This window comes from Microbacterium sp. 10L49 (assembly GCF_056395125.1).
Genome location: NZ_JBFTIW010000003.1, coordinates 850,468 through 905,438 on the forward strand (window position 1 = coordinate 850,468; position 54,971 = coordinate 905,438).

The window sequence follows — 54,971 nt, forward strand, 5'->3', positions numbered from 1 at the left end:
TCAACCTGTTCCCCGAGTACACCGGCAATCTGCTCGAGTACCTGGGCGGCAAGGCCGACACGAACAGCCCCGACGACGTGTACGCCGCGCTGAAGAAGGCCCTGCCGTCGGGCCTCACCGTGCTCGACTACGCGAAGGCCGCCGATCAGGACACCTACACGGTGACCAAGGCGAACGCCGATAAGTACAGCCTCGAATCGATCGCCGACCTCTCGAAGGTGCCCGCGCCCGTCACGGTGGGCGCCGCGCCCGAGTTCGAGAAGCGCCCGTACGGCCCCGCAGCCGCGAAGACCCTGTACGGCGTCGACCTGGCGTTCTCGGCCACCGGCCAGACCACGCTCGAGGCGCTGAAGGCCGGCACCGTGCAGGTCGCCGACATCTACTCCGCCGACCCGGCGTTCGCCAGCGGTGACCTGGTCGCGCTGAAGGATCCGAAGAACCTCATCCTTCCGTCGAACGTCGTGCCGATCGTGAGCGCGAACGTCGCCGACAAGGTGTCGAAGGCGATCAACGCGGTGAGCGCGAAGCTCTCGACCGAGGAGCTCGTCAAGCTCAACGTGCAGAGCACGGCCGACAAGAAGCAGCCGGTCGACATCGCCAAGGCCTGGCTCAAGGAGCAGGGCCTGAGCTGAGGCTCGAACCAGTGACAGGCGGCGGCCCCAGGATCCGATCCCGGGGCCGCCGCCTGTCACTGGTCCAGCGGTGCCAGCCGTGCCAGCGGTGCCAGCGGTGCGAGCCGTGCCAGCCGTGCCAACCGTGACACTCGCTCGCGAATCACGCCCCCGCCGTGCCTGCGGTTCCCGCCGCGTACAGTGACGGACGTGAGCGCTCCCAGCCTGGACCATCTGCGCACGTTCGTGACCGTGCATCGCACCGGTTCGCTCACACGCGCCGCGCACCTGCTGGGCCTGTCTCAGGCGACGGTCTCGGCCCACGTGCAGGCGGTGGAGGCGGTCGTCGGCTTCCCCGTCTTCGACCGCGGCCGCAGCGGCGTGACGACGACGCCGAAGGGGCTCGAGCTGGCGCGACGCGTGGCCGGACACGTCGACGCGATCGAGGACGCCGTGCTGCTGCCGGATCGCGAGGGCGGCACCGCGCGGGCCGTGCACGTGGGCGGCGCCGCCGAGATCCTGTCGCTGAAGGTCGTGCCGAGGCTCCCCGAGCTGATCGCGGCCGCGAACGCGCCGATCCGGCTCACCTTCGGCTTGGCGCAGGAGCTGCTGGACGCGCTCGTCGGCGGAGCGCTCGACCTCGTGGTCAGCGCTGTGCCGCCGCAGCGCGAGGGGATCACCGCCGTCCCGTTCTACGACGAGGAGTTCGTCCTCGTGGCCGCACCGATCTGGGCGGGCCGCGATCCGGACGAGGTCCCCGTCGTGGCCTACGCGGAGAACCTGCCCATCGTGCGCCGGTACTGGCGCAGCGTCTTCGGCCGTCCGCCCTCCCGGCTGCAGGTCGTGGCGGTCATCCCCGACCTCCGCGGGATCCGGGATGCGGTGAGGGCCGGCGTCGGGATGTCGGTCCTGCCGATGTACATGGTGGCCGACGATCTGCGCACCGGGGCTCTGATCGCCCTCGACGAGCCCGAGATCCCTCCGCTGAACACGCTCTACCTGGCGACGCGCAGCGGGGGTGCGGAACGGTTCCCGGCGATCGGCGCCACCGCGACGGCCCTGCGCCGGATCATCGGCTGAGAGATCTTCGGAAACCCGATGGCTGCGTTCGATTCCTCGATGACACCGGGATCCGCCGGCGGAGGAGCATGAACGGGTCGAAAGGACTCCCACATGTCGAAGATCCTCATGGTCGTCACCGCGGCCGATTCCCTCACTCTCGCCGACGGCACTGCCCACCCCACCGGGTTCTGGGCGGAGGAGCTCGTCGTCGCGCACCGCGAGCTCACCCGTGCCGGCCATGACGTCGTCATCGCCACTCCGGGCGGACGGGTGCCGCCGGTCGACCCGGGATCGCTGAACCCCGATGTCGTCGGCGACGCGGAGCGGGTGACGGAGTTCCGCGCATACCTCGAGACGGTCCGGTCTGCCCTCGACCACCCGATCGCACTGGACGCGGTGTCCGTCGCCGACTTCGCGGCGGTCGTGCTGCCGGGCGGCCACGGTCCGATGGCCGATCTCGCGTTCGATGCGGATCTGGGCCGCATCCTCGCCACCGCCGACACTGCAGCCCTCCCGATCGCGCCGTTCTGCCACGGTCCGGCGGGCCTGCTCAGCGCCACCACGACCGACGGCGGATTCGTCTTCGCCGGGCGGACTCTCACCGTGTTCACCGACGAGGAGGAGCGCACCGGCGGTCTCGGGGCGAACAGTCCGTGGTTCGTCGCGACGACCCTGCGCGACCGCGGTGCGACCGTGCAGGATGCGGATCCGTGGACGTCCCACGTGGTGCGGGACCGCAACCTCATCAGCGGCCAGAATCCGCAGTCCAGCCACGCGGTCGCCCAGGCTCTGCTCGAGGTGCTGGCCGGCTGAGCCCGGCGAGAGGCGGAGCGGGTGGCCCGGGCGGAACCCGAGCCACCCGCCTCGTGCGTCAGCCGTGCAGGGAGAGATGCCGCGCGAAGAACCGCGCCGCGTCTTCGCCGGCATGCGCCGGGACACCGGTGTGCCCGCCGAGGTTGGCCTGCAGGGTCTTCTCGGCGGATCCGAACGCGTCGAACACGTCGAGCGACCGCTGCCGGTCGTTGCCCTCGTCGTCCCACTGCAGCAGCACGTGCAGCGGGATGGTGACCTGCCGGGCCTCGTCGAACATGGCGAGCGGCACGTAGCTGCCGGCGAACAGGCCGGCGGCCACGATGCGCGGCTCGGTGCGAGCCAGACGGATCCCGATCGCGAGCACGCCGCCCGAGTAGGCGACCGGGCCGCCGATCTCGGGAAGGGCGAGCACCGCGTCGAGCGCCGCCTGCCATTCGGGCACCGTGCGCTCGACCAGCGGCAGCACCAGCCGGTCTATGACGTCCTCGCTGGGGCGTTCGCCGGCGTCGAGCGCCCGCATCAGGTCGGCGCGGGCGCTCTCCAGCTCGGGCAGGGCCGGTCGAGCGCCGTTGCCGGGCATCTCGAGGGTGACCGACGCGAAGCCCAGCTCGGCGGACGAGCGTGCCCGGCCCTCCAGCCGTGGACGCATCCGGGCCAGGCCGGGCCCGCTCGGATAGCCGAGCAGGATCAGCGGGACCGGATGCTCCGCGGAGGCGGATCCGGGCGTCCAGAGGATGCCGTCGATCCCCTCGAGGGTGAAGTCGCGCTCGATGATGCCGTCGTGATGCTGTTCAGAGGCCAGGTGCCTCTCGGCGGTGAAGGTGAGTTCAGGAGTGATGTTCATGGTCGTGCCTTTCGGGAGTGCGCATATCTGCGGCGCTCCCGGACGACCTATCGCCCGACCGTGACCCCGAGGAGGAGCACCCACGTCGATTCGTTCATGGGTATCACCTCCTGTTCTCGTGCCAGCACGGCGTAGGCGACAGTAGCACCTCCGCCGGCGTCAGTCGAGGGCGCTCATCACGTGCTTGATGCGGGTGTAGTCGTCGAAGCCGTACTGCGACAGATCCTTGCCGTAGCCGGAGTGCTTGAAACCGCCGTGCGGCATGTCCGACACGAACGGGATGTGCGTGTTGATCCAGACGCAGCCGAAGTCCAGGTCCCGCGAGAAGCGCAGCGAGCGGGTGTGGTCAGTGGTCCACACCGAGGACGCCAGGGCGAACGGCACGTCGTTGGCGTACGCCAGCGCCTCGTCGTCGTCCTCGAAGGACTGCACGGTCAGCACCGGCCCGAAGATCTCGCTCTGCACGGCCTCGTCGTCCTGGCGCATGCCCGAGACGATCGTCGGCTCGAAGAAGTAGCCGACGTCGCCCTGCCGCTTGCCTCCGGTCTCGATCGTCGCGTGCGCCGGCAGGCGATCCACGAAGCCCTGCACCTGGGCCAGCTGCGCCGCGCTCGAGAGCGGGCCGAAGAACACGCCCTCCTCGTGCGGTGCGCCGGTGCGTGCGTGCGTGCGCACCCTCTCGACGAGCGCCTTCACCAGTTCGTCGTGCACCGAGGCGTGCACGATCACGCGGGTGGCCGCGGTGCAGTCCTGGCCGGCGTTGAAGAAGGCGCCGGTGACGATGCCCTCCGCGGCCTTGGCGATCGACGCGTCCGGGAACACGATCGCCGGAGCCTTGCCGCCGAGTTCGAGGTGCACGCGCTTCACATCAGCCGCGGCCGACTCGGCCACGGCCATGCCGGCCCGCACGGATCCGGTGATCGCGACCATCTGCGGCGTCTTGTGGGCGACCAGGGCGGCACCCGTGCTGCGATCGCCGAGCACGACGTTGAGCGTGCCCGCGGGGGTGTGCTCGGCGACGATCTCGGCGAGCAGCAGAGTGGTGAGCGGGGTGGCCTCGGCCGGCTTCAGCACCACCGTGTTGCCCGCGGCCAGAGCAGGCGCGATCTTCCACACGGCCATGTTCAGCGGGTAGTTCCACGGGGTGACCTGCCCGATCACGCCGATCGGCTCGCGGCGCACGTAGGAGGTGTGTCCCGCCATGTACTCCCCGGCGGCCCTGCCTTCGAGGCTGCGCGCGGCGCCCGCGAAGAAGCGCAGCTGGTCGACGGACTGGTCGATCTCGTCGGCCACGAGGTTCGGGCGGGGCTTGCCGGTGTCCTGCGACTCCAGGTCGGCGAACTCCTCCGCGCGGGCCGCCATCGCGTCCGCGATCCGGAACAGTGCGAGCTGGCGGGCGGCGGGGGTGGTGTCGCGCCAGACCGGGAAGGCGGCGGCCGCGGCGGCGTAGGCGGCGTCGACGTCGCTCTGGTCCGAGATCGGCGCCTGACCGTACACCTGCTCGGTGACGGGGTCGATCAGGTCCATGCGGCCCTCGCCGTGGGCGGCGACGGAGCGCCCGCCGATGAAGTTCTGCAACAGTGCTGTTTCAGACAGTGTGCTCTGCATGCTGATCAGGATAGGTGAGAACCAACGAAATCGGAAGAAATCTGCAACAGATTCTGCGAAATCAGTTGCAGAGCGACGTTCAGAGTGTCAAGATCATCACATGAGCGACAAGCCGAAGGTGCCGGTACTGGACGACGTGTCGAAGCGGATCATCGAGCTGCTGCAGGAGGACGGTCGTCGGCCCTACGCCGAGATCGGACGAGCCGTGGGTCTCAGTGAAGCAGCTGTGCGCCAGCGCGTGCAGCGGCTCACCGACAGCGGCGTGGTGCAGATCGTCGCGGTGACCGATCCGCGCCAACTCGGATTCTCCCGCATGGCCATGCTCGGCATCCGCGTCGATGGGGATCCGCGTGTCGCCGCGGAGGCCATTGCGAATATTCCCGAGATCGCATATGTCAATGTGACCCTCGGATCCTTCGACATCCTGGCCGAGGCCATCTGCGAGAGCGACGAGGATCTGCTGGCGTTGATCGCGACGCAGATCCGCACCATCGAGGGCGTCTCGCACACCGAGTGCTTCCTCTACGCGGGGCTCCACAAGGACCTCTACAACTGGGGAACGCGCTGATCCGCTGAGCCCCTCGCTCTCCCCGACCCGGCCGCATCGCGGCTCCGGGGCGCCCCGTCGCGCCCTGAGAACCACCTCTCCACCCCTTCCACCTCCGGACAAGGAATCAGTCATGGGAACGACCGTCTTCGAACGACGGCAGCCGAGCGCATCGGTCATCGAGCGCTCTCTCGAGAACACGGTGCACGGCGCCTTCTGGCTCGACGACGTCGAACGCCCCGCCTACCCGCAGCTCACGGGTGAGGTCCGCGCCGACCTCGCGATCGTGGGCGGTGGCTATGCCGGCCTGTGGACCGCGATCCGCGCCAAGGAACGCGACCCGCAGCGCACGGTGGTGCTGCTCGAGGCGAACCGTGTGGGCTGGGCCGCATCCGGCCGCAACGGCGGGTTCTGCGAGGCGAGCCTGACGCACGGCGAGGAGAACGGCCTGAACCGCTGGCCCGAGGAGATGGAGCAGCTCGAGCGTCTCGGCCTGGAGAACCTCGACGGCATCCAGGCCACCGTCGAGCGCTACGGGATGGACGTGGACTGGGAGCGCACGGGCCAGATGGCCGTGGCGGTCGAGCCGCACCAGATCGAATGGATGGAGGGGGATGACTACCTCGACCAGGCCGCCGTGCAGGCCGAGGTCGCCTCGCCGACGTACCTGGCCGGATCCTGGAACCGCGAGGGCTGTGCGATGGTGCACCCCGCGAAGCTCGCCTTCGAGCTCGCACGTGTGGCCACCGAGCTCGGCGTGCAGATCTTCGAGCGCACACGAGTCACAGAGCTCAGCGGCAAGGGCGTGCAGACGGTCGCGGCCGAGAGCGGCTCCGTCGTCGCCGACCAGGTCGCCCTCGCCACGAACGTGTTCCCATCGTTGCTCAAGCGCAACCGGCTGATGACCGTGCCGGTCTACGACTACGCGCTGATGACCGAGCCACTCACCGCGGAGCAGTACGACGCGATCGGCTGGAAGAACCGCCAGGGTCTCGCCGACAGTGCGAACCAGTTCCACTACTACCGCCTGAGCGCCGACAACCGGATCCTGTTCGGCGGCTACGACGCCGTCTACCACTTCGGCGGCAAGGTGCGCGAGGAGTATGAGGAGCGCCCGGAGAGCTTCCGCAAGCTCGCCTCGCATTTCTTCACGACGTTCCCGCAGCTCGAGGGGCTGCAGTTCACGCACCGCTGGGCCGGCGCGATCGACTCGTGCAGCCGGTTCTGCGCGTTCTTCGGCACCGCGCGTGGCGGACGCGTCGCATACGCCACCGGCTTCACCGGGCTCGGCGTCGGCGCGACCCGGTTCGCGGCGGATGTGATGCTCGACGAGCTCGCGGGGCTGACCACCGAGCGCACGCAACTGGAGATGGTGCGCACCAAGCCCATTCCGTTCCCGCCGGAGCCGGCGGCCTCGATCGGCGTGAACCTGGTGCGCGCGGCGATGAACCAGGCCGACCACAACAACGGCAAGCGCAACCTGTTCCTGAAGACGCTGGACGCGGTCGGCATGGGGTTCGACTCATGACCGCGTTGCCCGCCGCGGGGCACGCGGTGACCGACGCCGACCTGGGCCTCGCGCACGCGCCGCTGCCCGCGGACGAGGTCGTGGCCGGCTCTCCCACGACGGCGATGGCCGTGCTGGATGACACCGGCGACCGCGAGATCGGCATCTGGGAGATGACACCGGGCACGGCGCGCGACACCGAGGCGGACGAGCTGTTCGTCGTGCTCTCGGGCCAGGCGACGATCGTGTTCGAGGATCCGTCGCTGCGGGATCTCGAGGTCGGTCCCGGATCCGTGGTGCGCCTCGCCGAGGGCATGCGGACGACCTGGACCGTGACCGAGACCCTGCGCAAGGTCTACATCGCCTGAGCCTTCCCGGAGGCCTTTCCGGCCGGCGGATCCGGGAATACAATCAGCGCGGGGAACTCATTCGCGCGCCCAAGCGGCGCGGCGTTGTGCTGGGCCGACGCGAGGATGACAACACCCCGGAGCTGGGGCTCATCATGTTCGAGAAACTCATGGCGACGGCCGTCCTTCCGGCGACGGACCTCGATCGCGCCAAGGGGTGGTGGCACGACGTGCTCGACCGGGATCCGGTCGACGTCGATGTCGAGTCGGGGAACGTGTTCTACGACGTCGGCGGCACCGTGGTGCTGGTGTACCTCACCAGCTTCGCGGGCACGGCGGAGAACACCGCGCTCAACCTCGTGACCGACGACATCGACCGCGACGTGGCGGCGCTGCGCGCCCGAGGAGTCGAATTCCACGAGTACGACTTCCCCGGGCTGAAGACCGTCGACGGCATCGCGGAACTGGGAGACGAGCGGGCCGCGTGGTTCAGCGACAGCGAGGAGAACATCATCGCGCTCGGCCAGCCCTCGCCCGAGATGGTGGAGCGCGTGATGGGCGGGGCGCACGCGGCCGGGTGAGCCACGGATCCCGATCCCGGACTCTCCCCTGACGCTCGCTGGTCGCGAATTGCCGTCATTCCGCTGTCATGGCGGCAATTCGCGACCAGTGAACGGACGCGCCGGGCGGATCCGGGCGCCGGAAGTCGTGCGCCCAGCACTCCCGCCGCCCCGCGCTCCTCGCCGTCGCTTCGTCAGCGCCCCTGCGCGAGCAGCGCCAGGTGCAGGGCCGACAGTGTCTCGCCGTCGTCGAGATCGGCGCCGAGCAGGTCCGCGATGAGGGTGAGGCGCTGGTAGAACACCGAGCGGGACAGGTGCGAGGCGCTCGCCGCCGCGGTGCGGTTGCCGGGGTGGGTGACCACGGCGCGCAGCACGCGGAGCAGGTCGCCGTCCGTGGCGTCGTCGTGGCGGATCAGTGGAGCGAGCAGGCGCGCGCTGTGCTCCTGGAGTCGGTGGTCTCCGCTGAGCTCGGCGGCCAGGCGCGCGAGGGGCCGGTCGGCGACGCGCAGCACGGCACCGGGTTCCGCCTGACGAGCCAGGCGCCGCACGACGGGAATCGCCGCGAGCAGCTCCGCGGTCGTCGTGGCGGGATCGCTGATGGCGCCGGTCCCGAGGTCGTCGAGGAGTGAGTCCGACAGCCGAGTGCCGGTCAGCGAGACGAGCAGGATCCGCTCCGCGCCGACGTCCGCGGACAGCGTGCGCGCGTCCCCGGATCCGGGTCGCGTCGGATCCGTGACGATCTGCACAGCCTGTGACGATCCGCGCGCGTTCTCGCCGGACCCGTGTGCAGATCGTCTCATCGTGTGCGGATCGTCACGCACCGCGGATCCGGGCGCTCCGGTGCGTGCCCGCGCGGCTCCGGGTTGTCCGTCGCCGCCCGCCGCGGACACGGCGACGTACAGCGTGCGACCGTGCAGAGGGAAACCCGACGCTTCCAGGCGGGCCTCGATGTCGGCGACCGACACATAGCGTTCGCCGAGGAGCGCCGCGATCAGCCCCTCCGCGCGCAGCCGGGCCCAGGCGCCCTCGCCGTCCGCCAGACGTGACAGCGCCAGCGCCGTGGCCGCCTGCTCGAGCACCGTCGCGGGCCCGGCGGGGTGCGGCGGCCCGGGCAACGCGACCAGCTCGCCCCACTGCGTGCCGCGGGCGGCCACCGGCACGCGCGTCCACTCCGGCGGCAGCCGACGCGACCGCCCCGTCCAGCCGGCCAGCACCTCCGCTTCGGCGAGGTCGAACGGGTCGGCGACCACGACCTCGTGCGCGAGATCCTCCAGCACCACGGGCGCGCGAAGCGCTCGCGCGGTCTCCCGCACGACCACCTCGACCGGCGCCCCGCGCAGACTGAGCCCGGTGAACAGCTCGTGCAGTCGCTGCCGCTCCTGCAGCGCCTCGACCTGGCCCGCGATGATCCGGCGGTGCACCTCCTCGGTGACCGCGACGAACTTCACCTCGCGCTCCAACGACACGAGCGCGAGGTTCCGAGCGCGGCACGCCGCCACGAGCGGCGGGGGCACCACGGCGAACCGCGTGCCGAGCTCCAGCACGATTCCGGCGAGGCCCGCATCGGCCAGCTCGTCGACGAGCCGAGCGAGGGCGTCGGCGGCGCCGGGCCAGCCGGCGCCCGTCGTCAGGAGCAGCTCGCCGCCGTCCAGCAGCGCCGCGACCCGGTCGCTGTCGGACACGTGCACCCAGCGCACCGGCACGTCGACGGATCCGGCCAGCAGCTCGGGGATCCCGGCCTGCAACGAGGCGACCTCGAGGGCGTCGGCGACCGTCGGGAGCCCGGGGTCGCGGTCCGTCGAGAATCGGTCCGGACGATCTGTCCGATCCGTTGCGAAGTCCAGACGATCTGCGGGCACGGATCCATCCTCTCCTTTGCCAGCATGGGAGAGCAAGCCCGCGGGTGCGTCCGATCAGAGTGTCCGGATCCGTGACCCGCACCATCGAACCCCACGACCCGAGGAGCATCGCGTGACCGTGATCCGCCACTTCATCGACGGAGCCGACACCGGCGAGACCGAGCGCACCGGCCCGGTGTACAACCCCGCGACCGGCGAGGCGCACCGCACCGTCGCGTTCGCGAGCGTCGGCGAGGTCGAGCAGGCCATCGCCGCGGCCAAGGCCGCGCTGCCGGCCTGGCGGGCGACGAGCCTCATCAAGCGCGCCGACGTGTTCTTCCGCCTGCGCCAGATCCTCGCCGAGCGGACGCCCGAGCTCGCTGCGATCGTCACGAGCGAGCACGGCAAGGTGCTCTCCGACGCGGCCGGCGAGGTCTCCCGCGGCATCGAGAACGTCGAGTTCGCTGCCGGTCTCGTGCACCTGCTCAAGGGCGAGCGCGCCGAGCAGGTCGCGCGTGGCGTGGACGTGCACTCGGTCAAGCAGCCGGTCGGCGTGGTCGCCTGCATCACCCCGTTTAACTTCCCCGTGATGGTGCCGCTGTGGATGGTCGCCTCGGCGATCGCGTGCGGCAACACCGTCGTGCTCAAGCCCAGCGAGAAGGACCCGTCCGCGGCGATCTGGCTCGCGAAGGCCTTCCAGGAGGCCGGGCTCCCCGACGGCGTGCTGAACGTCGTCAACGGCGACAAGGTCGCGGTCGACACCCTGCTCGACTCGCCCGACGTCAAGGCCGTGAGCTTCGTCGGATCCACCCCGATCGCGAAGTCGATCTACGAGCGGGCCTCGGCGAACGGCAAGCGCGTGCAGGCCCTCGGCGGCGCCAAGAACCACATGGTCGTCATGCCCGACGCCGACATCGACGGCGCGGCAGCCGCGGCGGTCTCCGCGGCTTACGGCTCGGCCGGCGAGCGCTGCATGGCGGTCTCGGTGCTGGTGGCCGTGGGCGAGGTCGCGGATCCGCTGATCGCCTCGATCACTGAGAAGGTGCAGAACCTGCGCATCGGCGACGGCACCGACGCCGCGAGCGAGATGGGGCCGCTGATCACCCGCGAGCACCGGGACCGCGTCGAGTCGTACGTGACCGGTGCCGAGGCGGAGGGCGCCACCGTCGTGCTCGACGGCACGAAGCGCGTCGCCGCCGGCGAGCGCCTCGACGAGAACGGCTTCTTCACCGGCATCAGCCTCATCGACGGTGTGAAGCCCGGCATGAAGCTCTACGAGGACGAGATCTTCGGCCCCGTGCTCGGCGTGGTGCGCGTCGACAGCTACGCGGAGGCCGTGGAGCTCATCAACGCCCACCAGTTCGGCAACGGCGTCGCGATCTTCACCCGCGACGGCGGAACCGCCCGCCAGTTCGAGTTCGACATCGAGGTCGGCATGGTCGGCATCAACGTGCCGATCCCCGTGCCGGTCGGCGCGTTCTCGTTCGGCGGCTGGAAGGCCTCCCTGTTCGGCGACTCGCACATCTACGGCCCCGAGTCGATCCACTTCTACACGCGCTCCAAGGTCGTCACCACGCGCTGGCCCGACCACACCCCGGCGCAGGTCGACCTCGGCTTCCCGAGCAACCACTGAGTCCTGAGAACCACTGAGTCCTGAGAACCACTGACGCGGAAAAGGATCCGAGATCATGACCGTCACCACCGAAACCGCGGCCCTGACCGACCGCCACGGCGCCGTGCACGCCCTGCCCGCCGCCGAGGCCGAGGCGCAGGTTCGCGCCGACGACCGCGCGCACGTGTTCCACTCCTGGAGCGCGCAGGCCGCGATCGACCCGCTGCCCGTCGCCGCGGGCGAGGGATCCACGTTCTGGGACTACCAGGGCAACGCCTACCTCGATTTCTCCAGCCAGCTGGTGAACCTCAACCTGGGTCACCAGCAGCCGGATCTGGTCGCGGCGATCCAGCAGCAGGCCGGCCGTCTCGCGACGATCCAGCCGTCGCTCGCGAACGACGTGCGCGGCGAGCTGGCGCGGCTCATCGCCGAGGTCGCCCCCGAAGGTATGGAGAAGGTCTTCTTCACCAACGGCGGCGCCGACGCGAACGAGTACGCGGTGCGCATGGCGCGCACCGTGACCGGGCGTCGCAAGGTGCTGTCGATGTACCGCAGCTACCACGGCTCCACGGCGACGGCGATCTCGATGACCGGCGACCCGCGGCGCTGGGCGAACGACACCGTCGACAACGGCACCGTGCGCTTCTTCGGCCCGTACCTGTACCGCTCGGCGTTCCACTCGTCGACCCTCGCCGAGGAGTCCCAGCGTGCGCTCGAGCACCTCGAGCAGACCATCCAGCTCGAGGGTCCGAACACGATCGCGGCGATCATCATCGAGACGGTCGTCGGCACCAACGGCGTGCTGGTCCCGCCGCCGGGCTACCTGCAGGGCGTGCGCGAGCTGTGCGATCGCTACGGCATCGTCTACATCGCGGATGAGGTCATGGTCGGCTTCGGCCGCCTCGGCGAGTGGTTCGGCATCGACGCCTTCGACGCCAAGCCCGACCTCATCACCTTCGCCAAGGGCGTGAACTCCGGCTACGTCCCGCTCGGCGGCGTCGTCATCTCCGACCGGATCGCCTCGGCGTTCGACACCGTCCCGTTCGCAGGCGGGCTCACGTACTCAGGCCACCCGCTCGCGTGCGCCGCGGGCGTCGCGACGTTCGAGGTGTTCCGCCGCGACGGGATCCTGGAGCGCGTGCGCGATCTCGGGTCCCGCATCGTGGAGCCGACGCTGCGCTCCTGGGCCGAGAAGCACCCGAGCGTCGGCGAGGTGCGCGGCCAGGGCCTGTTCTGGGCCGTGGAACTCGTGCGCTCGAAGGAGACCCGCGAGCCCCTTGTGCCGTTCAACGCGGCAGGTTCCGACGCCGCCCCGATGGGCGCGTTCGTGGCCGCGGCGAAGAAGGGCGGCGTCTGGCCGTTCGTGCACTTCAACCGCACGCACATCGCGCCGCCGCTCGTGATCACCGAGGACGAGCTGGTGCGCGGCCTCGGCGTGCTGGACGAGGCGCTCGACGTCGCGGACTCTTACACCGACTGAGCCCCGGCGGGCGCCTGCGCGGGCCGACCGGGCCCGCGTTCGCCGAGCCTGTCGCAGCACGGATCCCGTCCCCTATCCGGGGGCGGGATCCGCTGCGTTCCGGGCCGGTCGCGGTCTGCGCCGTCGCTCAGACCGCGACCGGATCCGGCATCGCGGCGCGGTCGACGCGCCAGCCGTCGTCGATGCGCCGCACGGTCGAGACCGACAGGTTCTCGGGGCCGATCGTGAGGTGCGAGAGGTCGGCGCCGAGACCGTGCAGCAGGGTCAGGATCGTGATGCCGCTGGTCACCACGAGCACCTCGGATCCGGCACTCGCGACATCGTGCAGCGCCTCGGTCGCGCGCCGGGCGACGTCGGCGGGGGACTCGGCGAGCGGATCCTCCGCGGCGAGGGCGTCGAGCGTCGCGAAGAACGGATTGTCGGCCGCCACGTGCGCCTGCATGAGCCGGACGAACTTGCGTGCGCGCACGGCCTCGAGCCGGCCGAAGCACAGCTCCCGCCAGCGCGGATCCGACGTCGGCTGCAGATCGGATCCGGCGGCGCCGAGCAGGCGCGCGGCGGTCTCGCGATGCCGGATGCCGTCGCCCGAGAAGGCGGCGTCGAACGTGATTCCGGCGGCCGCGAAGTCGCGGCCGCGTTCGGCCGCCTGATCCTGGCCGAGGGCGGTGAGCGGCGCATCGGACCAGCCCTGCATCCGCTCCGCCGCGTTCAGCATGCTCTGCCCGTGCCGCACCACCCAGATCCGCGTCATGGTTTCAGCCTAGGAGAGTGGCAGTTGCCGTGCGCATCCGCTCAGGTCGCAGTATCTGCTGCCCCAGGGGGTGTTTCGGAGCAGAAAGTGCGACCTGAACGGAGAGGGACGAGCGCGTCGGGCTCGCCGGCCGCTTCAGGGCGGGTCGCTTCAAAGGGCGGGTCGCTTCACACGGCCGGCCACCACGCCGGATCCGTCCACAGCCCGAGCTCTTGCTCGAGCGCGGCACCGACCCGGAACACCGTGGCGTCGTCGAAGGTGCGCCCGACGATCTGCACTCCCGTGGGGACGCCGTTCGGAGCGATGCCCGACGGCACGGCCAGCACCGGCACGCGGCCGATGACGTTGAACGGCAGGGTCATCAGCTGCGCGAACACGGTGTCGCTGTCGGTGCAGGGCTCGTCGGCGGCCAGGCCCGTGGTGGCGATCGTGGGGCAGACGAGCACGTCGTAGTCCTGCATCACCTCCCCGAACGGACGGTAGAACGCCGACTCCGCCTCGAGCCCGGTCACGAAGTCGCCGCTGTTCGCCGCGGCGGCCGCGAACGCCCGCGTGTACGGCATCAGCTGCGCGGAGCGCTCGGGGTCGCCGTCGGCGATGGACTCGATGAACGGCCCCATCACGGCGCCGAAGTGCGGCCAGCTGGTCTCGAGGGTGCGCTGCGGACCCCAGGGCAGCTCGACCTGCTCGACCACGGCGCCCGCGGCGCGGAGTGCGGTGACGACGCCGAGGGTGTTCGCGACGACAGACGGATCCACCGCGTAGCCGCCCAGGTCGAGGCAGACGGCGATGCGCATGCCGGCGAGCGACGAGACCTCGCCGGACACGGTCGCGACCTCGCGCAGTGACGCCGCGTCGCCCGCCCAGGGCCCGGAGATGACGTTCTGCAGCAGCGCGACGTCGGCGACGCTGCGGCCCATCGGACCGTCTGCGCAGTACGTGTCGGAGTTGAACGGGGCAAGACCCGGCACGCGCGCGAACGGGGGCTTGAACCCGATGACGCCGCAGAACGAGGAGGGGATCCGGATGGATCCGCCGATGTCGGATCCGGTCGCGAGGATGGTGGATCCGGCGGCGAGCACCGCACCGGATCCGCCGGAGGACCCGCCCGGCGTGTACGCGGTGTTCCACGGGTTGCGGGTCACGCCCCAGAGCGCCGTGTGGGTGACGGGGGCGCAGCAGTACTCAGGCGTGGTCGTGCGACCGTGCACCACGGCGCCGGCGGCGAGGATCCGGTCCACGATCGGGTGGGTCTCGGCGGCGACGTGGCCGCGCTCGAGCAGGCTGCCCTCCTCGGCGGTACGGCCGGCGATCGGCTGCTCCTCCTTGAGCATGAGCGGGATGCCCTCGAGAGGCCGGGTGGCCCCGCCGTCCGCGAACCGCTGCTCCGAGTCGAGGGCGGTGGTGCGGGCCTCGTCGAGCCACTGCTCGGTGACGGCGTTGATGGCCGGCTCGGTCGCCGCCGTGCGCGCGATGACCGCGTCGAGCAGCTCGACGGGGGAGAGCTCGCGACGGCGGAACCGTGCGGCTGCCTCGGTGGCGGTGAGGTGGTGCAGTTCCATGGGGCTTCCTTGTCTCAGATGGGGTCGTTGAGCGAGCGGAGCGAGACGAAACGCGGTGATCTCGTGAGGGCTCCGCGTTTCGTCTCGGTCGCCTTCGGCGTCCTCGCTCAACGACCCGGGGGGGAGGGGAGGAGCGGGCGCCGTCGTTCAGCGACCCTGGAATGGGCTTGTCATCCGGCCGGGACGGGCACGGAGTCCAGCAGCAGGCGGGTGTACTCGTGCTGCGGATTCGTGAGGATCTCGGTCGTCGCGCCGCGCTCCACGATCTCGCCGCGGCGCATCACCAGGGTCTGTTCGCACACTCGGCGCACGACGGCCAGGTCGTGGCTGATGAACAGCAGCGTCAGGCCCTGGCGGCGCCGAATGTCGGCGACCAGGTCCAGCACCTGCGCCTGCACCGAGACGTCCAGGGCGCTGGTGGCCTCGTCCATCACGAGCAGATCGGGCTCGATGGCCAGCGCGCGGGCGATCGCGACGCGCTGGCGCTGCCCGCCGGACAGGGTCTTCGGGCGTGCCACCGCGTGCTCTTCGCTCAGGCCGACCGCCGTCAACAGCTCCCGGGCGCGATCCGCCGCGGCCGCCTTGTCGAGTCCCGCGTGCAGGCGCAGCACGTCGCCGACCGCCTGGCCGGCGGGGATGCGCGGATCCAGCGACAAGTACGGATCCTGGAACACCATCTGCACGCTCTTCGCCCGCGCGAGTCGTGCCCCGCGGCCCGACGCGTGTCCCGCGATCTCACGCCCGCCGATCCGGATCATTCCCGTATCGGCCTGCTCCAGTCCGACGATCATGCGTGCGAGCGTCGACTTGCCGGATCCTGACTCGCCCACGACAGCGAGCGCACCGCCGACCGGGATCTCGAGGGTGGCGTCCGCGACGGCGTGCACCTCGCCGCGACCGCGCAACCGGTACGTCTTCGAGACGCCGGCGACCTCGACCATGGCGGAGCCCGGGCCGGCCGACCCCACGGCGCTGTCCGATCCGCTCAGCCGCGGCGTCGCCGCGACCAGGCGGCGGGTGTACTCGGCCTGCGGAGCGCGCAGCACGTCGAGGGCGGGACCCTCCTCGACCACGGCGCCGTCCTTCATGACGACCAGCCGGTCGCACAGGGATCCGGCGAGGTTGAGGTCGTGCGTGATGAACAGCATGCCCATGCCGCGTTCGGCGCAGAGCTCACGCAGCACCTGCACGATCTCCGCCTGCGTGGTCACGTCGAGCGCCGTGGTGGGCTCGTCGCACACCAGCAGGCGCGGCGACGTGGTCAGGGCGCCCGCGATCATGACGCGCTGCAGCATGCCGCCGCTCAGCTCGTGCGGGTGCTGATCCAGGTGCTCGGCGGGGGAGGGCAGGCGGACGTCGGCGAGCAGCTCGGCGGCACGCGCACGCGCGCGACCCCGTGACCAGCCCTCGTTCAGCCGCAGCGCTTCCGTGAGGTGGTCGCCGATCGTGCGCATCGGGTTGATCCCCGCGCGCGGATCCTGGAACACCATCGCGGCGTCGGACCGGCGGATCGCTCGGAGCGTCGCCGGCCCGAGCGGGGAGCGGCCGTCGACCGTGACCGTGCCGCCGATCTCGGCCCGGTCGGGCGTGAGGCCGAGCACGGTGCGCGCGGTGAGCGACTTCCCGGATCCGGATTCGCCGACGAGGCCCACGGTCTCGCCGGGAGCGACGGACAGCGTGATGCCGTGCAGCAGGCGGGTGCCGTTCGGCAGATCGAGGGTGAGATCGCGGATGTCGAGCAGAGCGGATGCGGAGTGCGCCGCGGCCGTGTCGAGAAGTGCGGCGGTCATGCGGGGATCTCCCCTCCGATGCGGTCGGAGAGATCCTCGCCGACGATGTTGACGGCCACGACCACGAGCACCACCACGATGGCGGGCGCGATGGCGGGCAGGAACTGGCCCGCGGCGATGCCGGACTGGGCCTCGTTGATCATGGCGCCCCAGTCGGCGGTCGGCGCCTGCACGCCGAGCCCGAGGAAGGACAGGCCGGCGAGCTCGGCGAGCACGTAGCCGAAGTTCAGCGTCGACTGCGCGCCCACGATCGGGGCGATGTTCGGCAGCACGCGGCGCAGCGCGATCCACGCCCCGCCGAAGCCCTGCACGCGATACGCGGCGACGTACGGACGGGTGCGCTCGGCAGCCACGAGCGAGCGGGTCAGCCGCGCCACGAACGGCGCGTACGAGATGCTCATTGCGATGACCGGGGCGATCAGGCCCTTGCCGAACAGGGCGACGGCCATCATCGCGATCAGCAGCGATGGGAAGGCGAAGAGCACGTCGAAGACGCGGCCGAGCACGGCGTCGATCCAGCCGCCCCTCCATCCGGCGACCAGGCCCAGCAGGATGCCCAGCACGGTGGAGAAGACGACGACCAGCAGCGGGCCGAGGAGGGCCGTACGACCGCCCCAGATGATGCGGCTGAGCAGGTCGCGGCCGAGGGTGTCCGTGCCGAGCCAGTGCGCGGGGGACGGCGCCGCGTAGAACGCGGTGAAGTCGACGGTGTCGGGGTTGTACGGCGCGACCCACGGAGCGAGGATCGCGGTCAGGGTGACCACGGCGAGGATCACCATGCTGGCGATCACGACGCCGCGTCCGCGCATCTTCTTCGGCATGCGCAGCACGCGCACGGCCAGGGTGGGGGCTGAGGAGGTCATCGGGCACCAGCTCCGGCAGCGGATCGCGGGTCGATCCAGGGTTCGAGGATGTCGATGATCGCGTTCACGACGACGAAGGCCGTGACCACGAGCAGGACGATCGCCTGCACGACGGGGAAGTCGAGGCGGTCGACCGAGCCGACCAGGAGCGAGCCGATCCCGGCGAGGCCGAAGGCCTGCTCGACGATGGAGCTCGCGACGATGAGGCCGGCCACGAGCACGCCGGACACGGTGAGGATCGGGCCCAGCGCATTGCGCAGCACGTGCCGGCGGACCACGGCGAGGCGGGTGATGCCGCGCGAGGTGGCGACCTCGACGTGCTCGCGGTTCAACTGCTCGACCATGGCCGAGCGGGTGACCTTGCCGACGAGCACGATGAACACGATCGCGAGCGCGATCGACGGCAGCACGAGGTGGTACGCCATGTCCCAGAATCCGGATCCGGAGCCGAACGAGGGGAACCAGCCCAGCTGCACCGAGAAGATCGCGATGAGCACGATGGATCCGACGAACGAGGGGATCGCCCCCAGCACGGTGAGCGAGATGAGGATCCCGCGGTCGGCGGCGCGGCCCTTGTTCAGCGCGGCGATCGTGCCGCCCACGAGGCCGACGACGGCGATGATCGTGCCGGCCATCACGACGAGCATGAGGGTGACCGGGAGGCGGTCGCCGAGCACGGCCGTGACGTCCTGGCGGAACTGCAGGGAGCGGCCGAAGTCGCCGTGCAGCACGCCGGCGATCCAGCGCACGTACTGCTCCCAGGGGGGCAGATTCAGCCCGTACTGCGCGGTGACGTCGGCGATCGCCTCGGGCGACGGCTTGCGGCCGCGCAGGAGGAAGCGGATCGGGTCGCCGGGCACGAGGAACCGGGAGAAGAAGACGAGGAGCGAGGCGAGGAAGAGGGTGAGCAGCAGCCCGCCCAGCTTTCCCGCGACGCGGCGGAGAGTGCTCATGGCGTCACCTGTGGGTCTCGGCCGGCCCCGGAGCGACGCGGGTGCGCGTCGCTCCGGAAGCACGGCTCATCGGGCGGAGGGGTCGGACAGATCAGCGCTTGCCGAGCGCGTCATCTCTTACCGATCTGGGCCGCCCACGGGTAGTAGAGGAACGCCATCGACGGGTCGAGACCCGTGATGCGCTTGCCGAGGAACAGCGGCAGCGGGCCCGTCGCGAGCGGGATCCAGGGCAGCTCCTCGTTCGCGATCTGCTGGGCCTTGGCGGTCAGCACGCTGCGCGCGGCCGGATCCATCGTGCCGACGGCCTCGTTGACGGTCTTGTCGAACTCCGGGTTGCTCCAGCCGCCGTAGTTGCTGAAGTCGCCGGTGCGCAGCACGCCGTACATCTCCAGGGCGTCCGGGCTGGAGAGGTACCAGACGGTGTAGAACAGGTCGACGCCCTCGCGTGCGCTCGGGTCGCTGAACAGTGCGGTGTACTGCGCGGGGCTGACGGTCTTGATGGTCAGCTTCAGGCCGATCGACTGTGCGGCCGCCATGGTCGCCTGCGAGACCACGGAGAAGTCGTTGCCGATCGGCGCGGTGACGTAGACGAGCTCCTTGCCGGTCGCGCCGGCCTCCTCGACGAGCTTCTTCGCGGCCGCGACGTCCTGCTTGTAGTGCGTGATGTCATCGAAGGCGGTCTTCTTCGCCGCATCGGTGGCCGTGCCCCACACCAGCTTCGTGGTCAGCACGTCGCTGATCTCGCCGATGCCCTGCGACGCGCCCTTGAGGATGCCGGGGCGGTCGAGCGCCATCATGAGCGCCTTGCGCACGCGCTTGTCGCCGAGCGGACCGCCCAGGTTGCTGATCACGAGGTCGCTCGTCGCCGAGGACGGTGCGTACAGCACGTCGCCCTTGCCGGAGGCCTGCAACTGCGGGGCGGATTCCATCGGGATCTGCCAGGATCCGTCGACGCTGCCCGACTTCATGGCGTTCACGCGCGCGGTGGCGTCGGGGATGATCGCGAACGTCATCTTCGCCGCCTTCGCGCGCAGATCCTTGTCCCAGTAGCCGTCGTAGCGCTCGAGCGAGAGCGACTCGCCCGACTTCCACTGGGTCAGGGAGAACGGACCGGTGCAGTTCACGCCGCCGGTCGAGTTTCCGTAGTCCTTGCCCGTGGCGGCCAGGGTCGCCGCCGACTCGATCACGCCGGCGGATCCGCCCATGCCCTGGTTGAACTGGGAGTCGGGGATCTTGGTCTTGACCGTGACCTCCATAGGGCCGGTCTGGGTGATCGATTCGACGTTCTGGTAGACCGAGAACCAGGCGGATCCGACCTGGGGATCCATGATCCGCTGCATCGAGGCGACGGCGTCCGCCGCGGTCAGCGGGGTTCCGTCGTGGAACGTCACGCCGTCGCGGATCTCGTAGACCCAGGTGAGCGGGTCGGGGCTGCTGAAGCTCTTCGCGAGTCCCGGGCTCAGGCTGTAGTCGGGGTTCAGGCGCAGCAGTGACTCGCACACGTTGGCGAGCACCTGGTTGTCCGGGTAGTCGAACGCGTACGCGTAGTCGAGCGTCGCGGGCTCGGCATACAGCGCGAACGAGAACGAGTCGATGTCACCGGTCGGCTTCGCGGTGGTGGTGGTCAGCTTCCAGTCGGCGCCGGCGGATCCGGTCGACGTGCCGCCCGCGCTGCCGGAGCAGGCGGTCAGCGAGGTGGCGGCGATCAGGACCGCGGCCCCCAGCACCGCGGCGGAGCGGTGACGGGCGGCGACGCGGGAGAGGCGGTTTCGGGTCATGACAGCTCTCCTTCGAGCTCGGTGCGGGAGGTGTTCTCGGTGCGTGTCTCGGCGATGGCGAGGGCGGTCTCGGCGGCGTGCAGCAGACGGCCGTCGATCCAGGTCTGGGTGACGCGGCTGGTGTGGATCTCGCCGGCGGGAACGTCGAACGGAGACGGATCCAGCACGACGAGGTCGGCGCGGTAGCCCGGCATGATGCTGCCGGTGTCGTGGTCGCGGTGGTTCACGTACGCGGTGCCGGAGGTGTAGGCGGCCATCGCGGTCGCGAGGTCGAGGCGCTGGTGCGCGCCGCCCAGGGGCTCCCGGTCGGATCCCGGGGTGGTCCGGTTGACGGCGATGTGGATCGCCTCGATCGGAGCGGCGCTCGAGACCGGCCAGTCGCTGCCGGCCGCGAGCCGCACGCCCGCCTGCACGAAGTCGCCGAACGGGTACTGACGTGCTTCCTGTCCTTCCTGAAGGAACGGCAGGGTGAGCTGGTCCAGCTGGTCCTCGTGGGTGGCCCACAGCGCCTGGATGTTCGCGATCGCGTCGAGTTCGGCGAAGCGCGGCACGTCCTCCTCCGCCACGATCTGCAGGTGCGCGAGGTGGTGGCGGCCGTCGGTCGGACCGTTCGCGTCGCGCGCCTGCTGCAGCGCGTCCAGCGCCTCGCGCACGGCGCGGTCGCCGAGGGCGTGCATGTGCACCTGCTGTCCGGCCGCGTCGAGCGCCGTGACGTACTCGCGCAGTCGCTCCGGGTCGATGAAGCTCAGCCCGTGGTTGTGCGTGTCGTGGCCGTGCGCGTCGCGGTAGGGCGTGAGCATCGCGGCAGTGTGGTTCTCGGCGACGCCGTCGACCATGATCTTGGTGGTGCCCACCTCGAGCCGCTCCGGGGATCCGAGGGCTGCGACGCGGTGGCGCTGCGCGACCATGTGCTCGACCTGCTCGATGCCGCCGTCGCGCTCCCACCACTGCGCGCCGGTGACGTGCACCTGCAGCGTCCCCTCGGCGAGGGCCTTCTCGTATGCGGGCAGAGGATCGGCGATGCCCGCACCGCCGCCGCCGACCATGGCGTCCTGCCAGCCGGTGATGCCGAGCGCGACGAGCTCTTCCTGGGCGCGGAGCAAACCGCGGTAGCGCAGGTCCTCACCGATCTCGGGCCGGACGGCGGCGAACAGATCTGCCGCGCCCTCGTGGAACGTGCCCGCGGGGTGGTCGTCGGCGTCGCGGATGACCACGCCGTCCGCGGGATCCGGCGTCTCGGCGGTGATGCCCGCGCGAGTGATCGCCTCAGTCGACGCCCACACGCTGTGGTGGTCGCGGCTGGACAGCAGCACCGGGCGGCCCGGGGCCGCGGCGTCGAGCAGCTCGCGCGGCGGGTTGCCGCCGGGGAAGCAGTCCATCGACCAGCCGCCGCCGAGGATCCACTCCTCGTCGGGGTTGGCATCGGCGTAGGCGCGGACGGCCGCGACGGCCTCGTCGGCGCTCTCGGTGCCGGTGAGGTCGCACTGCAGCAGCTCGACGCCGCCGCCGACCGCGTGGATGTGGGCGTCCTGGAAGCCGGGGCTCAGCAGGGCGCCGCGCAGGTCGATGAGCTCGACGGTTCCGGCGGGCTCCGCGCCCAGGACGGCGGCGAGCTCGGACTCGGACACGATGCGCTCGATGCGCTCGTCGCGCACGATGACGGCCTGGCCGAGCAGGGGGGATCCGGATCCGGTGAACACCGATCCGCCGTGGAAGACGCGCGTCGTCATCATCCGCCTTTCGTCGTTGAAGCAAGGGGGGTTGAACCCGCAGGGCGGCGGGATCGCGATAACGCTAGCCAGCGTCAAGAGTGATGTCAACAGTGTTGACAGGATTGATGTCCGAACCGATGATGAGGCGTGCCACGCGTGGCACGATAGAGAGCGGAGAGGGGCGATGCCCGTGAAGAAGAGCAGCCGGATCGCAGCCGTGGCAGACGGCGGGACGGCGTCCGTGCGCGCCCGCCTCGACTCCGAGACGATCATCGCCACGGGTCTGGAACTTGCCGCGACCCGCGTGACCGTGATCTCGGTGCGCGAGCTCGGAGCGCGCCTCGGCGCGGATCCGACCGCGATCTACCGACACTTCCGCAGCAAGGACGAGCTCATGCGCGCTCTGCTCGACGAGGTCACGATGCGCGCCCTGAACAGTGTCGACGTGCCTGTGGAGGACTGGCAGGGTCGGCTGCGTGCCCTGGCCACGGCCACGCTCGACCTGTACTCCGAGTACCCCGCGGTGGGTGCGGAGGCGACCACGTTGACCACGCACGGACCGGGCGAACTCGGCGCGATCGAGCTCATGCTGCAGGCGTTCACCACGGCCGGCCTGAGCGCCTCCGACGTGGTCCGGCATTATGCGCTGCTGGCTTCGCACGTGCTGTCCACCGCCGCCGGCATCGCCAGGGCCAGGGCCGTACGCGATGCGGACGAGGTCGACGGGCCGTGGTTCGATGAGCCGCCGCTCGCGGATCCGCGCCGATACCCGCTCCTCGCCCAGAACACCGTGGCGCTGGCGTCGTTGCGCGATCGGGAGCTGTTCTTCCTCGGCGTGGATCAGATCCTCGACTCCGCCGAGCGCGCCGCGGGCTGAGCATGCGGCGGGCTGAGCGCGCCGCGGGCTGAATGCGTCGCTCTGGTCTGTGCTGCCGGCCGAGCACGCGAGTCAGGCCCGTGCTGCCGGATCCCCCTTGCTCACTGGTCGCGAATTGCGGCTTCGCGTGCGTGAGAGGCGCAATTTGCGACCAGCGAACGGGCCTCGGGATCCGGACTTGCGTGGTGACTAATTTTGTGACAAAACTAGTTCGCGACGGCGAGGACGCCGGGAAACGGGAGTGGATCGATGCGGATCGGAATCATCGGCGCGGGGATCGGCGGGCTCGCCACCGCGCTCAGCTTGGAGGCCGCCGGCTTCCGCGACATCACCGTGCACGAGCGCACGGACGAGATCCGCGGGCTGGGCGTCGGACTCAACCTGCTGCCGCACGCGATCCGCGAGCTGACCGAGCTCGGTCTGCGTGATCGTGTCGAGGCGCTCGGCATCGCGCCCGAGACCCTCGTCTACATGAATCGCTTCGGCCAGCACATCTGGAGCGAGCCGCGCGGACTCGCCGCGGGCTACCGCTGGCCCCAGCTCTCCGTGCACCGCGGGCGGCTGCAGCTCGCCCTGCGCGACGCGGTCGTCGAGCGACTCGGCGATGTGATCCGGCTCGGCCATCGCCTCGTGGCCGCCGAGAGCGGCGATGACGGATCCGAGACTGTGCACTTCGCGACGGCGGACGGCGAGATCGCGGAGACCTACGACCTCGTGATCGGGGCCGACGGGATCCACTCCGCCGTGCGTGCGCTGCGCTACCCGGCCGAGGGCGCTCCGCCGTGGAGCGGGCTGACGCTGTGGCGCGGAGTCTCCGAGGCCCCGGTGCTCGTCGATGGGCGCACCATGATCATGGCGGGCGACGGCGAACAGAAATTCGTCGCCTACCCGCTCGGCGTCCCCGAGAACGGCCGTCAGCGACTGAACTTCATCGCGGAGCGACGCGGCATCGGCCACCCCGACGCGGACTGGAACCGCTCGGTGGATCCGGGGCCCATCGCGGAGCTGTTCGCGGACTGGGTGTTCGACGGACTGGATGTACCGGCGATCATCGCGAATGCCGAGGAGATCCTGGAGTACCCGATGGTCGACCGCGACGCGCTGCCGCAGTGGACGTACGGGCGCACCACCCTGGTCGGCGACGCCGCTCACGCGATGTACCCGAACGGCTCGAACGGCGGGTCCCAGGCGATCCTCGACGCGCGTACGCTCGCGTTCCACCTCGGCACCGCCGTGCAGCGGGCCACGGCGCAGCGCACGACGACCCAGGGCGCCACGGCGCAGGGTGATGCGATCGACGCGGCGCTCGCCGGTTACGAGGAGGCGCGCCGGCCCGCGATGACCGCGCTGCTGGCCGGCACTCGCGCGACCGGGCCCGAGCGGGTCATGCTGCTCGCCGCCGAGCGCGCCCCGCAGGGGTTCACCCGCATCGATGACGTGATCCCGCGTGCGGAGCGAGAGGAGATCGCGAACGCCTACAAGCGTGCGGCCGGATTCGACCCGTCGATCCTCAACGAACGCGCCTCTCTCAGCGTCGGGGATCCGGCGTGAGCGACCGGTCGCCCGCCGAGGGCGCGGACGCCGCCGCTGCCGCCGATGCCGCGCTGGCACCCGCACCCGGAACCGGCTTCGACGCGGAGAGCCGCCTCGCCGCGGTCATCTCCCCGCTGCGGCGCACCCTGCTGACCGCAGCGCGCGAACGCGGCGATCTCCCCGACATCCCCGATGCGCAGATCGAAGTGGTGCGCGCCCTCCTTCCGGCCTCGGGGGAGGCGGAGCGGGGTCCGGCCGAACTCGCCGAGGCGCTGCACCTGAACAGGTCCACCGTCAGCAACCTGCTCGGCGCGATGGAGGCCGATGGCCTCGTGCAGCGGCGCCGGGCCACCGGCGACGGCCGTCGCGTGGTCGTCGCCCTCTCGCCGCGTGCGATCGATCTGTTCGGGCGCTTCGACCAGGCCGCGGGTGAGATCCTGCGGGACGCGCTGGGCAGCCTGGACCCGGCCGACCGCGCCGCCGTGGCCGCTGCTGTCCCGGCCCTCGAGCGCCTCGCCGCAGCGCTGCACGGAGCGGACCGATGAGCGACTTCTTCACCGAGCTGCCGCAGCCCCGCTTCGAGCCGGCCTTCGACGTCACCGTTCACGTGGGCCCGCCGCGCGACCACGGCGTCACCTCGGCCGGCCACCGCCGGGTGGTGCCGATCCTCGGCGGGCGGATCGCCGGCGACCTCGAGGCCGAGATCCTTCCGGGCGGGTCCGACCGGCAGCTGATCGCGCCCGACGGCACGATCGGCATCGACGCCGAGTACACGGCCGTCGCGGCTGCCGGACCGCTGCTCATCCGCACCCGCGGGGTGCGCGCGGGGTCGGAGGAGGTGCTCGCTCGGCTGGGCCGCGGCGACGCGGTGGATCCGGACGCCTACTACTTCCGCACGACCTTCGAGGTCGAGGCAGCGGCTCCCGAGTTCTCCGGGCTGCAGCGCACGCTGTTCGTCGCCGTGTGCCGCCGGGACGGATCCGAAGTCCGTTACCGGGTGCACCGGATCGCCTGAGCCGGCGGCTGCGGATCTCGGCGATGCGGCCTCCCGCTCAGGCCGGCAGCAGCTCCCCGACCAGCTGCTGGATCCGCCGGCGGATCTCGTCGCGGATGGGGCGGACCGCCTCGATGCCCTGTCCGGCCGGGTCGTCGAGCGTCCAGTCCTCGTAACGCTTGCCGGGGAAGAACGGGCAGGCGTCGCCGCAGCCCATCGTGATCACGACGTCGGAGTCCTGCACGGCCTCCGTCGTGAGCACCTTCGGCTGCTCCGCGGCGATGTCGATGCCGAGCTCCGCCATCGCCGCCACGGCCACGGGGTTGATCTGCGTGGCGGGGAGAGATCCGGCGGAGCGGACCTCGATCCGGTCACCCGCGAACTCGCGCAGGAATCCCGCGGCCATCTGCGATCGGCCGGCGTTGTGCACGCAGACGAAGAGCACGGCAGGCGTGGCGTCGGTGGTCATGCTTCTCTCCTCGTTTCGGGTTCAGCCTACGGCGACCGGGCGGGCGCCGATCTGCAGGACGGGGACGGCGCAGCAGTTTTCACCCGCGGTGTCGAAGTCGCCGGATCCACCGCACACGCCGGTGCTCGGGAGTGCCAGCTCGTTGCGGTCCGCAGCCTCGTCATCTCCCGCGAGGTACGCGGCGACGCTGCGGACCTGTTCGTAGCCGGTGAGGGCGAGGAAGGTCGGTGCGCGGCCGTAGCTCTTCGCCCCGACGATGAAGAAATCGGGTTCCGGCTGCGCGAGCTCCCGCGCTCCGGTCGCGCCGACGGATCCGCACGAATGGATGTTGGGGTCGATCTCGGCTGCGATTCCCGCAACCGCCTCCAGGACGGGATCGAGGGCTATCCTCAGCTCGGTCAGGAAAGACGTGTCCGGCCGGAATCCGGTGAGCGCGAAGACGTGGGCGACATCGGTGACCTCGCGTCCATCGTCGGCCACGACGGTGATGCCGTCCGGGTGCGCGCGGAGCTCGTCCACACGGAACCCGGTGATCACCTCGACGAGACCCTTCTCCATGGCGCGGCGAGCCCGGGTGCCGAGCGCGGCACGCTCGGGCAGGCCGTCGCCGGCACCACCGCCGAAGACCGACCCCACGCCGCCGCGACGGAGAACCCAGGTGACCCGGGTCCCTGGCTCCGTGCGTGCCAGATCGGTGAGACGCAGCACGGCGTGCGCCGCGGAGTTGCCCGCTCCGACGACGAGCAGATGCTGCCCGGCCAGATGCGAGACGTCGTCCGGGATCCGGTACGAGACGCGTTCACCGATGGCACGCTCTCCGAGTGCGGGCACGCCGCTCGCGCCGGCCGGGTTGGGCGTCGACCAAGTGCCGGAGGCGTCGAGAACGGCCCGCGCGCGGATGCGGCTCTCATGGCCGTCGGCGTCGACCGTGTGCACGAGGAACGGAGTCTCGTGACGGCCGGAGTCCACGACCCGGTCGCGTCCGGCCCGGGTGATGCCCGTCACTGTCGTGCTGGTGCGGACGCGGTCGCCCAGCGCCGCCGCGAGGGGCGCGAGATAGCGGTCGACCCACTCGCGACCCGTCGGGTAACCCTCGGTCGGCGCGGCCCATCCGGTGCCTTCGAGCAGGCGATGCGCCGCGGCGTCGATGAGCTCCGACCATCCGGAGAACAAACGAACATGCCCCCACTCCGAGACGGCGGCTGCGGGGGTCGCGCCCGCCTCGAACACGACCACCTCCTGCCCGCGCTCGACGAGATGCGCGGCGGCGGCGAGGCCCTGGGGGCCCGCGCCCACGACGACGACAGGCAGCTCTGACATCCGCACTCCTCGGGGGTCGGGAACAGTCTCAGATTGAAAGATGTGAATATGACTACGGTCCAATACGTATCGACAAATGTCAATACGTGAAAGGATGTCGTCATGACGCTCCCCGTGACCATCGTCGCCGACGTCTCCTGCTGCGTGACCGCGCGGGAGCCTCGGATCGCTGCCGACGAGGCGGAGCGCATCGCGCGGGTGTTCAAGGCGCTGGGTGACCCGACGCGCCTGAAGCTGCTCTCGCTCATCGGCGCCGGCGAGGGTGGAGAGGCGTGCATCTGCGATCTCACCGAGCCGGTCGGGCTATCGCAGGGCACGGTCTCGCACCACATGAAGCTCCTCGCCGAGGCCGGCCTCGTCACCCGCGAGCAGCGGGGCAAGTGGGCGTACTTCGCGATCGCCGAGGGCGCACTGGATCAGGCGGCGGCGTCGCTGCGGACGATCTGAGGGGGATTCTCCAGGACTGGCGCGGGAGCGGATCCGATGATGCGCGGATCAGTCGTGAGCCGACGCGGTCGTGAGCCGATTCGGCGTCGATGCCGGACCGTTAGATCCGCCCGTCCTGACGGGGGATCCACACCTGCTTGATGATGATCAGGATCGAGGCGGTCACGGGCACGGCGATGAGGGCGCCGAGCAGTCCGAGGAGCGTGCCGCCGACGAGAGCGCCGATCACCACGAGCGAGCCGGGGATCGAGATCGCCTTGCTCATCACGCGCGGGGTGATGACGTATGCCTCGAACTGCATGTAGACGACGTAGACCGCGGCGAAGATCAGCGCCATGAGCGGTGAGGTGAACAGCGCGATGCCGGTGCCGATGATCCAGAACATCACGGAGCCGACGAGTGGGATCAGCGTGATGAGGAATGCGACCGTCGCCATGAGCGGCGGGAACGGCAGCCCGAGCACGAGGTACAGCAGGAACACGATCACGGCGTTGATGAACGCGAGGCCCACCATGCCCATCACGTAGCCGCCGACGGACTCGATGATCTGCTCGCTGATGCGGTCGATGCCCTTGCGGTCGCGGGCCGGCGCCAGCCGCAGCAGTCCCGACTTCATCGAGGGGAGGGTCGCGAGGAAGTAGAGGGTCAGCACGAGCACGATCAGCCCGCCCGAGATGCCCGTTGCGATGCCGGTCGCGATCCCGGTGCCGATCTGCAGCGCGCCGCCGCCGATCTGGGCGATCCGGGTCGGATCGCTGAGGAACTTCTGCACCTCGGTGACGAGATCCGTGAGACCCACCCCGAACTGCCCCTCGAGCCATGCGTAGAACGTGGTGTGCGTGAAGTTGCGGATCGTGCCGGGGATCCCGGTGACGAACGTCGCGATCTGGTCGATGACGGTCGGCAGGATCGCGAGCACGATGACGACGAGCACGAGTGCGAGCGCCACGATGACGGAGACGACCGACCAGGCGCGGCTCAGCCCGTGCCGCTCGAGCCAGCGCACGGCGGGGTCGAGGCCGAGCGCGGCGAACAGCGCGAACGCGATGTAGATGAGCACGGTCGACAGGCTGCCGAGCGACAGGCCGAGCAGGATGGCGAGGAGGCCGCCGACGGTGGCGAGGAAGCCGAACCGGAACGGCTTGTCGATGCGGGTCCAGAACGAGGCGCGAGGGGGCGCTGCCTCGATGTACCTGGCCGGGGCGATGCCGGCGTCGGCGTCCGCGCCGACCTCGTCGGTCGGGGCGACGGTCGCGGTCGCGGTACTCCCGGTCGCGGCCGTGCCGGCGGCCATCGCGGCGGCGTCATCCGCCGCTTCCTCGGGGGTGCGCTCTTCGCGGGTCATGGCTTCACTGTAGAGGGCGGCGACGCGTTATCGTCGGAGGGTCCGCCCGTCCGCCGCTCGGTGAGGAGCCCCCATGTCCGACGTTGATCCCCGCACCGAACTGCTGCGACTGCGCGCCAGCATCGACAACATCGACGCCGCGCTCATCTTCATGCTCGCGGAGCGGTTCCGGTGCACACAGCAGGTGGGCGTGCTCAAGGCCGAGCACGACATGCCGGCATCGGATCCGGGCCGTGAGGAGCAACAGGTCGCTCGCCTGCGCGCTCTCGCCGAGGAGGCGCATCTGGATCCCGAGTTCGCGGAGAAATGGTTCAACTTCGTCGTCGCGGAAGTCATCCGCCACCACACCGAGGCCGCCGGATCGCGCTGACGCGACGTCGTCGCAGCGGGCGTACGACGTGCTCGGCCGGTGGCCTCGGTGCGTGAAGCTCAGCCCGCGTAGTTCGTGTCGTTGACGGACTGCACGGTCCATGCCCCCTGTGCGTAGGTGAGGACGTTCACCGCGCCGTTCTCGAGCGGCCCCGGCACCTCGGCGCCGAGCGATTCCAGCAGACAGGTGATCGACATGCCGCTGGAGACGGCGAGGATCTTGCCGCCGTGGCGCATGGGCATCGTGCGATCGGTGGCCGCAGTGGTGAGCGCGTCGTTCATGCGGGCGGCGACCTGCGTCCAGGTCTCGGCGGGCAGCGTCTTGTCGGGGTTGCTCGCGACGAAGGCGTCGATGATGTGCTCCAGGGTGTCCAATGGTCCCGCGGCGGCGAGCTGCGGGTACACGACCGACTGCTGCTCCCCCTCCCAGCCTCCGTAGGAGACCTCGCGCAGGCCGGCGACCCGGGTCGGGACGAGCGCGGAGCCCGCGGCGGCGAGGATCCCGCTCGCAGTCTGGAAATGGCGGGTCATGTCGGCGGAGTATGCGGCGTCGAACCCGCCGATGTCCGCCGCGAGGTTGCGGCCGACGTTCGCCGCGGTCGCGACACCCGCGTCGGTGAGCGGGGAGTCGGACCAGCCCTGCACGCGGCCGGCCTGGTTCAGCCAGGTCCGGCCGTGGCGGACCAGGTAGACGGTGACCGTACGGTGCGGCTGCGCGCCTGTGGGAGCGGCGTTCGCGGGGGCGGCGGCCCCGGCGACGGCGATCGTGCCGGCGAGGGCGGCGCCTCCGAGCGAGAGCAGGGCAGTACGGCGGGACAGATCGGGCATGTCATCTCCTTCGATGGATGGAATCCAAAAGCCTTACGTCGTTAAGGATTTGGATCCTGAAAGCCTAGTGACATTCAGGTTTCGAAGTGACAATGGATCCGGCGGAGCGGCGATCAAGGCGTGCATGCTTGGTGCATGCGGCAGGGGTGCGGAGCCTGGGCGGTCCGGAACAATGCGTGACGGAAAGTGATTGTTTTAGCGTAAGATCGATCACGGTCACGCACTCAGCGTCGACCGTAACCGCCGAGGAGGACGCATGACCGACCCGAACGAGAACCTCGCCCCCGGCGCTCACATGCGCACCGAGCTCGACTCGCAGCCCGAGATGTGGGCGCGCGCGGCGGGCATGACGGCCGAGCAGGCCCTGCTGCCGGCGAAGGGCGAGCGCGTCGCCGTGGTCGGCTGCGGTACGTCCTGGTTCATGGCCCAGTCCTACGCCGCGCTGCGCGAGCGTGCGGGCTTCGGCATCACCGACGCCTACGCCGCGAGCGAGGCGTTCATGGATCGCGGCTATGACGCGGTTGTCGCCCTGACCCGCTCCGGAACGACCACCGAGGTGCTCGAGCTGGTCGACGAGCTCAAGGGATCCGGATCCGGATCCGCTCCGCGCATCATCGGCGTGATCGGCGACGAGACCTCGCCGCTGGTGAGCATGGTGGACGACGCGATCCTGCTGCCGTTCGCCGACGAGCAGTCCGTCGTGCAGACCCGCTTCGCGACCACCGCGCTCGCGCTGTTCCGCGCCTCGCTCGGCGAAGATCTCACCGGGGCCATCGCCGATGCCCGCACCGCGCTCGCCGACGTGGATCCGACCCTCGCGGGCGCCGACCAGTACACCTTCCTCGGCCGCGGCTGGACGATCGGCCTCGCGCACGAGGCGGCCCTGAAGATGCGCGAGTCGTCGCAGTCGTGGACCGAGTCGTACCCGTCGATGGATTACCGCCACGGCCCGATCGCGATCGCCGCACCAGGCCGCATCACGTGGCAGTTCGGCGCCGCACCCGAGGGGCTGGACGCGCAGGTCGCCGCCACCGGTGGACGCTGGGTGCAGCACCCGATCGACCCGCTGGCCGACCTCGTGCGGCTGCACCGTGTGGCGCTCGACCGCGCGCTGGCCAAGGGGCTCAATCCCGACGAGCCGCGCAACCTCACCCGTTCGGTCATCCTCGAGGACTGAGAGCCGGCGATGACCACCCCTGGCGACGGCGTCGCGGTGAACGTCCCCCGCGCGCATGACGCGGCCGAGGCCGCCCGTGCGGTGCCCGACGTGCTCACCGATGCCTCGGGAGATCCCCTCGCGCAGGCGGCGGAGCTCGGCGCCGGATCCGCCGTGCTCGCGTTCGACGTGGGCGGTACCGACATCAAGTCGGCCCTGTTCGACGCCCACGGCGTCATGCTCGGTCTGCGTCGCACGCCGACGCCGGATCCGGGTCCCGACCTCCCGGAGCGGCTGATCGCCCGGCTGGTCGAGCTCGGCGCGCAGCTGCGCGAGGAGCATCCCGCGGTGGAGCCGGTCGCGGTGGGGCTGGTCGTGCCCGGCATCGTCGACGAAGTCGCCGGCATCGGCGTGTTCGCCAGCAACATGGGCTGGAGGGACGCGCCGATCCGCGCCCTCGCGGAGGAGGCGTTCGGCCTGCCCGTCGCGTTCGACCACGACGTGCGCACCGGCGGCTGGGCCGAGCACGTGCTCGGCGGCGCGCGTCCCTATCCGAACTCGATCGTGCTGATCATCGGCACCGGGATCGCCGGCGCCCTGCTGCTGGGCGGCGTGCCCTTCACCTCCGGCGGATACGCCGGCGAGGTGGGCCACTCACCGGTCGCCGACGAGCCGGTGTGTCCGTGCGGCGCACGCGGCTGCCTCGAGGCCATCGCCTCGGCGGGAGCCATCGCCCGGCGCTACACCGCCCGCACCGGCGACGCCGTGGACGGGGCGAAGGAGGTCATCGCTCTCGCCGCCGCGGGGGACGAGGCCGCCGCCGCGGTCTGGAACGAGGCGCTCGACGCCCTCGCCCTGTCGCTCGCGCAGCTCACCGCGGTCGTCGCGCCGCAGGCCGTCATCATCGGCGGCGGGCTCTCGCGGGCGGGCGGAGCACTGTTCGACGAGCTGCGCGCGCGCCTGCGGGCCCGGCTCAGCTTTCACCGCATCCCGGATCTGGTTCCCGCGCAGCTGCTCGGCAACGCCGGGATCCTGGGTGCGGCGCTGCGCGCGAGGAGCCTCGCATGATCGTCACCGTCACGCCGAACCCGGCGCTGGATCTCACCTGGCATGTCGAGCGGATCGTGCCCGGAGGTACCCATCGCGCGGACACCGGTGTCGCTCGCGCGGGCGGCAAGGGCCTGAACGTGGCCCGGGTGGCGCACGCGCAGGGCGCCGCCGTGCTCGCGCTGGCCACTGCGGGCGGACCGACCGGCGACGAGTTCGCCGCCGAGCTGGCTTCGACCTCGATTCCGCACGAACTGGTCCCGGTGCAGGCGGCGACCCGCCGCAGCGTCGCGCTCGTCGACGAGCACCTCGGCGACACCACGATCGTGAACGAGCGCGGTGTGAACCCGACGGCGGACGAGTGGGAGGCGCTGAAGGCCGCTGTCGTCCGGGCTTTGGCGACCGGGCGCCCCGTCCGCGATGCCGTCGAAGGATCCGGATCCGGATCCGCGGATGCCGGTGCGACTGCTCCCGCCGGCGCGAAGAAGATCAAGCCCGTCCTCGTCCTCTCCGGATCCCTTCCTCCCGGCGCTCCCGACGACCTGCTCCCGTCGCTCATCCGGATCGGCCGCGACGCCGGGGCGATCGTCATCGCCGACACGTCGGGGCCGGCGCTCCTGGCCGCGGCCGATGCCGGTGCGACCGTGCTCAAGCCCAACGCGGCGGAGCTCGCCGAGGCCACCGGTCTCACCGATCCCATCGCCGGGGCGTGCGAGCTGCTGCACCGCGGCGCGAAGCTGGTCCTGCTCTCCCGCGGGGCGGACGGGATGCTGGCCGTCACCTCGGACGAGGTCGTGCGCGCCCGCCTCGCCGAGCCCCTCGCCGGCAACCCCACCGGCGCAGGCGACGCCGCCGTCGCCGCGTGCGCCGTGCTGATGGCGCAGGGGGAGAGGAAGCCCACGGCGCTGCTGCGCCGCGCCACCGCGTGGTCGGCGGCGGCCGTGCTGATGCCGGTCGCGGGTGAGATCCACTCGTCGTGGCCCGAGCTCGAATCCGCCCTGATCGTCGATAGCCCGCCCTTGACGGCGCTGAGCCGACCGTCCGCCGAAAGGACACCCCGATGACCCTCGTCTCCGCCCGCGACCTCGTGCACGATGCGGCCCGCCGCGGTACCGGCGTCGGCGCCTTCAACGTGATCCACCTGGAGACGGCCGAGGCGCTGGTGGTCGCGTCGGCCCAGGCCGAGCTGCCCGTGATCCTGCAGATCTCGCAGAACTGCGCCGACTACCACGGCGGACTCGAGCCGATCGCGCTGGCCACTCTCGCGGCGGCCCGGCGTGCGGCCACGCCGGTCGCGGTGCACCTCGACCATGCCGAGCGGCCCGAGCTCGTCGACGAGGCCATCGCGCTCGGGTTCGGATCCGTCATGTTCGACGGCGGCGCGCTCGACTACGCCGAGAACGTCGCGCTCACCGCACAGGTCGTCGAGCGCGCGCACGCTGCCGAGGTGTACGTCGAGGGCGAGCTGGGCGAGGTCGGCGGCAAGGACGGCGCGCACGCCCCGGGTGTCCGCACGGACCCGCAGGAGGCGCGCGCCTTCGTCGCCGAGACCGGCGTCGACGCCCTCGCCGTAGCCGTCGGATCCTCGCACGCGATGACCGATCGTACGGCGGCGCTGGACCTCGACCTCATCGCGCGTCTGCGCGAGGCCATGCGCGGCGCGGGAGAGGACGGAGTAGACGTGCCGCTCGTGCTGCATGGATCCAGCGGCGTGCCGGATGACGTGATCGCCGCCGCGGTACGCGCGGGCATGACGAAGATCAACGTCTCCACGCACCTGAACGGGTTCTTCACCCGCGCGATCCGGGAGAGACTGGAGGCGGATCCGCGCCTCGTGGACTCCCGCAAGTACGTCGCTCCCGCCCGTGATGCTGTCGCCGGCGAGGCCGCGCGTCTGCTGCGCCTGTTCGCCCTTCAGGACGCATCCTGACCGGATCCGGAGCCTGCACATGAATCGCGCCAATCGCCTCACCGCGATCCTCGATCTGCTCGCCGTCCACGGCGACGTCTCGGTGGAGGAGCTCGCCGAGCGCTTCGACGCCTCCGCAGCGACGATCCGCCGCGACCTGGACAGCCTGTCCGAGCGGCGCCTGCTCACCCGCACCCACGGCGGGGCGGTGGCGCAGTCCGTCGCGTATGAGCTGCCGGTGCGCTACAAGAGCCACCAGCGCACCTCGCAGAAGGAGCGCATCGCAGAGGCCGCCGCGGCGCTCGTCTCGCCCGGCGCCGTCGTCGGCCTCTCCGGGGGCACCACCACGACCGCGATCGCGACGGCGCTCACGGCCCGCGAAGATCTCGCCGAGCACGGCCTCACCGTCGTCACCAACGCCGTGAACATCGCCGCCCAGCTCGCCACGCGCCCCGACATCAAGGTCGTGGTCACCGGCGGTGTGATCCACTCCCGCAGCTACGAGCTGGTGGGGCCGTTCGTGGAGCAGCTGCTCGCGGGCATCGCGCTGGACATCGCCTTCATCGGCGTGAACGCCGTGTCCCTGGAGGGCATGGCGAGCACGCACGACGAGCGCGAGGCGGCCGTGAACCGCATGATGGCGAGCCGCGCCCGGCGTGCGGTGATCGTCGCCGACTCGTCGAAGATCGGCGCCTCGGCGTTCGCCGCGGTCGGCGGATCCGACCTGTTCCCGACGCTGCTCACCGACGACGGCATCGCGCCGGATGATCGGAGTGCCCTGCGTGAGGCCGGCTACGACGTGGTCCTGGTGCCCTGAGCCGTGGTTCTCGCCGCGGAGGCGCGGATCGGGAACGCTCTCGCGCTTTCACGGAGGGTTTCGTATCCTTCGGATATGAGTGAGACTCCGGTTCCTCGACTCACCGGCGGGTACGTCTTCTTCATCTGGACGGTGGCGATCCTGATCGGTGCGGGCGCGGGAGCGGGCCTCGGCGTTCTGACCCGGAACGTCTGGGTCGGGATCGTGTCGGGCGTGGCCGTCATCGCCCTCGTGGGGCTCTCATCCACGCTCTCCGCTCGACGGGAAGGTCGCGGCACGTTCGAGGCCGCGCCCCCATGGACCGGCGATGCGGGAGTCCGCCACCACAACGGCGGGTCCGTGTAGCCGCCCGCGCAGCATCCCCCCGAGACCGTCGCCCCGTCCGACGCGATCGGGCACGGCGGCCCTGAAGCCGCGCTCGGCGAGCGGGGTCCGCGCCGGGCGATCATCGCGCTCACCGCCGTCGTCGAAGACCTCCAGGCGGCAGGGCTCGTCCGCGCGGTCGATGCCGAGCTGGCGGCGACGCAGCTGAACTGGCTGGTGATGGGCGAGCCGATCAACCGCGCGATGCTGCTCGGGGATGACACCGCCCTGGCTGCGGCGCAGATCCCCGCACACGTCGACACCGCGCTCGACATGTTCTTCGCCGCATACGGCGTGTGAACCCGGCGACAGGAGAAGGGCCCGGCCGCCATGGCCGGGCCCTTCTCCTGTCGCCGCCGATCAGGGGATCGCGCGGCGCAGCACCAGGTACGAGATCCCCGCGAGCACCGCGATCGCGACCAGGCCCCAGAGCGCCAGGCCGAGCGCGCCGAGCCCGGCGAGGCCCGCGCCCACCTGTCCCCAGAGCTCGAACCTGGTGATCACGAACACGACGCCCACCAGCACCGCACCTACTCCCACGCCGACGACGGCGATCGCGAGCGCCCCGGCACGCTTGAAGATCGTGGCGCCGGTGAAGCCGACCAGGAAGAGGAACAGGGCGAGCGTGAAGTACGTCAGTGCCGCTGCGAGCGGACCGCCTTCCCAGACCCAAGGCAGTCGGAACACGTAGCCGTTCACGCCCCAGCCGTGCGTCACATCCTCGATCCAGCCACCCAGCAGGAACATGGCGGTGAGAAGCAGCGCGCCGCCGATCGCGGTGAGCAGAGTGCCGAGGAAGAACTCGCGACGTGTGACGCTCAGCGCCTGGGAGAACGGGAAGGTCAGCGTCAGGGCCTGCAGGCCGAGCGCGAAGAAGTACCAGAGCGGCGCCTGGCCCGCGCCGCCGTACTTCGGGCCGTCGGACGGGATCATCGCGTAGATGACGATCGACAGCGCCAGTGCGGAGCCGAGGACGATCAGCGGGATCCACACCCAGGTCTGCTTGTTGACAAGCTGAAGGCGGACGACGTTCAGGATCCGGGACATCAGCGCACCTCCTTCGTGAGCGACAGCGGTTCTCCGTGCGATTCGGCGAGAGGGGAAGCGGCCGGTGCGTCATCGCCGGAGCGCTGTGTGAGGCGCACGATGAGCTGCTGCAGTGACACCGGGGCGAGGTCGAGGCCGGCGTCGACGATGCCGGCGCGGTCCTCGGGGGTAAGGCGGCCCAGCACCGTGGCCGAGGCCACCCGGCCGAGCGCCTCGCGATGCAGGATCTCCCGTCCCGCGGTCCAGGCGTCGACCGCCGCCGCATCCCCGACCACCGTCGAGGCGCGACCGCGCACCGCGTCCGTGTCCTCGTCGAGCAGGATCCGCCCGTCGTCGATCACGATGACCCGCTCGATCAGGTTCGCGACCTCGTCGATCAGGTGCGAGGACAGGATGATCGTGCGCGGGTGCTCGACGTAGTCCTCGAGCAGGCGGTCGTAGAAGATCTGCCGGGCCACGGCGTCGAGGCCGAGGTACGGCTCGTCGAAGAAGGTGACCTCGGCGCGTGAGGCGAGTCCGATGATCACGCCGACCGCGGAGAGCTGGCCGCGGGAGAGCTTCTTGATGCGGCGCTTCATCGGCAGTTGGAACTCGCCGGCGAGCCGATCGGCGAGCTGCTGGTCCCAGTTCGGGAAGAACAGCCGTGCGGCGCGCAGTGCGTGGATCGGTGCCGCGTCGTCCGGGTACTTCTGGCTCTCGCGCACGAAGCACACCCGGCTCAGCACGTGCGCATTCTCGTAGGGGTTCTCGCCGAACACCCGGACGTCGCCCGAGGTCGCGAAGTTCTGCGCCGTCAGGATCGACATGAGCGTGGTCTTGCCGGCGCCGTTGCGGCCGAGCAGGCCGTAGATCGTGTCGGGTTGGATGGACAGTGAGACATTGTCGAGTGCGAGCTTCTCGCGGTAGCGCTTCGCGAGGTTCGACACCTCGATGACGGCGGTCATGCGCGGTTCCCTTCGGTGCGTGCGGTGGTCGGGGCGAGTGCGGCGCGTTCGCGCAGCAGGGCGGCCAGATCGTCCTCACCGAGCCCGAGCGTGCGGGCCTCGGCGAGGAGTGGATCGATGAAGCGGTCCGCGAACGCGGTGCGGCGCTCGCGGAGCAGGATGTCGCGAGCGCCGACGGCGACGAACATGCCGATGCCGCGGCGCTTGACGAGCACTCCCTTGTCGGTGAGCATGGCCACTCCCTTCGCGGCGGTTGCGGGGTTGATCCGGTAGAACGCGGCGAGTTCGTTCGTGGACGGGGCCTGCGCGTCTTCGGCGAGCGTGCCGTCGACGATGGAGTCCTCGATCGCCTCGGCGATCTGGAGGAAGAGCGGTCGGCCTTCGTCGATCACGGATGTCCTCGTTGCGGTCAGTCGGTTAGTTACTCGACTAACTAACCATCGAACCTGAGGAGTGTCAAGTGCGGATCCGATGCCGACGCCGAGCTGTAGGTTCCGAGGCGAGGTGTCGGAATCCAACATGGTCTGTCGCTGAGATGTCGCATCGGACACGTTGCTTGGACGTGATACAGGCGTGATGTATCGCACGAGGAGCAGCGTCTGGGTGCCTCGGGCTAGGAACGGGTCGGTGAAGAGTTCGGGCAGGCCGGCGATCGATGACGCGGACCTCATCGGTGGGTACGCGTCGGCATGTCTGGCAGCCCAGGAGTCGCGCTGGGCGGTGCCTCGAGACCGATTCCTGCAGCTTGGTATCGGAGCCCGGAGCCCGGAGCCCGGAGCCCGGAGCCCGTAGCCCGGAGCACGCAGTCACCGCGGTGGGGTCTTTGAATAGCGAACCCGGTGATCATCTTCTTCGCCTGTGCGGTGAGGAGCGCGGGCTCTTGAGGACCAACCTCACAATTGTCGCCGGACACGCCGCGTTACTTTCGATTTTCGTAATCGGGCTGGTAATCTCGGTTTGTGGGCGGATCAATGGGAGCGCGGATTCGTGTTGCGCGGGAAGCGTCCGGGATGCGGGCCGCGGACCTCGCACAGCAGGTTGGTTTGAGTGCGTCGGCGTACTCGCTGATCGAGAACGACAAGCGCAACGTGAAGGCGAACGAGGCTACGGCGATCGCCAGGGCGCTGGGTATCTCGGTGTTGTCGCTGTTGGAGGACGGCTCGCCGACGCGTCTCGCGGCGGCTGCTGCGCGCTCTGCGACGGAGACGCGTGTTGCGGACAGTGCGTTGTTGGCGCGGATCAATCACATCCAGGATCTTCACCTGGTTCTTCCTGAGGGGGAACGTGAAGTTCGGGCAGTGTGGGATGAGGTCCCCTCTGTCGTGGGGTTGTCGGACCTGGCCGGGGCGCGGGTTCTTGCGGACTGGGTGCGGACCGTCATTGACGAGCACGAGCACGAGCAGGGTGCTGGCCGGTTTGTCGGTCTTGCGGAAGAACTGGGGATCCATTTCGGGATCGATGTCATTGTGGAGTCTTTCCCGGATGAGGTCATCGGCGCCGCCCTGTTGAGCCGCGCATACCCGACGATCGTCATCAATTCGACGCAGCAACGTCAGCGTTCGCTGTTCACACTCGCGCACGAGCTCGGTCATCTGCTCGCCGGCGAGGATGGCGGCATCACGGTGGACGGGAAGGTTGCCGCGACAAGCCCTGAAGAGCGCCGCGCGAACATGTTCGCGGCGGAGCTTCTGCTCCACCGCGATGACATCGCGAAGATCATGAGCGATTCGCACAACCAGATCCGGCCGGCGCTGGCACGCATGATGGCGGAGCTTGATGGCTCGTATCTGACCTGCATTTACCGTCTCCACAACCTCGGCTACATCAACGCTGCGGGTCGTGACGCGTTCATCGATATGCGCCGAGGGCGGTTCATCGACTCGTTGGAGGATGAGGGACTGAAGACTGTCCTGCAGTCTCGTTCCGATCAACTCTCCGAACGATCGGTGCTGCCCACGCAGCTGCTGGGTACGTTGAAACGCGCGTATCGTGAAGGCCTGGTGGCAGCGGCGCCGATCGCGGGCCTCGTCGGCGAGACGGTCGAGACCGTGATCTCGAGACTGTCGGCATCGGGGCCTGCACCGGAGATCCCGCTCGTGTTCGATGCTTTGGAGCCGGTGGACGTCGATGGTGATGTCTTCGCGGCGGGGTTCCCCGGCTGAGCGGGACTCGGAACCGTCATGCCGGTGATCCTGTTCGATACCGTCACGCTCGAGCATTTCGCCGTCGCCGGTCAGCTGGAGCTGTTGGAGAGGACGTTCGTCACGTTCGATGAGCCCCGGTGGACGGAGCAGGTCAGGCAGGAAGTCCTCGGGGGCGCGAACCTTGCGAAGAGCCGGGCGTTCTGCGAACCCGTCCTGCAACTGCAATGGCTGGGCGAGCCGGTCGAGGGGCCGCTCGATGAGACCCTGAAAAACCAGGTCCGTCTCGGCGGGTCCACCGCTGGCGACGAGCATCTCGGTGAGGCGGAATCGATCGCCTACGCGGTCACCTGCGATGCGGTGTTCGTCACCGACGACGCGGGAGCATACGACTTCGCGCGCAACCGAAATGTCCTCGGCCCTAACAACGTCAAAGACTCCTGCGCCGTGCTCTGGGACGCGTGCTCGGCGGGCGGCATCGGGGACGCCGACATCACCCGGTTCCACAACGACGTGTACGACAGCGGGCGCACGATGCGCTGCCGCTGCTCCCGCTGGCCCGGCGGAGACACCTTCGAAGACCGGATGCACCGATTCCACAGAGGCCACTAGATCCGCGAGCCGACGCACAACGTGTGGACACCTCGAGGCGGTGTGAGTTGAGTGCACCACGGGCGTGGCGGTTCTGGTCGCGGTGTTTGCACACCGGTGCGCGGAGCAGCACGGTCGCGGCGTTGGGCTGAGGCACAAAGTGCCATGGAAATGGTTACGGGATGGCTAGGCGTCTTGGGGGCTTCGAGCGCTTTCCTCGGCCCAACTCTCACCGCTGTTGATGCGAGCGATTCGTTCGTCCCAGCAGATCTTGTCTTGGGCGACAAGATCTGGTCCTGGCTCGTGGTTCTTGAACCAGTTGAGCGCGAGAGTCAGGGCGTCGTCTGATGTCTCGGTGGCGTAGTCGCGGATGCTATTGACGGTGGTTGCGCTCAACGGCAGCCCATGATTTACGGCGTTTCGGACGCGTCGGTGCCGGGCCTTGAGCAAGCTTGTCGACTTCCAGGTGCGGAGGAGGTGATCGTGTTCTCGTTCGGGGTTTGTGCAGATCGCCGCCGCGTGCTCGAAGTCGGCACGCTGGAGTGCGGTCATTGGCAGGGCACGGATGTCTTCTTGCAGGGTGATGGCATTGGCCACATTGACGATGAGGACACCGTCCGCGTCGTGGCGAGACAGCTTCGCTTCGAGCTCGCGTCGGTGTGCATGGTCTGGTCGAGCCCAGGAAGAGTTGAAGGGGGACAGAAGCTGCCGCAGCGCGTCGTTCTCGGCCTTCGCCAGCGCCCGGCGGTACTGGAGTGCGGTGGCGAGGGTATTGGGGTGCACGTCGATGACGGATGCGATGAGTTCCATGGCATGGTCCTCGAGCGCCGTCGCGACTCTCGGAGTTACGGGGCGGGCACCGTAGAAGGTGACATCGCGGTGATCCGTCATCTTTGCTTCCTGGAGCGCGGTCAGCGCCTCCACGAGGGCATCGGGCACGGGCTGGGCTTTCAGTGCTTCCCCGAGCGTTTCGGAGACATACGCGAGAAGTCGCGCGGTGCCGTGCATCCCGTAGCTATCACCGTGGTGTTGGTCGATGTTCAGTGCTGGTCCGAATGTGGTCTGTCGGGGCTTGTGATCCACCACGACTGCGGAATGTTTGGTTTGCTGCCATGAGACGCCGCCGGCGTGAACGGCGATGCTCAGGATGGCGTCGACGCGTCGCAGAGCTTCCTCCACGGCTCCCGCGAGTAGGCGCGTGCCCAGGTCGACGCGTGCGAGGACAAGATTCGAGTTCGCTTCCAGCGACCAGGCGTGAACATCGTCCAGCCAGTTGACGTCGGTGCGGAGTTCCCGGAGTTCTGCTCGCTCTGGGAAATCCTGCCCTTCGGGGCCGAAGGCGTTGGGAAGCGCCCATTCAGGTTGCAGAAACGTGATCGGTCCGGCGACCTCTCGAACGCCATAGATCGTCGCCCGGCGATAGACAGTCCAGACGACGACGTTGCCCGACACTGTCGCTGTGAGAGCGTCTCGGGCCATGGTGAGGCGATGCTGTTCTGTGAGCGGTGCGGGCAGCGGCTTCTCTTGCCGGAGGGTCAGGGATTCTTCTTGGTCGATCAGCATGTTCGCCGCTATGTGAAGGGGTGACGAGGAACTCATTGCCGCTGCGCCGAGTTGTGAGGCGATCAACGCTGCTCGTGCTCCGAGGTCATCGGTGGTGGTTTGCGGGGTGTGCGCGGTGTTGCAGAGGTCCTGGAATGCGTCCGCGATGGCGGCTTGCGAGTGCCATTCTTCGAGGATTCGGTCTGCTGTGGCGATGGTTCGTTCGCGGTTGGTCTCGTTGCGCAGCTCGCCCAGTGCCTCGCCGAGGCGGGCGTGTAGGTGTTCGCCCAATCGTTCGATTTGGGCGTCGAGCTCTGCTCGTAGCGACGTGCGGTTGCTCATCACGGCCCGTGACGTCCAGTCCGCTGGGCGGGTGGCCCGCGCATACGCTCGCAACTCTGCTACCGCCTCTCCAAGCGCATACGGGGCTGGCTCACGGAACGGCACGGGAAGGACCGTTGCTACCGACAGCATCCACTCACTGACTGGTGCGGGTGGGTTGTTCCACATGCGTGTTTCCTCTCTGCCAGCGTCGCCAGCCTGCCATTGCACGATCATTCTCGCGGCAAGCTGATCCGCCAGGAGAGTGAACGGAATGTGGATCGTCCTATCGGCCGAGGCAAGCGCCGCTGGCCGTCGTGCGCTTGCTCCGAGTCGGTGCAGGACCTTCGGTAGGAATCCGCCAACTGCCGTGGACGGGCGGTGGCTGAATCGCTGTCAACTATCTCGGATTCGGCTCGCTCCACCGCCATCTTGGCGCTGAACCTACACGAGCGCAGGTTCCCGCCGAGGCGGTCGATCACCCGCGTGTATGTCACTGCAGCGCCTCGGGCGCCCTCTGCTCCGGCGCAGATGTTGCGGGTCAGAGCATCGTGGTGAGCACGCCGCCATCGGCGCGCACGGCGGATCCGTTGGTGGCCGAGGAGCGGGGGCTGGCCAGGTAGGCGACGAGGTTCGCGATCTCCGCAGGTTCGATGAACCGCTCGAGCAGGGTCGTGCGGTTCTGGCCGATGATCGCGGCCTTGACCGTCCCGACGTCCACGCCCTGGGCGGCGGCGAGCTGGGTGACGACCGCCTCCACTCCGTCGGAATAGGTCGGGCCGCCGAGGATGCTGTTGACGGTGACACCCGTCCCGCGGGTGAGCTTGGAAAGGCCGTTGGCGAGGGCGAGCATCGCGGCCTTGGTGGCGCCGTAGTGGATCATGTCGGCGGGCACGTCGACGCCGGACTCGCTGGCGATGAACACGACCCGCCCCCACCCGCGGCGCAGCATGCCCGGCAGGAGTGCTCGCGAGAGCCGGACGCCGCTCATCACGTTGACGTCGAAATAGCGCTGCCAGTCCTCGTCGGCGATGTCGCTGAACGGCGCGACCCCGAACAGGCCGACGTTGTTCACCAGGACGTCGACCTCGCCGATGTCCTGCAGCAGAGGGGAGGTCTCCCCGGGGTCGGCGAGGTCGGCGGCGACTCCGCGCAGCAGTGCTCCCGGATGCTCCGTGCGCAGTCGGGACACGGCGGCGTCGACGGCGGCGGGGGTGCGCCCATTGATGATGACCTCCGCCCCCTCGGCGGTGAGTGCGGAGGCGATGGCAAAGCCGATGCCCTGGGTGGATCCGCTCACGAAAGCCGTCCTGCCGTGCAGTTCCAGGTTCATATCGCTCCGTTCCAGACGGCGTCGGTGTCGCCGTTTCACTTGCTTGGGAAAGTCAAACTACGCGTATTCAGTTGCTTGAGCAAGTCAGGCTCTTCGGTTTCGAGGTATCCTGACCTCGTGCCCGAACCCACGAGATCCGCCACGACGCCGCTGCCCAGAGCGGAGATCTGGGCGTCCGTCGCGACGCTCCTGGAGCGCCTTCCTGCCGCGCTCGACGCCCAGCTGCAGCGGGACAGCGGCCTGACGCACTTCGAGTTCGGGATCCTCTACGCGCTCGACGCCGCTGAGGGGCGATCTTTGCGCTTGAGCGTGCTCGCCGGGTTCGCGAGCTGCACGCTCTCGCGGCTCTCGCGTGCGGTCTCACGCCTCGAGCAGCGCGGCTGGGTCCGGCGTGTGATCGACCAGACGGATGGAAGGTTCACCCTCGCCGTGCTGTCGGAGGACGGCCACGCGAAGGTCCAGCAGGCGACCCCGGGTCACGAGGCGCTCGTCGACACGCTCGTCTTCGACGTCCTCACCGCCGCCCAGGCGCGACAGCTCGGCATCGCCAGCCGGCGGATCTCGGCGGCCATCGCCCCCGACCCGATCTGGATCCCGCCGAGCTGAGGTTTCGAGCTGCGCCGACCCGCGTCACTCCAGCGGGAAGGTCGCCTCGACGCGCAGGCCGCCCGCGGGCAGGGCGGTCAGCTCGAGCGCCCCACCCAGCACGTCGACGATCGAACCGGCGATCGCCAGGCCCAGGCCGGATCCGCCGTGCGCCCCGTCGCGGGTGCGGCCGGCGCCGCGCTGGAACGGCTCGACCAGGGTGGCGACCACGGCCGGGTCGAGCCGGTCTCCGGTGTTCTCGACGACCAGCGCACCCTGCCCGCCGAGACGGAGCGTGCGCACGGTGGCGGATCCGCCGGAGGGCAGATTGTGCACGAGGGCGTTCTGCACGAGGTTCAGGGCGAGCTGGTCGAGCAGTGCCGCGTCCCCGCGGACCATGACCGGGTCGCCGACCGCGTCGAGCCGCACGTCACGAGCCGCGGCCACCTCGTGCAGCAGCTCGACAGCGCCCTCCGCGGCCAGGGACAGGTCGACGGGGACGCGGGCGGGCGGACGGGCGTCCAGCCGTGCGAGCAGCAGCAGTGCCTCGGTCAGGGCGATCGCACGCTCGTTCGCGGTGCGCAGGCGCACGAGCAGCTGAGGGATGTCGGGATCCGGATCCGCCTCGGCCACGTCGAGCACCGCGCGGGTGATCGCGAGCGGGGTGCGCAGCTCGTGAGATGCGTTCGCGGCGAAGCGGCGCTCGCGCTGCAGGTCGCCCTGGATGCGGTCCAGCATGCCGTCGAAGACGTCGGCGAGGCGCCGGAACTCGTCGTCGCGGCCCGGCAGCGCGATCCGCGCGTCCAGGTCGCCGTCGCTCACGGCCTGCGCGGTCTCGCCGATCGCGGTGAGCGGGCGCAGCACCCGACCGGCCAGCAGCCAGCCGCCGAGCACGCCGACCGCGATGAGCCCGAGCAGCGCCCACGTGGCGGGCGGAACGAACGCGCGGATGATGTCGGTGCGATTCGGCGCCCAGCTCGTGCCGGCGATCGGGTCGGTGTTGTAGACCGTGCCGTCGGGCACGTATCGCAGCAGCCACAGCGCGACGACGCCGAGCAGCACGGCGCCCGCCACCGCGACGAGCGCGACGTAGCTGAGCGTGAGTCGCCAGCGCACCGACAGGCCGGCAGCGCGGACCGGGCGGGGAGGGAGCGCCGGCGTCGAGGGGAGTGCCGGTCTCGGCGGCTCTGCGAGGGGCGATGACGCGTCAGGCATTCCTCGTGCGCCCCGGAATCGTCGCATCCTCGTCCATCGCCTCGTCGCCCGAATCGCCATCGCGCGCGCTGCCGTCGACGTCGATCCGGTAGCCGACCCCCGGCACCGTGAGGATCACCCAGGGCTCTCCGAGCCGCTTGCGCAGCGCCGACACCGTGATGCGCACCGCGTTCGTGAACGGATCCGCGTTCTCGTCCCAAGCGCGCTCGAGCAGCTCCTCCGCGCTGATCACGCCGCCGCCGGCCTCGACGAGCACCTGCAGCACCGCGAACTGCTTGCGCGTGAGGGCGACGTAGCGTCCGTCGCGGTACACCTCGCGGCGGAACGGGTCGAGCCGGATGCCGGCCAGCTCGTGCACCGGCGGCGTCGACCGCGGGGCGCGCCGGGCCAGCGCCCTGATCCGCAGGATCAGCTCGCGCATCTCGAACGGCTTGGTCAGGTAGTCGTCGGCGCCGAGCTCGAAGCCGGTGGCCTTGTCATCCAGACGATCGGCGGCCGTGAGCATGAGGATCGGCAGGCCGGATCCGGACGCGACGATCGCCTGCGCGATGTCATCGCCGCTCGGGCCCGGGATGTCCCGGTCGAGCACGGCCACGTCGTAGGCGTTGATGTCCAGCAGCTCCAGGGCGACGTGCCCGTCTCCGGCGGTGTCCGCGGCGATCGCCGCGAGGCGCAACCCGTCTCGGACCGCTCCGGCCAGGGTGGGTTCGTCCTCGACGATCAGCACGCGCATGCCAGAAGCCTAAGCACACCGGCATATCGCGGGTGTATGCGAAAACGCGAACGGGCGCACAACGTCCGCCTCGATGGAGTGGAGGCATGGACACGAACACCTCTGCTCCTCTGCGACCCGGATCCGCGCCGGAATGGATCCTGCCCCAGGAGCCCGACGCCGACGCACGGCGTACGGCGGAACGGATGCCTGCACCGCGGCACCCGGCGTCGAGGGCGCCCCGGCGGCACCGGCCGCTGTTCCGGTTCTTCGCCACGCTGGCGGTGCTCGCACTGCTGGGCGCCGGCACCGCGGCCGCGGTGATCACGGCGGCCGTCACCGCGCGGCCCGACTATCCGGGGCCGGTAGCCGCGGGCGACGACGGATCCCCGTCCGCACGCAGCGGCGGCATGCCGACCGCAGAGGACGGCTACCTCGCGGACGGCGACTCGGTGGCGCTGTCGGACGATGTGCCCGCGGTCGCGAAGCTGGAACCCGCTCTGCGCGAGGCGCTGGGGCAGGCGCTCGCCGGGGCCGAGGAGGACGGGCTCGAGCTGCGGGTGGCGAGCGGCTGGCGCTCGAAGGCGTACCAGGCCTGGCTACTGCGCGATGCCGTGCGCACCTATGGATCCGAGGCCGAGGCGTCGCGGTGGGTCGGCACCCCGGAGACGTCGCTGCACGTCAAGGGTCAGGCGGTCGACATCGCCCCGTACGACGCCGCGGACTGGCTGAACCGCCATGGCGCGCAATTCGGGCTGTGCCGCACGTACGACAACGAGGCCTGGCATTTCGAGCTGAACCCGTCCGCGATCGACGAGGGCTGCCCGACGATGTACCGCGATCCGACCGAGGATCCCCGGATGCGGGGCTGATCGGGCCGGGCGGCGCGGATCCGCCGCCCTCCCTCTGTTCACTGGTCGCAGATTGCGGTTCTGAGCACATGAAACCCGCAATCTGCGACCAGTGAGCGGGGTGGAGTCCGAGACGGATGGGGTGGCCGGCGAACGTGGCGCTCGGCGAACGTGGCGCGGCCTGGTTGCCGGGGCGGATTACTTGTAGAAGCCGTCGCGCAGGTTGATGCCGTGCTCGAGCCAGGCCTTGAGCGCCGCGAGCATGCCGGTCCAGCCCTCGCAGTTGCCGAAGGCGCTCTTCGCACCGCCCGAGGTCGCGCGCCACGTCGACTCGGTGATGGTGACGAGGGTGCGTGCGCCGTCATCGATCGGGGCGAAGGCGAACACCGTGCGGGTGGTGCCGGTGTCGTTGCTGCCGGGCGCGGCCGCCCACTCGATCACGATGCGCTCCGGAGCCTTCGCCTCGACCACCACGACGGGGAAGCGTCCGGGGAAGTCGGCGAAGTCCCAGGTCACGTCGGCGCCGGGTTCGAGACGGCCCCGGGCTCCGCCGGTGGTGAAGTAGTGCGAGAGCTGCGCCGGATCGGCGACCGCCTCGTAGACCTCCGCCGGCGGACGGGAGACGCGGCCAGAGACGGAGAAGGACAGTTCTGTGAGCGGAGCCATGTCCGCAGCGATTTCGATCTGAGACATGTTGTAAGATTACAACATGAATGCGGGGGAGGGAACCGAGGACGACGATCTGGTCTTCAAGGCGCTCGCCGCTCCCGTCCGCCGCCGGATGCTCGACGCCTTGCGCGCGGCGCCGCGAACGACGGGTGAGCTGTGCGCGTGCTTCCCCGAGCTCGACCGCACTACCGTGCTGCAGCACCTGAAGGTGCTCGAGCGCGCCGAGCTCGTGATCGGCCGTCGCGAGGGCAGGGAGCGGCACCTCACACTCGCCCCGCTGCCGATCAAGCGGATCCACGACCGCTGGATCGGCGCTTACGCCGCGGCCGCCGTCCAGCTGCTGGACGACCTCGACCGAGGCTGATGCGGCGACGGCCGAGCCGTTGACCGAGTCGCCTCTGTGGGGTCGTTGAGCGAGCACGGCCGGAGGTCGAGCGAGACGAAACGGAGCGGGCCGCGTTTCGACTCGATCGCTTCGCGTCCTCGCTCAACGACCCGGGGGAGACGTGACGCGGTCTCGGATCCTTCAGCCCTCCGGCGCCATCTCGAAGTCGTACCAGGCCGGCACCGGACGGCCCGGGAACGCTTCGTGCCACAGGGCCGACATGCTCAATTCGCCCTCGCGGAGGTTCGGCACCTCGAAGCGCTCCTCGAGGATCCGACCTGCCGCGTCGGTGTCTCCGGTGGCGAGGGCGGCGCGGATCTCCACGACGCGGAACCGCCCGAGCGTGCGCAGCGCGGCGGGCAGCGTCTCGACCAGGGTGCGCGCCTCATCGGCGCGCCCATCGGAGAGCAGCGTTTCGGCGAGTTCGAGCGCGAGCGGCACGAGGTCGGGGGCGAGTTCGCGCGCCTCGGCGAGCCGGCTGATGCCCTGCTCCTGCGCCGCGGAGCCGCCGTCGGATTGGCGCAGGGCGAGGCCGAGCCCGCGCAGTGCCCAGGCACTGCGTCGATGCCGCAGCGATGCCTCGTAGTGCGAGATCGCGGTGCCGTGCTCGCCGCGCGCATGCGCGATGGTGGCGCGGTGATAGTGCGTCAGCCAGGTCGAGGGGGCCTCGGCGAGGAGGTGGTCCCACTCGTCTCCGGTGACATAGGAGGCCGGGGCGACGGACGGATCCGGTTCCGTGACTCCCGCAGTCGGGTCGGTCGAATCGGGGGTGCCGTCGAGCAGGAAGGCCCAGTACGCGCCCTCGTCCCCGTCGCGCACGAACCGCACTCCGGGCAGGGACGCGAACGTCGAGCCCGCCCGCGCGGCGAGCTCCTGCTCGAGCGCACCCCAGGGCGACCCCACCGACAGCAGCGCATCCGGAGAGATTTCGGCAGCGGCTTCGAGCCGGGCGATGCCGGCGGATCCGGCGGCCTCCGCCGCCTGCAGCACCTGGGCGCCGACGACGGCCACGTCCTCGTTCCAGGATCCGTCGAGGTTCGGATCCGAAAGCGCCAGCGGCAGGAACGTCTCGGTCCACTCCCACGTGGCGCCGCCGGGCATGCGCAGATGCTCGTACTGGGTGGCGGCGAGCCCGGCCTGGATCTCGAAATAGGCGCCGGTCTCGCCGCCGAGCCAGTCGCACCACCGGCGCCCGCCCGGGGTGTCGCCCCAGACGAACAGCTTGCGGCCGAGCAGGCGCGCGGTCGAAACGTGGGCGAGGCCGGATCCGTCCGCGTCGACGGCGGCGATCCAGGGCCGCGGTGCCGGCGCGCCTGGAGTGGCGTCCGCCGCGAGGCCGGGAGCGAGGTCGAAGAAGTAGTCCGCAGCGGCGGGTGCGGAGGCGGGGCGTCGTGGATCCGTCTCGGTCAGGTCCACCCGGCCGAGCGCGCCGTTGTAGCCGGTCATGTAGGCGTGCGTCGCCGGTGCGAACACCCGGCTGCCCTCGGTCTGGGCGACGGCGATGTTCGTCCACCAGTACATCCCGGTCTCGCGATCGCGCGGGTTGCGCACCCGCACCCGCACGTGGAGGGCGGCGCCGTCGAGCGTCGCGTCGAGCTGCAGGATCAGCCCGCGCACGCGCTCGTACTCCCACATCCGCAGGATCGGCTCGCCGTCGGCGCCGGTGATCTCGGCGGCGTACAGCGGGGAGCAGGTCAACGGCCAATGGCCGCGCATGCCGATGTTCCACTCGGCGCCCCCGGAGAACCAGGCGTCCCGCAGCGCGAGGTTCGCCGGCTGGAAGACGGCATTGCGGTACACGAGGTCGTGGCCGGTGGCCTTGTCGAACAGGCGCACGAGCCGGCCGCCCAGATCGAGCGCGAACTCGGCGCGCAGCTGCCCGTTCTCCAGCACGGCGACGCGCATCGGGGCGGGCGTGCGCTCGCGGTCGTAGCCGTCCTGCAGCAGGTACGGATGGATCGACGAGACCTGCCCGTACCGGATGTTGGCCGCCATCTCGGCGGGCAGCCCCTCTGTGGTGGCCTCGTACGGCGCCTGCGGCATGGCGGCGATCGCGGGGAGGGGGTTCGCGGATCCGACGGGGGCGGTGGGGAGGACGACCTGGGTGACGGTCAACGTTGCGCTCATCGTTCCCCAGTATCCACGCCGGGGCTGTGCGCCGGGAAGGAATCGGATCCGGATCCGCCTCGGCTTCCATCTTCGAGTCGTCCCCTCCAGTACGACCTATGGACCGTGCTCAGGGGGACGACTCGAAGGTGGAGCCCCCACGTACGATGCCGGCTGCGGCGGGATCGGGTGGGAGCGCCCGCGTACGCTGAGCGGGTGCCCGAGTTCCCGTACGCCCGCCTGCGCCGGTTCCCCGACGTGGAGGCACCGAACCTGCAGGCGTGGGACGCGACGGATGAGCTCCTCGTCGACGCGGCACAGGTCGTCGCTGCGGAGCACGGGATCGACGGATCCGCGATCGCCGTGATCGGCGACGGATACGGCGCGCTCACGCTGCCTCTCCTCACTGCGGGCCTGGACGGCGTGCGGGTGCACCAGGATCTGGTGACGGGGCGCCGGGCACTGGCCCGCAATGCGGCCGAACTCGGGGCGGCGGGCTTCGCTGCGCACGAACTCGACGCCGAGCTGCTGCGCGACGCGCGGCTCGTGCTGCTGCAGCTGCCGAAGGGGCTCGCCGAGCTCGAGGAGATCGCGGATGCGGTCGCGCGCTGGGCGGCCCCCGACGTCACGCTGCTCGCCGGCGGACGCGTGAAGCACATGACCCTGGCGCAGAACGACGTGCTCGCCCGGTTCTTCGGGCGGGTGCAGCCGCAGCGTGCGGAGCGGAAGTCGCGCCTGATCGTCGCGGCGGATCCGCAGCCGGTGCTTTCGGGCCTGCCGTTCCCGGTGTCGACGACGCATCCTGAGTTCGGGCTCACGCTGTGCGCGCACGGCGGGGCGTTCGCCGGCGACCGCATCGACATCGGCACCCGGGTGCTGCTGAACGTGATGCGCGAGCGGGCTCCGGAGCTCGCCGCCCTGGCCGCACGGGAGGGGTTGACCGCCGTCGACCTCGGCTGCGGCACCGGCGCGCTCGCCGCGGCGCTGGCCCTCGGGGTGCCGAGTGCGCACGTCGTCGCCACCGACCGTTCCGCCGCGGCGGTGCAGTCGACCCGCGCCACGATGGCGGCTAACGGCATCGCCGACAGGGTGACCGTGACGCTCGACGACGCCGGATCCGAGATCCCGGACGGATCCGTCGACCTCGTGCTGCTGAACCCGCCGTTCCACCTCGGCGCCAGCGTCCATGAAGGGGCAGGACGCCGGCTCATCGACGCGGCCGCGCGGCTGCTCCGTCCCGGCGGCGAAGTATGGACCGTGTTCAACTCGCACCTCGACCACCGTCGCGCGCTCGCCGCCGCGGTCGGCGAGACCGACCAGCTCACGCGCACCCCGAAGTTCACGGTCACACGGTCCGTGCGGCGCTGACCGCCTGACGGACCCGGTCCGACGCGCGTCTCGTGCCAATCCGAACGCAGGGGCCACGCCTCAGGCGAGGTGTTCGGTGCGTGCTCGTCCGCCAAGTCGGGGTGGGGTGCTGGTGCCGGGTGGGGGCAGGAACCACACTCTGGACGCACCGGGAGCTGCGGGTGCGGGTTCGATGCAGTCTTCGGCCGAGCATCACCCGCTGGCCCGACCGAACGTGGCAGGGTCGACGGGGCGCTTCGCGCGGGGCAGATTCGCGACCACGAGCAGGTACGAATCCGTGACCAGGTCGTCTATCAGCGGCGTCGACAGGCCGCCTGAGGGGCGCACTGTGATCCAGTGCTTCTTGTTCATGTGATAGCCCGGCGTGATCGCGTCGTACTGTTGCCGGAGCGCCTTGCCGTCTTCCGGGTCGGTCTTCAGGATCACGATCGGTTCCCCGGTCACGTCGGTGAGCAGCATGAAGACCCGGTCGCGGACTTTGTAGACCTCCCAGCCGAGCCCGAACGGGTGCTCCAGGCCGGCGCCGGGGAGCTCTTCCGCGCAGGCCCGAGCCCGCTCCTGCAGTTCCTCGCCCTTCATGCGATCCCTCTCATCCCGTCGCGCGCACCCTAGGTCACCGACCTCGGATTTGCCACGGGATCAGGTTCTCGTTACGTTGGAATACGGGCCTGATGGCCCAAGACCAGTCCGCGGCCGCGTCCTTCTTTCGATTCTGCTGTGCACGAAGAGGCGTGGGCGTACGGTCGATGATCTCTGTTGAGGATCCGAAATCCTCCTCCTGCGCCGCCAGCATGGCTTGGTTCGAAACGGCCCTGTGATCATCACCCGGGCGAGACCGATGCAGGCCTCCCCTCGAGGTGAGGCCGCGGGGGAAACGTGTCCGAAACCGCTCTGGAAGCGCGTCATCTGTTCAAGGTGTTCGGGAGGAATCCGAACCAGGCCGTCCGCCGGCTGAAGGCCGGCGAGACCCGATCCGAGGTCGCCGACGCCGGCACCGCCGCCGTCATCGACGCGAGCTTCACCGTCAACCGCGGCGAGATCTTCGTCATCATGGGACTGTCCGGATCCGGCAAGTCCACCATCATCCGCATGCTCAACGGCCTGCACGAGGCGACCGACGGCTCCGTGCTCGTCGCCGGGGATCCGATCACCGGCATCCCGGCGTCGCGTCTGCGTGAGATCCGCCGCGACCGCGTATCGATGGTGTTCCAGCACTTCGCCTTGCTGCCGCACCGCACCGTGGCCGCGAACGTGGCCTACCCGCTCGAGCTGAAGGGCATCGGCAAGGCCGAGCGCCTGGCCAAGGCCGAGGAGATCCTGGGTCTCGTCGGCCTCGAGGGGCAGGGCGAGAAGCTGCCGTCCGAACTCTCCGGCGGCATGCAGCAGCGCGTGGGCATCGCCCGTGCGCTCGCGGCCGACAGCGACATCCTGCTGATGGACGAGGCGTTCAGCGCGCTGGATCCGCTGATCCGCCGGGAGATGCAGGAGCAGCTGCTCGAGCTGCAGCAGAAGCTGCAGAAGACCATCGTGTTCATCACGCACGACCTGAACGAGGCCATGTTCCTCGGCGACCGCATCGCGGTGATGCGCGACGGCCGCATCGTGCAGATCGGCACGCCAGAGGACATCCTCACGGACCCGGCCAACAGCTATGTCGAGCAGTTCGTGCAGGACGTCGACCGCGCCCGGGTGCTCACCGCGGCGAACGTCATGGAGCGTCCGCGCCCCGTCGTCTCCGAGAACGCCGGTCCGCGCACCGCGCTCAAGCAGATGCGCGACGCCTTCATGTCGGCGACGTACGTCGTCGGCCGCGACCGCAAGCTCATCGGCATCGTCACCGACCGTGACGTCGTCAAGCTGATCCGCCGCGGGGAGAGCACGATCACGTCGGTGCTCAAGCCCGCTACGCAGGTCGTCGACGAGGACGAGATCCTGATGAACCTGTTCATCCCGGCCGTGGAATCCCCGGTGCCGCTCGCCGTCGCCGACGCGGAGGGGCGCCTCGTCGGCGTGATCCCGCGCATCACGCTGCTCGCCGCGCTCGGCCCTGGCCCTGGTGCCACCGGCGAGATCAACCTGCCGGTGCTGCCGCTGCCGCAGGCGGAGGTCGACGCCATCCTCGACGACGGCTGGACGGCGCCGACCGCCGGAAACACGCCGACCACGTCGCCCACCCCGGATGCGCCGAACGAGGAGATCACCCGATGAACGTCCTGCCCATCGGATCCTGGGTCGCTGTCGCGGTCGACTGGATCAAAGCCAACCTGGACGGCCTGCTGCACGTCATCTCGACCGTCGTGTCGTTCCTCGTCGACGGCCTGAGCTTCCTGCTGCTGATGCCCTGGTTCTACGTCGTGATCATCATCGCGGCGCTGATCGCCTGGCTCGTCCGCTCGTGGCGCCTGGCGATCGGCACCGTGATCTCGTTCGGACTGATCGTCGCGATGGGCCTGTGGGTCCCCGCGATGCAGACGCTCGCGCTGGTGCTCGTCGCCGGAGCGGTCGCGGTGGTGATCGCGATCCCGCTCGGCATCTGGTCGGCCCGGAACGCCACCGTGCGCGCGGTGCTCAAGCCCGTGCTCGACTTCATGCAGACGATGCCCGCCTTCGTCTACCTCATCCCCGCGATCGTGTTCTTCAGCATCGGCGTCGTGCCGGGCCTCGTGGCCACGGTCATCTTCGCGCTGCCGCCCGGCGTGCGCTTCACCGAGCTCGGCATCCGCGGGGTCGACTCCGAGACCGTCGAAGCCGGGCAGTCGTTCGGCGCGACGCCGGGCCAGATCCTGCGCGGCATCCAGTTGCCGCTCGCGATGCCGACGCTCCTGGCCGGCGTCAACCAGGTCATCATGCTCGCGCTCTCGATGGCCGTCATCGCCGGTATGGCCGGCGCCGACGGGCTCGGCAAGCTCGTGGTCGAGGCGATCTCGACCGTCAACATCGCCAAGGGCGTCGAGGCCGGTCTCGGCGTCGTGCTGATCGCGGTCTTCCTCGACCGGGTCACCGCGTCGCTGGGGTCGCTGGGGCAGCACCCCGGGTCGCTGCTCGGCGTGCTGGCGCGCCGCCGTTCGGCGCGGCGCCTGGCCGCGGCGTCCGCGGTCGCCGACCAGGTCCCCGAAGCATCCCTGGAGGAGAAGGAGCTGCAGCATGCGTAAGAGCAGGATCACCGCCCTCGCGGCGCTCGCCGTCGCGGCTGCCCTCACCCTGGCCGGATGCGCGAGCGACGGCGCCGGTGGCACCCTCGAGATGGCAGGCAAGGCGCCGGCGAACGATGCCGGATCCGGTGACAAGGGCACGATCACGATCGGGTTCCTGCCCAGCTGGACGGACGGGCTCAGCACCGCGTACCTGCTGCAGGACCAGCTCGGCAAGATGGGCTACGACGTCAAGATGCAGACGCTCTCCGACGCGGGACCGCTGTATGCGGGGCTGTCGCAGGGGGATGTGGACAT

At 70.2% G+C, this 54,971-nt stretch carries 55 protein-coding genes (2 of these 55 only partly in view); 31 read left to right on the forward strand and 24 right to left on the reverse strand.

Translation table 11 applies throughout. The features are described 5' to 3' along the window. The 3 genes from AC1DCT_RS11785 to AC1DCT_RS11795 all read left to right on the forward strand — a co-directional run. On the forward strand, positions 1–632 hold the 3' portion of the coding sequence (locus tag AC1DCT_RS11785; protein ID WP_477429351.1) for an ABC transporter substrate-binding protein. 286 nt of this gene lie to the left of the window's left edge; only the last 632 of its 918 coding nucleotides appear in the window; the start codon falls outside the window, past its left edge; it ends in the stop codon at positions 630–632. 189 nt (positions 633–821) lie between these two features. Then, positions 822–1,691, forward strand: a complete 870-nt coding sequence (locus AC1DCT_RS11790; RefSeq protein ID WP_477429353.1) for a LysR family transcriptional regulator — start codon at positions 822–824, stop codon at positions 1,689–1,691. 93 nt (positions 1,692–1,784) lie between these two features. Next, positions 1,785–2,486 carry a type 1 glutamine amidotransferase domain-containing protein gene (locus tag AC1DCT_RS11795; RefSeq protein ID WP_477229910.1) on the forward strand — a complete coding sequence of 234 codons (702 nt, stop codon included), beginning with the start codon at positions 1,785–1,787 and terminating at the stop codon, positions 2,484–2,486. Between the two features lie 58 nt (positions 2,487–2,544). Here the strand turns inward: AC1DCT_RS11795 and AC1DCT_RS11800 are convergent, their stop codons facing one another. After that, a complete protein-coding gene (locus AC1DCT_RS11800; protein ID WP_477429355.1) occupies positions 2,545–3,330 on the reverse strand; it encodes an alpha/beta hydrolase in 786 nt (261 codons plus the stop codon). A gap of 159 nt (positions 3,331–3,489) precedes the next feature. Continuing rightward, positions 3,490–4,938 (reverse strand): aminobutyraldehyde dehydrogenase, encoded by a 1,449-nt coding sequence (locus tag AC1DCT_RS11805; RefSeq protein WP_477429357.1) that lies wholly within the window; start codon positions 4,936–4,938, stop codon positions 3,490–3,492. 100 nt (positions 4,939–5,038) lie between these two features. On the opposite strand from AC1DCT_RS11805, the gene AC1DCT_RS11810 reads away from it, so the two are divergent. The 4 genes from AC1DCT_RS11810 (at position 5,039) to AC1DCT_RS11825 (ending at position 7,920) form a co-directional block, all read left to right on the forward strand. After that, positions 5,039–5,506 carry an Lrp/AsnC family transcriptional regulator gene (locus tag AC1DCT_RS11810; protein ID WP_477229908.1) on the forward strand — a complete coding sequence of 156 codons (468 nt, stop codon included), beginning with the start codon at positions 5,039–5,041 and terminating at the stop codon, positions 5,504–5,506. A gap of 112 nt (positions 5,507–5,618) precedes the next feature. Further along, positions 5,619–7,013: an NAD(P)/FAD-dependent oxidoreductase gene (locus tag AC1DCT_RS11815; RefSeq protein ID WP_477229907.1), complete on the forward strand. Its 1,395-nt coding sequence runs from the start codon at positions 5,619–5,621 to the stop codon at positions 7,011–7,013. Beyond that, the gene (locus AC1DCT_RS11820) at positions 7,010–7,360 is read left to right on the forward strand and encodes a cupin domain-containing protein (protein ID WP_477229906.1); all 351 of its coding nucleotides are present in this window, start codon (positions 7,010–7,012) and stop codon (positions 7,358–7,360) included. The genes AC1DCT_RS11815 and AC1DCT_RS11820 overlap by 4 nt, the downstream gene beginning before the upstream one ends. 86 nt (positions 7,361–7,446) lie before the next feature. Continuing rightward, positions 7,447–7,920: a VOC family protein gene (locus tag AC1DCT_RS11825; RefSeq protein WP_477429359.1), complete on the forward strand. Its 474-nt coding sequence runs from the start codon at positions 7,447–7,449 to the stop codon at positions 7,918–7,920. Between the two features lie 173 nt (positions 7,921–8,093). Here AC1DCT_RS11825 and AC1DCT_RS11830 read toward each other — a convergent pair whose 3' ends face one another. Further along, a complete protein-coding gene (locus AC1DCT_RS11830) occupies positions 8,094–9,758 on the reverse strand; it encodes a PucR family transcriptional regulator (RefSeq protein WP_477429361.1) in 1,665 nt (554 codons plus the stop codon). A 112-nt stretch (positions 9,759–9,870) separates the two neighbouring features. Here AC1DCT_RS11830 and AC1DCT_RS11835 point away from each other — a divergent pair, with 112 nt between their 5' ends. Together AC1DCT_RS11835 and AC1DCT_RS11840 are read left to right on the forward strand one after the other, a co-directional pair. Further along, positions 9,871–11,370, forward strand: a complete 1,500-nt coding sequence (locus AC1DCT_RS11835) for a CoA-acylating methylmalonate-semialdehyde dehydrogenase (protein ID WP_441976615.1) — start codon at positions 9,871–9,873, stop codon at positions 11,368–11,370. 55 nt (positions 11,371–11,425) lie between these two features. Continuing rightward, positions 11,426–12,829 carry an aminotransferase class III-fold pyridoxal phosphate-dependent enzyme gene (locus AC1DCT_RS11840; RefSeq protein ID WP_477429362.1) on the forward strand — a complete coding sequence of 468 codons (1,404 nt, stop codon included), beginning with the start codon at positions 11,426–11,428 and terminating at the stop codon, positions 12,827–12,829. A 127-nt stretch (positions 12,830–12,956) separates the two neighbouring features. Here the strand turns inward: AC1DCT_RS11840 and AC1DCT_RS11845 are convergent, their stop codons facing one another. The 7 genes from AC1DCT_RS11845 to AC1DCT_RS11875 form a co-directional block, all read right to left on the reverse strand. After that, entirely contained in the window at positions 12,957–13,580 is a 624-nt protein-coding gene (locus AC1DCT_RS11845; protein WP_477429364.1) for a histidine phosphatase family protein, read from the reverse strand. Positions 13,581–13,747: 167 nt separating this feature from the next. After that, positions 13,748–15,142, reverse strand: coding sequence for an amidase (locus AC1DCT_RS11850; protein ID WP_477429366.1), 1,395 nt, complete (start codon positions 15,140–15,142; stop codon positions 13,748–13,750). Between the two features lie 170 nt (positions 15,143–15,312). Next, on the reverse strand, positions 15,313–16,932 hold the full coding sequence (locus AC1DCT_RS11855) for a dipeptide ABC transporter ATP-binding protein (RefSeq protein WP_477429368.1): 1,620 nt from the start codon (positions 16,930–16,932) through the stop codon (positions 15,313–15,315). Continuing rightward, positions 16,929–17,795: an ABC transporter permease gene (locus tag AC1DCT_RS11860; RefSeq protein WP_477429370.1), complete on the reverse strand. Its 867-nt coding sequence runs from the start codon at positions 17,793–17,795 to the stop codon at positions 16,929–16,931. The genes AC1DCT_RS11855 and AC1DCT_RS11860 overlap by 4 nt, the downstream gene beginning before the upstream one ends. Then, the gene (locus AC1DCT_RS11865) at positions 17,792–18,748 is read right to left on the reverse strand and encodes an ABC transporter permease (protein WP_477429371.1); all 957 of its coding nucleotides are present in this window, start codon (positions 18,746–18,748) and stop codon (positions 17,792–17,794) included. Before AC1DCT_RS11865 ends, AC1DCT_RS11860 begins: the two co-directional genes overlap by 4 nt. 110 nt (positions 18,749–18,858) lie before the next feature. After that, positions 18,859–20,526 (reverse strand): ABC transporter substrate-binding protein, encoded by a 1,668-nt coding sequence (locus tag AC1DCT_RS11870; RefSeq protein WP_477429373.1) that lies wholly within the window; start codon positions 20,524–20,526, stop codon positions 18,859–18,861. Then, positions 20,523–22,256 carry an amidohydrolase gene (locus tag AC1DCT_RS11875; protein ID WP_441976622.1) on the reverse strand — a complete coding sequence of 578 codons (1,734 nt, stop codon included), beginning with the start codon at positions 22,254–22,256 and terminating at the stop codon, positions 20,523–20,525. The genes AC1DCT_RS11870 and AC1DCT_RS11875 overlap by 4 nt, the downstream gene beginning before the upstream one ends. A gap of 172 nt (positions 22,257–22,428) precedes the next feature. On the opposite strand from AC1DCT_RS11875, the gene AC1DCT_RS11880 reads away from it, so the two are divergent. From AC1DCT_RS11880 to AC1DCT_RS11895, 4 genes are all read left to right on the forward strand, one after another. Continuing rightward, positions 22,429–23,115: a TetR/AcrR family transcriptional regulator gene (locus tag AC1DCT_RS11880; RefSeq protein ID WP_477429375.1), complete on the forward strand. Its 687-nt coding sequence runs from the start codon at positions 22,429–22,431 to the stop codon at positions 23,113–23,115. Between the two features lie 249 nt (positions 23,116–23,364). Then, positions 23,365–24,666: a flavin-dependent oxidoreductase gene (locus AC1DCT_RS11885; RefSeq protein ID WP_477429377.1), complete on the forward strand. Its 1,302-nt coding sequence runs from the start codon at positions 23,365–23,367 to the stop codon at positions 24,664–24,666. Beyond that, on the forward strand, positions 24,663–25,193 hold the full coding sequence (locus AC1DCT_RS11890) for a MarR family winged helix-turn-helix transcriptional regulator (RefSeq protein WP_440732877.1): 531 nt from the start codon (positions 24,663–24,665) through the stop codon (positions 25,191–25,193). The genes AC1DCT_RS11885 and AC1DCT_RS11890 overlap by 4 nt, the downstream gene beginning before the upstream one ends. Continuing rightward, positions 25,190–25,663 carry a DUF3237 domain-containing protein gene (locus tag AC1DCT_RS11895; protein WP_477229894.1) on the forward strand — a complete coding sequence of 158 codons (474 nt, stop codon included), beginning with the start codon at positions 25,190–25,192 and terminating at the stop codon, positions 25,661–25,663. Before AC1DCT_RS11890 ends, AC1DCT_RS11895 begins: the two co-directional genes overlap by 4 nt. Positions 25,664–25,700: 37 nt before the next feature. Here the strand turns inward: AC1DCT_RS11895 and AC1DCT_RS11900 are convergent, their stop codons facing one another. Together AC1DCT_RS11900 and AC1DCT_RS11905 are read right to left on the reverse strand one after the other, a co-directional pair. Next, positions 25,701–26,111, reverse strand: coding sequence for an arsenate reductase ArsC (locus AC1DCT_RS11900; protein WP_440732879.1), 411 nt, complete (start codon positions 26,109–26,111; stop codon positions 25,701–25,703). Positions 26,112–26,132: 21 nt separating this feature from the next. Further along, positions 26,133–27,431, reverse strand: a complete 1,299-nt coding sequence (locus tag AC1DCT_RS11905) for an NAD(P)/FAD-dependent oxidoreductase (RefSeq protein ID WP_477429379.1) — start codon at positions 27,429–27,431, stop codon at positions 26,133–26,135. 102 nt (positions 27,432–27,533) lie between these two features. On the opposite strand from AC1DCT_RS11905, the gene AC1DCT_RS11910 reads away from it, so the two are divergent. Beyond that, on the forward strand, positions 27,534–27,878 hold the full coding sequence (locus tag AC1DCT_RS11910) for an ArsR/SmtB family transcription factor (protein WP_440732881.1): 345 nt from the start codon (positions 27,534–27,536) through the stop codon (positions 27,876–27,878). Between the two features lie 100 nt (positions 27,879–27,978). On the opposite strand, the gene AC1DCT_RS11915 is transcribed toward AC1DCT_RS11910, so the two are convergent. Beyond that, positions 27,979–29,223: an AI-2E family transporter gene (locus AC1DCT_RS11915; RefSeq protein ID WP_440732882.1), complete on the reverse strand. Its 1,245-nt coding sequence runs from the start codon at positions 29,221–29,223 to the stop codon at positions 27,979–27,981. Positions 29,224–29,296: 73 nt separating this feature from the next. Between AC1DCT_RS11915 and AC1DCT_RS11920 the strand changes: the two genes are divergently transcribed. Further along, positions 29,297–29,593, forward strand: a complete 297-nt coding sequence (locus AC1DCT_RS11920) for a chorismate mutase (protein WP_477429381.1) — start codon at positions 29,297–29,299, stop codon at positions 29,591–29,593. Between the two features lie 59 nt (positions 29,594–29,652). Here the strand turns inward: AC1DCT_RS11920 and AC1DCT_RS11925 are convergent, their stop codons facing one another. After that, positions 29,653–30,420 carry a histidine phosphatase family protein gene (locus tag AC1DCT_RS11925; RefSeq protein WP_477429383.1) on the reverse strand — a complete coding sequence of 256 codons (768 nt, stop codon included), beginning with the start codon at positions 30,418–30,420 and terminating at the stop codon, positions 29,653–29,655. A gap of 256 nt (positions 30,421–30,676) precedes the next feature. On the opposite strand from AC1DCT_RS11925, the gene AC1DCT_RS11930 reads away from it, so the two are divergent. The 7 genes from AC1DCT_RS11930 (at position 30,677) to AC1DCT_RS11960 (ending at position 36,012) form a co-directional block, all read left to right on the forward strand. After that, entirely contained in the window at positions 30,677–31,597 is a 921-nt protein-coding gene (locus AC1DCT_RS11930) for an SIS domain-containing protein (protein ID WP_477429385.1), read from the forward strand. 9 nt (positions 31,598–31,606) lie between these two features. Continuing rightward, positions 31,607–32,644, forward strand: coding sequence for an ROK family protein (locus tag AC1DCT_RS11935; RefSeq protein WP_477429387.1), 1,038 nt, complete (start codon positions 31,607–31,609; stop codon positions 32,642–32,644). Continuing rightward, complete coding sequence (locus AC1DCT_RS11940) at positions 32,641–33,687, forward strand: 1-phosphofructokinase family hexose kinase (protein WP_477229888.1); 1,047 nt, start codon at positions 32,641–32,643, stop codon at positions 33,685–33,687. Before AC1DCT_RS11935 ends, AC1DCT_RS11940 begins: the two co-directional genes overlap by 4 nt. Next, positions 33,684–34,553 (forward strand): class II fructose-bisphosphate aldolase, encoded by an 870-nt coding sequence (locus AC1DCT_RS11945; protein ID WP_477429389.1) that lies wholly within the window; start codon positions 33,684–33,686, stop codon positions 34,551–34,553. The genes AC1DCT_RS11940 and AC1DCT_RS11945 overlap by 4 nt, the downstream gene beginning before the upstream one ends. Positions 34,554–34,572: 19 nt before the next feature. Beyond that, on the forward strand, positions 34,573–35,349 hold the full coding sequence (locus tag AC1DCT_RS11950) for a DeoR/GlpR family DNA-binding transcription regulator (protein ID WP_477429391.1): 777 nt from the start codon (positions 34,573–34,575) through the stop codon (positions 35,347–35,349). A gap of 75 nt (positions 35,350–35,424) precedes the next feature. After that, positions 35,425–35,694, forward strand: a complete 270-nt coding sequence (locus AC1DCT_RS11955; protein WP_477429393.1) for a hypothetical protein — start codon at positions 35,425–35,427, stop codon at positions 35,692–35,694. 45 nt (positions 35,695–35,739) lie between these two features. Next, positions 35,740–36,012, forward strand: coding sequence for a TetR/AcrR family transcriptional regulator C-terminal domain-containing protein (locus AC1DCT_RS11960; protein WP_477429664.1), 273 nt, complete (start codon positions 35,740–35,742; stop codon positions 36,010–36,012). A gap of 60 nt (positions 36,013–36,072) precedes the next feature. Here the strand turns inward: AC1DCT_RS11960 and AC1DCT_RS11965 are convergent, their stop codons facing one another. From AC1DCT_RS11965 to AC1DCT_RS11975, 3 genes are read right to left on the reverse strand one after another with little or no spacing between them, the layout of a single operon-like run. After that, the gene (locus tag AC1DCT_RS11965; RefSeq protein WP_477429394.1) at positions 36,073–36,759 is read right to left on the reverse strand and encodes a hypothetical protein; all 687 of its coding nucleotides are present in this window, start codon (positions 36,757–36,759) and stop codon (positions 36,073–36,075) included. Then, positions 36,759–37,703 (reverse strand): ABC transporter ATP-binding protein, encoded by a 945-nt coding sequence (locus tag AC1DCT_RS11970; protein WP_477429395.1) that lies wholly within the window; start codon positions 37,701–37,703, stop codon positions 36,759–36,761. The genes AC1DCT_RS11965 and AC1DCT_RS11970 overlap by 1 nt, the downstream gene beginning before the upstream one ends. Next, positions 37,700–38,095: a GntR family transcriptional regulator gene (locus AC1DCT_RS11975; protein WP_477429397.1), complete on the reverse strand. Its 396-nt coding sequence runs from the start codon at positions 38,093–38,095 to the stop codon at positions 37,700–37,702. The genes AC1DCT_RS11970 and AC1DCT_RS11975 overlap by 4 nt, the downstream gene beginning before the upstream one ends. A gap of 567 nt (positions 38,096–38,662) precedes the next feature. On the opposite strand from AC1DCT_RS11975, the gene AC1DCT_RS11980 reads away from it, so the two are divergent. Then, positions 38,663–39,865: a helix-turn-helix domain-containing protein gene (locus AC1DCT_RS11980; RefSeq protein ID WP_477429399.1), complete on the forward strand. Its 1,203-nt coding sequence runs from the start codon at positions 38,663–38,665 to the stop codon at positions 39,863–39,865. A gap of 18 nt (positions 39,866–39,883) precedes the next feature. After that, positions 39,884–40,456, forward strand: a complete 573-nt coding sequence (locus AC1DCT_RS11985) for a hypothetical protein (RefSeq protein WP_477429401.1) — start codon at positions 39,884–39,886, stop codon at positions 40,454–40,456. 165 nt (positions 40,457–40,621) lie between these two features. On the opposite strand, the gene AC1DCT_RS11990 is transcribed toward AC1DCT_RS11985, so the two are convergent. After that, positions 40,622–42,319 (reverse strand): hypothetical protein, encoded by a 1,698-nt coding sequence (locus AC1DCT_RS11990; RefSeq protein ID WP_477429402.1) that lies wholly within the window; start codon positions 42,317–42,319, stop codon positions 40,622–40,624. 520 nt (positions 42,320–42,839) lie between these two features. After that, entirely contained in the window at positions 42,840–43,598 is a 759-nt protein-coding gene (locus AC1DCT_RS11995; protein WP_477429404.1) for an SDR family NAD(P)-dependent oxidoreductase, read from the reverse strand. A gap of 150 nt (positions 43,599–43,748) precedes the next feature. Between AC1DCT_RS11995 and AC1DCT_RS12000 the strand changes: the two genes are divergently transcribed. Then, the gene (locus AC1DCT_RS12000) at positions 43,749–44,237 is read left to right on the forward strand and encodes a MarR family winged helix-turn-helix transcriptional regulator (RefSeq protein WP_233311687.1); all 489 of its coding nucleotides are present in this window, start codon (positions 43,749–43,751) and stop codon (positions 44,235–44,237) included. A gap of 24 nt (positions 44,238–44,261) precedes the next feature. Here the strand turns inward: AC1DCT_RS12000 and AC1DCT_RS12005 are convergent, their stop codons facing one another. Together AC1DCT_RS12005 and AC1DCT_RS12010 are read right to left on the reverse strand one after the other, a co-directional pair. Further along, positions 44,262–45,431: a sensor histidine kinase gene (locus AC1DCT_RS12005; protein ID WP_477429406.1), complete on the reverse strand. Its 1,170-nt coding sequence runs from the start codon at positions 45,429–45,431 to the stop codon at positions 44,262–44,264. Next, positions 45,424–46,164, reverse strand: coding sequence for a response regulator transcription factor (locus AC1DCT_RS12010; RefSeq protein WP_477429408.1), 741 nt, complete (start codon positions 46,162–46,164; stop codon positions 45,424–45,426). Before AC1DCT_RS12010 ends, AC1DCT_RS12005 begins: the two co-directional genes overlap by 8 nt. A gap of 86 nt (positions 46,165–46,250) precedes the next feature. On the opposite strand from AC1DCT_RS12010, the gene AC1DCT_RS12015 reads away from it, so the two are divergent. Beyond that, positions 46,251–47,015 carry a M15 family metallopeptidase gene (locus AC1DCT_RS12015; RefSeq protein WP_477429410.1) on the forward strand — a complete coding sequence of 255 codons (765 nt, stop codon included), beginning with the start codon at positions 46,251–46,253 and terminating at the stop codon, positions 47,013–47,015. Positions 47,016–47,192: 177 nt separating this feature from the next. Here the strand turns inward: AC1DCT_RS12015 and AC1DCT_RS12020 are convergent, their stop codons facing one another. Beyond that, positions 47,193–47,687, reverse strand: coding sequence for an SRPBCC domain-containing protein (locus AC1DCT_RS12020; RefSeq protein ID WP_441978351.1), 495 nt, complete (start codon positions 47,685–47,687; stop codon positions 47,193–47,195). A gap of 16 nt (positions 47,688–47,703) precedes the next feature. On the opposite strand from AC1DCT_RS12020, the gene AC1DCT_RS12025 reads away from it, so the two are divergent. Next, positions 47,704–48,027 (forward strand): ArsR/SmtB family transcription factor, encoded by a 324-nt coding sequence (locus AC1DCT_RS12025; RefSeq protein ID WP_440732900.1) that lies wholly within the window; start codon positions 47,704–47,706, stop codon positions 48,025–48,027. A gap of 162 nt (positions 48,028–48,189) precedes the next feature. Here the strand turns inward: AC1DCT_RS12025 and AC1DCT_RS12030 are convergent, their stop codons facing one another. Continuing rightward, entirely contained in the window at positions 48,190–50,175 is a 1,986-nt protein-coding gene (locus tag AC1DCT_RS12030; protein ID WP_477429412.1) for a DUF5107 domain-containing protein, read from the reverse strand. 195 nt (positions 50,176–50,370) lie between these two features. On the opposite strand from AC1DCT_RS12030, the gene AC1DCT_RS12035 reads away from it, so the two are divergent. After that, entirely contained in the window at positions 50,371–51,522 is a 1,152-nt protein-coding gene (locus AC1DCT_RS12035; RefSeq protein ID WP_477429414.1) for a class I SAM-dependent methyltransferase, read from the forward strand. 192 nt (positions 51,523–51,714) lie between these two features. On the opposite strand, the gene AC1DCT_RS12040 is transcribed toward AC1DCT_RS12035, so the two are convergent. Beyond that, positions 51,715–52,101: an MmcQ/YjbR family DNA-binding protein gene (locus tag AC1DCT_RS12040; RefSeq protein WP_477429416.1), complete on the reverse strand. Its 387-nt coding sequence runs from the start codon at positions 52,099–52,101 to the stop codon at positions 51,715–51,717. 297 nt (positions 52,102–52,398) lie between these two features. On the opposite strand from AC1DCT_RS12040, the gene AC1DCT_RS12045 reads away from it, so the two are divergent. The 3 genes in view from AC1DCT_RS12045 to AC1DCT_RS12055 are tightly spaced (each overlapping or abutting the next) and all read left to right on the forward strand, a layout consistent with a single transcriptional unit that may run on beyond the window. Then, positions 52,399–53,730: a quaternary amine ABC transporter ATP-binding protein gene (locus AC1DCT_RS12045; RefSeq protein WP_441977533.1), complete on the forward strand. Its 1,332-nt coding sequence runs from the start codon at positions 52,399–52,401 to the stop codon at positions 53,728–53,730. Next, positions 53,727–54,674 carry an ABC transporter permease gene (locus AC1DCT_RS12050; protein WP_477429418.1) on the forward strand — a complete coding sequence of 316 codons (948 nt, stop codon included), beginning with the start codon at positions 53,727–53,729 and terminating at the stop codon, positions 54,672–54,674. The genes AC1DCT_RS12045 and AC1DCT_RS12050 overlap by 4 nt, the downstream gene beginning before the upstream one ends. Next, a protein-coding gene (locus tag AC1DCT_RS12055) for a glycine betaine ABC transporter substrate-binding protein (protein WP_477429420.1) crosses the window boundary here: on the forward strand, positions 54,667–54,971 show its 5' portion. The gene runs 625 nt beyond the window's last position; 305 of the gene's 930 nt are visible here — the first part of the coding sequence; the start codon lies at positions 54,667–54,669; its stop codon lies beyond the right edge, outside the window. The genes AC1DCT_RS12050 and AC1DCT_RS12055 overlap by 8 nt, the downstream gene beginning before the upstream one ends.

Excerpts from the sequence above, each read along its gene's own strand:
- AC1DCT_RS11795 (WP_477229910.1), top strand. The coding sequence starts at position 1,785 with ATGTCGAAGATCCTCATGGTCGTCACCGCGGCCGATTCCCTCACTCTC.
- AC1DCT_RS11800 (WP_477429355.1), bottom strand. The coding sequence starts at position 3,330 with ATGAACATCACTCCTGAACTCACCTTCACCGCCGAGAGGCACCTGGCC.
- AC1DCT_RS11805 (WP_477429357.1), bottom strand. The coding sequence starts at position 4,938 with ATGCAGAGCACACTGTCTGAAACAGCACTGTTGCAGAACTTCATCGGC.
- AC1DCT_RS11810 (WP_477229908.1), top strand. The coding sequence starts at position 5,039 with ATGAGCGACAAGCCGAAGGTGCCGGTACTGGACGACGTGTCGAAGCGG.
- AC1DCT_RS11815 (WP_477229907.1), top strand. The coding sequence starts at position 5,619 with ATGGGAACGACCGTCTTCGAACGACGGCAGCCGAGCGCATCGGTCATC.
- AC1DCT_RS11820 (WP_477229906.1), top strand. The coding sequence starts at position 7,010 with ATGACCGCGTTGCCCGCCGCGGGGCACGCGGTGACCGACGCCGACCTG.
- AC1DCT_RS11840 (WP_477429362.1), top strand. The coding sequence starts at position 11,426 with ATGACCGTCACCACCGAAACCGCGGCCCTGACCGACCGCCACGGCGCC.
- AC1DCT_RS11845 (WP_477429364.1), bottom strand. The coding sequence starts at position 13,580 with ATGACGCGGATCTGGGTGGTGCGGCACGGGCAGAGCATGCTGAACGCG.
- AC1DCT_RS11850 (WP_477429366.1), bottom strand. The coding sequence starts at position 15,142 with ATGGAACTGCACCACCTCACCGCCACCGAGGCAGCCGCACGGTTCCGC.
- AC1DCT_RS11855 (WP_477429368.1), bottom strand. The coding sequence starts at position 16,932 with ATGACCGCCGCACTTCTCGACACGGCCGCGGCGCACTCCGCATCCGCT.
- AC1DCT_RS11860 (WP_477429370.1), bottom strand. The coding sequence starts at position 17,795 with ATGACCTCCTCAGCCCCCACCCTGGCCGTGCGCGTGCTGCGCATGCCG.
- AC1DCT_RS11865 (WP_477429371.1), bottom strand. The coding sequence starts at position 18,748 with ATGAGCACTCTCCGCCGCGTCGCGGGAAAGCTGGGCGGGCTGCTGCTC.
- AC1DCT_RS11870 (WP_477429373.1), bottom strand. The coding sequence starts at position 20,526 with ATGACCCGAAACCGCCTCTCCCGCGTCGCCGCCCGTCACCGCTCCGCC.
- AC1DCT_RS11875 (WP_441976622.1), bottom strand. The coding sequence starts at position 22,256 with ATGACGACGCGCGTCTTCCACGGCGGATCGGTGTTCACCGGATCCGGA.
- AC1DCT_RS11885 (WP_477429377.1), top strand. The coding sequence starts at position 23,365 with ATGCGGATCGGAATCATCGGCGCGGGGATCGGCGGGCTCGCCACCGCG.
- AC1DCT_RS11895 (WP_477229894.1), top strand. The coding sequence starts at position 25,190 with ATGAGCGACTTCTTCACCGAGCTGCCGCAGCCCCGCTTCGAGCCGGCC.
- AC1DCT_RS11900 (WP_440732879.1), bottom strand. The coding sequence starts at position 26,111 with ATGACCACCGACGCCACGCCTGCCGTGCTCTTCGTCTGCGTGCACAAC.
- AC1DCT_RS11905 (WP_477429379.1), bottom strand. The coding sequence starts at position 27,431 with ATGTCAGAGCTGCCTGTCGTCGTCGTGGGCGCGGGCCCCCAGGGCCTC.
- AC1DCT_RS11910 (WP_440732881.1), top strand. The coding sequence starts at position 27,534 with ATGACGCTCCCCGTGACCATCGTCGCCGACGTCTCCTGCTGCGTGACC.
- AC1DCT_RS11915 (WP_440732882.1), bottom strand. The coding sequence starts at position 29,223 with ATGACCCGCGAAGAGCGCACCCCCGAGGAAGCGGCGGATGACGCCGCC.
- AC1DCT_RS11920 (WP_477429381.1), top strand. The coding sequence starts at position 29,297 with ATGTCCGACGTTGATCCCCGCACCGAACTGCTGCGACTGCGCGCCAGC.
- AC1DCT_RS11925 (WP_477429383.1), bottom strand. The coding sequence starts at position 30,420 with ATGCCCGATCTGTCCCGCCGTACTGCCCTGCTCTCGCTCGGAGGCGCC.
- AC1DCT_RS11930 (WP_477429385.1), top strand. The coding sequence starts at position 30,677 with ATGACCGACCCGAACGAGAACCTCGCCCCCGGCGCTCACATGCGCACC.
- AC1DCT_RS11935 (WP_477429387.1), top strand. The coding sequence starts at position 31,607 with ATGACCACCCCTGGCGACGGCGTCGCGGTGAACGTCCCCCGCGCGCAT.
- AC1DCT_RS11940 (WP_477229888.1), top strand. The coding sequence starts at position 32,641 with ATGATCGTCACCGTCACGCCGAACCCGGCGCTGGATCTCACCTGGCAT.
- AC1DCT_RS11945 (WP_477429389.1), top strand. The coding sequence starts at position 33,684 with ATGACCCTCGTCTCCGCCCGCGACCTCGTGCACGATGCGGCCCGCCGC.
- AC1DCT_RS11950 (WP_477429391.1), top strand. The coding sequence starts at position 34,573 with ATGAATCGCGCCAATCGCCTCACCGCGATCCTCGATCTGCTCGCCGTC.
- AC1DCT_RS11955 (WP_477429393.1), top strand. The coding sequence starts at position 35,425 with ATGAGTGAGACTCCGGTTCCTCGACTCACCGGCGGGTACGTCTTCTTC.
- AC1DCT_RS11965 (WP_477429394.1), bottom strand. The coding sequence starts at position 36,759 with ATGTCCCGGATCCTGAACGTCGTCCGCCTTCAGCTTGTCAACAAGCAG.
- AC1DCT_RS11970 (WP_477429395.1), bottom strand. The coding sequence starts at position 37,703 with ATGACCGCCGTCATCGAGGTGTCGAACCTCGCGAAGCGCTACCGCGAG.
- AC1DCT_RS11985 (WP_477429401.1), top strand. The coding sequence starts at position 39,884 with ATGCCGGTGATCCTGTTCGATACCGTCACGCTCGAGCATTTCGCCGTC.
- AC1DCT_RS11990 (WP_477429402.1), bottom strand. The coding sequence starts at position 42,319 with ATGAGCAACCGCACGTCGCTACGAGCAGAGCTCGACGCCCAAATCGAA.
- AC1DCT_RS12005 (WP_477429406.1), bottom strand. The coding sequence starts at position 45,431 with ATGCCTGACGCGTCATCGCCCCTCGCAGAGCCGCCGAGACCGGCACTC.
- AC1DCT_RS12010 (WP_477429408.1), bottom strand. The coding sequence starts at position 46,164 with ATGCGCGTGCTGATCGTCGAGGACGAACCCACCCTGGCCGGAGCGGTC.
- AC1DCT_RS12015 (WP_477429410.1), top strand. The coding sequence starts at position 46,251 with ATGGACACGAACACCTCTGCTCCTCTGCGACCCGGATCCGCGCCGGAA.
- AC1DCT_RS12020 (WP_441978351.1), bottom strand. The coding sequence starts at position 47,687 with ATGTCTCAGATCGAAATCGCTGCGGACATGGCTCCGCTCACAGAACTG.
- AC1DCT_RS12025 (WP_440732900.1), top strand. The coding sequence starts at position 47,704 with ATGAATGCGGGGGAGGGAACCGAGGACGACGATCTGGTCTTCAAGGCG.
- AC1DCT_RS12030 (WP_477429412.1), bottom strand. The coding sequence starts at position 50,175 with ATGAGCGCAACGTTGACCGTCACCCAGGTCGTCCTCCCCACCGCCCCC.
- AC1DCT_RS12040 (WP_477429416.1), bottom strand. The coding sequence starts at position 52,101 with ATGAAGGGCGAGGAACTGCAGGAGCGGGCTCGGGCCTGCGCGGAAGAG.
- AC1DCT_RS12050 (WP_477429418.1), top strand. The coding sequence starts at position 53,727 with ATGAACGTCCTGCCCATCGGATCCTGGGTCGCTGTCGCGGTCGACTGG.